The organism is Glutamicibacter sp. BSL13 (assembly GCF_052928425.1).
The window spans coordinates 1-57,671 of record NZ_JAVGCZ010000003.1; the positions used below are offsets into that span (position 1 = coordinate 1).

General features: G+C 58.8%; 48 protein-coding genes and 3 tRNA genes (1 of these 51 running past the window's edge). 15 read left to right on the forward strand and 36 right to left on the reverse strand.

Annotated elements, in window-relative coordinates; all coding sequences use genetic code 11:
* The 5 genes from RCJ92_RS00770 to RCJ92_RS00790 form a co-directional block, all read right to left on the reverse strand.
* The coding region (locus RCJ92_RS00770) for a cryptochrome/photolyase family protein (RefSeq protein ID WP_446753468.1) at window positions 1-1,372 on the reverse strand (1,372 nt) is incomplete at its 3' end.
* A gap of 48 nt (window positions 1,373-1,420) precedes the next feature.
* Complete coding sequence (locus tag RCJ92_RS00775) at window positions 1,421-1,993, reverse strand: MarR family winged helix-turn-helix transcriptional regulator (protein ID WP_396278311.1); 573 nt, start codon at window positions 1,991-1,993, stop codon at window positions 1,421-1,423.
* A gap of 133 nt (window positions 1,994-2,126) precedes the next feature.
* Window positions 2,127-2,211, reverse strand: a tRNA-Leu gene (locus RCJ92_RS00780).
* An 87-nt stretch (window positions 2,212-2,298) separates the two neighbouring features.
* Window positions 2,299-2,790: a thioredoxin-dependent thiol peroxidase gene (gene bcp / locus RCJ92_RS00785; protein ID WP_396278310.1), complete on the reverse strand. Its 492-nt coding sequence runs from the start codon at window positions 2,788-2,790 to the stop codon at window positions 2,299-2,301.
* 68 nt (window positions 2,791-2,858) lie between these two features.
* A tRNA-Lys gene (locus tag RCJ92_RS00790) sits at window positions 2,859-2,930 on the reverse strand.
* A gap of 328 nt (window positions 2,931-3,258) precedes the next feature.
* On the opposite strand from RCJ92_RS00790, the gene RCJ92_RS00795 reads away from it, so the two are divergent.
* Window positions 3,259-4,089, forward strand: a complete 831-nt coding sequence (locus RCJ92_RS00795) for an alpha/beta fold hydrolase (protein ID WP_446753469.1) — start codon at window positions 3,259-3,261, stop codon at window positions 4,087-4,089.
* Window positions 4,090-4,149: 60 nt separating this feature from the next.
* Here the strand turns inward: RCJ92_RS00795 and RCJ92_RS00800 are convergent.
* Window positions 4,150-4,224: transfer RNA gene (locus tag RCJ92_RS00800), tRNA-Lys, on the reverse strand.
* Between the two features lie 170 nt (window positions 4,225-4,394).
* Here RCJ92_RS00800 and RCJ92_RS00805 point away from each other — a divergent pair.
* The 4 genes from RCJ92_RS00805 (at window position 4,395) to RCJ92_RS00820 (ending at window position 12,602) form a co-directional block, all read left to right on the forward strand.
* Window positions 4,395-5,336, forward strand: a complete 942-nt coding sequence (locus RCJ92_RS00805) for a 2-hydroxyacid dehydrogenase (RefSeq protein ID WP_446753470.1) — start codon at window positions 4,395-4,397, stop codon at window positions 5,334-5,336.
* 209 nt (window positions 5,337-5,545) lie between these two features.
* Complete coding sequence (locus RCJ92_RS00810; protein ID WP_446753471.1) at window positions 5,546-7,366, forward strand: ABC transporter substrate-binding protein; 1,821 nt, start codon at window positions 5,546-5,548, stop codon at window positions 7,364-7,366.
* Window positions 7,367-7,426: 60 nt separating this feature from the next.
* A complete protein-coding gene (locus RCJ92_RS00815) occupies window positions 7,427-8,920 on the forward strand; it encodes a malate:quinone oxidoreductase (protein ID WP_446753472.1) in 1,494 nt (497 codons plus the stop codon).
* A 358-nt stretch (window positions 8,921-9,278) separates the two neighbouring features.
* Entirely contained in the window at window positions 9,279-12,602 is a 3,324-nt protein-coding gene (locus RCJ92_RS00820; RefSeq protein WP_446753473.1) for an efflux RND transporter permease subunit, read from the forward strand.
* 841 nt (window positions 12,603-13,443) lie between these two features.
* On the opposite strand, the gene RCJ92_RS00825 is transcribed toward RCJ92_RS00820, so the two are convergent.
* On the reverse strand, window positions 13,444-14,049 hold the full coding sequence (locus RCJ92_RS00825; protein WP_446753474.1) for a YdcF family protein: 606 nt from the start codon (window positions 14,047-14,049) through the stop codon (window positions 13,444-13,446).
* Between the two features lie 259 nt (window positions 14,050-14,308).
* Between RCJ92_RS00825 and RCJ92_RS00830 the strand changes: the two genes are divergently transcribed.
* The 3 genes from RCJ92_RS00830 to RCJ92_RS00840 all read left to right on the forward strand — a co-directional run bounded on the left by RCJ92_RS00830 (window position 14,309) and on the right by RCJ92_RS00840 (window position 16,675).
* A complete protein-coding gene (locus RCJ92_RS00830; RefSeq protein WP_446753475.1) occupies window positions 14,309-14,569 on the forward strand; it encodes a hypothetical protein in 261 nt (86 codons plus the stop codon).
* 162 nt (window positions 14,570-14,731) lie between these two features.
* Window positions 14,732-16,000, forward strand: a complete 1,269-nt coding sequence (locus RCJ92_RS00835) for a nucleotide sugar dehydrogenase (protein ID WP_446753476.1) — start codon at window positions 14,732-14,734, stop codon at window positions 15,998-16,000.
* A gap of 330 nt (window positions 16,001-16,330) precedes the next feature.
* A complete protein-coding gene (locus tag RCJ92_RS00840) occupies window positions 16,331-16,675 on the forward strand; it encodes an ATP-binding protein (RefSeq protein ID WP_446753519.1) in 345 nt (114 codons plus the stop codon).
* A 463-nt stretch (window positions 16,676-17,138) separates the two neighbouring features.
* Here the strand turns inward: RCJ92_RS00840 and RCJ92_RS00845 are convergent, their stop codons facing one another.
* From RCJ92_RS00845 to RCJ92_RS00920, 16 genes are all read right to left on the reverse strand, one after another.
* Window positions 17,139-18,203 carry a glycosyltransferase family 4 protein gene (locus RCJ92_RS00845; protein ID WP_446753477.1) on the reverse strand — a complete coding sequence of 355 codons (1,065 nt, stop codon included), beginning with the start codon at window positions 18,201-18,203 and terminating at the stop codon, window positions 17,139-17,141.
* 1,250 nt (window positions 18,204-19,453) lie between these two features.
* Window positions 19,454-20,902, reverse strand: a complete 1,449-nt coding sequence (locus RCJ92_RS00850) for a hypothetical protein (RefSeq protein ID WP_446753478.1) — start codon at window positions 20,900-20,902, stop codon at window positions 19,454-19,456.
* Between the two features lie 185 nt (window positions 20,903-21,087).
* On the reverse strand, window positions 21,088-22,317 hold the full coding sequence (locus RCJ92_RS00855) for a lipopolysaccharide biosynthesis protein (protein ID WP_446753479.1): 1,230 nt from the start codon (window positions 22,315-22,317) through the stop codon (window positions 21,088-21,090).
* 33 nt (window positions 22,318-22,350) lie between these two features.
* Window positions 22,351-23,307 (reverse strand): CgeB family protein, encoded by a 957-nt coding sequence (locus RCJ92_RS00860; RefSeq protein WP_446753480.1) that lies wholly within the window; start codon window positions 23,305-23,307, stop codon window positions 22,351-22,353.
* A 26-nt stretch (window positions 23,308-23,333) separates the two neighbouring features.
* A complete protein-coding gene (gene wecB / locus RCJ92_RS00865) occupies window positions 23,334-24,521 on the reverse strand; it encodes a non-hydrolyzing UDP-N-acetylglucosamine 2-epimerase (RefSeq protein ID WP_446753481.1) in 1,188 nt (395 codons plus the stop codon).
* A 1-nt stretch (window position 24,522) separates the two neighbouring features.
* Window positions 24,523-25,503, reverse strand: coding sequence for a polysaccharide biosynthesis C-terminal domain-containing protein (locus RCJ92_RS00870; RefSeq protein ID WP_446753482.1), 981 nt, complete (start codon window positions 25,501-25,503; stop codon window positions 24,523-24,525).
* Between the two features lie 110 nt (window positions 25,504-25,613).
* Window positions 25,614-26,666: a polysaccharide biosynthesis protein gene (locus tag RCJ92_RS00875; RefSeq protein WP_446753483.1), complete on the reverse strand. Its 1,053-nt coding sequence runs from the start codon at window positions 26,664-26,666 to the stop codon at window positions 25,614-25,616.
* Between the two features lie 8 nt (window positions 26,667-26,674).
* A complete protein-coding gene (locus RCJ92_RS00880) occupies window positions 26,675-27,964 on the reverse strand; it encodes a glycosyltransferase family 4 protein (protein WP_446753484.1) in 1,290 nt (429 codons plus the stop codon).
* Entirely contained in the window at window positions 27,883-28,551 is a 669-nt protein-coding gene (locus tag RCJ92_RS00885; RefSeq protein ID WP_446753485.1) for an acetyltransferase, read from the reverse strand. Before RCJ92_RS00885 ends, RCJ92_RS00880 begins: the two co-directional genes overlap by 82 nt.
* Window positions 28,544-29,164, reverse strand: coding sequence for a sugar transferase (locus RCJ92_RS00890; protein WP_446753486.1), 621 nt, complete (start codon window positions 29,162-29,164; stop codon window positions 28,544-28,546). Before RCJ92_RS00890 ends, RCJ92_RS00885 begins: the two co-directional genes overlap by 8 nt.
* Window positions 29,161-30,279, reverse strand: a complete 1,119-nt coding sequence (locus tag RCJ92_RS00895; RefSeq protein ID WP_446753487.1) for a DegT/DnrJ/EryC1/StrS family aminotransferase — start codon at window positions 30,277-30,279, stop codon at window positions 29,161-29,163. Before RCJ92_RS00895 ends, RCJ92_RS00890 begins: the two co-directional genes overlap by 4 nt.
* Before the next feature lie 14 nt (window positions 30,280-30,293).
* The gene (locus RCJ92_RS00900) at window positions 30,294-32,036 is read right to left on the reverse strand and encodes a polysaccharide biosynthesis protein (protein ID WP_446753488.1); all 1,743 of its coding nucleotides are present in this window, start codon (window positions 32,034-32,036) and stop codon (window positions 30,294-30,296) included.
* Between the two features lie 657 nt (window positions 32,037-32,693).
* Window positions 32,694-33,323 (reverse strand): arsenate reductase/protein-tyrosine-phosphatase family protein, encoded by a 630-nt coding sequence (locus tag RCJ92_RS00905; RefSeq protein WP_446753489.1) that lies wholly within the window; start codon window positions 33,321-33,323, stop codon window positions 32,694-32,696.
* A gap of 3 nt (window positions 33,324-33,326) precedes the next feature.
* Window positions 33,327-34,796 (reverse strand): polysaccharide biosynthesis tyrosine autokinase, encoded by a 1,470-nt coding sequence (locus RCJ92_RS00910; RefSeq protein ID WP_446753490.1) that lies wholly within the window; start codon window positions 34,794-34,796, stop codon window positions 33,327-33,329.
* 636 nt (window positions 34,797-35,432) lie between these two features.
* A complete protein-coding gene (locus tag RCJ92_RS00915) occupies window positions 35,433-36,257 on the reverse strand; it encodes an ABC transporter permease (RefSeq protein WP_446753491.1) in 825 nt (274 codons plus the stop codon).
* A complete protein-coding gene (locus tag RCJ92_RS00920; protein ID WP_446753492.1) occupies window positions 36,254-37,177 on the reverse strand; it encodes an ABC transporter ATP-binding protein in 924 nt (307 codons plus the stop codon). Before RCJ92_RS00920 ends, RCJ92_RS00915 begins: the two co-directional genes overlap by 4 nt.
* A gap of 137 nt (window positions 37,178-37,314) precedes the next feature.
* Here RCJ92_RS00920 and RCJ92_RS00925 point away from each other — a divergent pair, with 137 nt between their 5' ends.
* The 3 genes from RCJ92_RS00925 to RCJ92_RS00935 are packed head-to-tail and all read left to right on the forward strand — an operon-like array spanning window position 37,315 to window position 39,346.
* The gene (locus RCJ92_RS00925) at window positions 37,315-38,112 is read left to right on the forward strand and encodes a sensor histidine kinase (RefSeq protein WP_446753493.1); all 798 of its coding nucleotides are present in this window, start codon (window positions 37,315-37,317) and stop codon (window positions 38,110-38,112) included.
* Window positions 38,112-38,678, forward strand: a complete 567-nt coding sequence (locus RCJ92_RS00930) for a hypothetical protein (protein WP_446753494.1) — start codon at window positions 38,112-38,114, stop codon at window positions 38,676-38,678. Before RCJ92_RS00925 ends, RCJ92_RS00930 begins: the two co-directional genes overlap by 1 nt.
* Complete coding sequence (locus tag RCJ92_RS00935; RefSeq protein WP_446753495.1) at window positions 38,675-39,346, forward strand: response regulator; 672 nt, start codon at window positions 38,675-38,677, stop codon at window positions 39,344-39,346. Before RCJ92_RS00930 ends, RCJ92_RS00935 begins: the two co-directional genes overlap by 4 nt.
* A gap of 888 nt (window positions 39,347-40,234) precedes the next feature.
* On the opposite strand, the gene RCJ92_RS00940 is transcribed toward RCJ92_RS00935, so the two are convergent.
* On the reverse strand, window positions 40,235-40,834 hold the full coding sequence (locus RCJ92_RS00940) for a hypothetical protein (protein WP_446753496.1): 600 nt from the start codon (window positions 40,832-40,834) through the stop codon (window positions 40,235-40,237).
* Between the two features lie 452 nt (window positions 40,835-41,286).
* On the opposite strand from RCJ92_RS00940, the gene RCJ92_RS00945 reads away from it, so the two are divergent.
* Together RCJ92_RS00945 and RCJ92_RS00950 are read left to right on the forward strand one after the other, a co-directional pair.
* Window positions 41,287-42,408 (forward strand): LLM class flavin-dependent oxidoreductase, encoded by a 1,122-nt coding sequence (locus tag RCJ92_RS00945; protein ID WP_054821117.1) that lies wholly within the window; start codon window positions 41,287-41,289, stop codon window positions 42,406-42,408.
* A gap of 59 nt (window positions 42,409-42,467) precedes the next feature.
* Window positions 42,468-42,950 (forward strand): MarR family winged helix-turn-helix transcriptional regulator, encoded by a 483-nt coding sequence (locus RCJ92_RS00950; protein ID WP_346921129.1) that lies wholly within the window; start codon window positions 42,468-42,470, stop codon window positions 42,948-42,950.
* Window positions 42,951-43,075: 125 nt separating this feature from the next.
* Here RCJ92_RS00950 and RCJ92_RS00955 read toward each other — a convergent pair whose 3' ends face one another.
* From RCJ92_RS00955 to RCJ92_RS00980, 6 genes are all read right to left on the reverse strand, one after another.
* Window positions 43,076-43,870, reverse strand: a complete 795-nt coding sequence (locus RCJ92_RS00955; RefSeq protein WP_446753497.1) for a hypothetical protein — start codon at window positions 43,868-43,870, stop codon at window positions 43,076-43,078.
* Between the two features lie 57 nt (window positions 43,871-43,927).
* Window positions 43,928-44,905, reverse strand: a complete 978-nt coding sequence (locus RCJ92_RS00960) for a PRC and DUF2382 domain-containing protein (RefSeq protein ID WP_446753498.1) — start codon at window positions 44,903-44,905, stop codon at window positions 43,928-43,930.
* 343 nt (window positions 44,906-45,248) lie between these two features.
* On the reverse strand, window positions 45,249-46,256 hold the full coding sequence (locus tag RCJ92_RS00965; protein WP_446753499.1) for an SDR family NAD(P)-dependent oxidoreductase: 1,008 nt from the start codon (window positions 46,254-46,256) through the stop codon (window positions 45,249-45,251).
* Window positions 46,257-46,367: 111 nt separating this feature from the next.
* A complete protein-coding gene (locus RCJ92_RS00970) occupies window positions 46,368-46,844 on the reverse strand; it encodes an SRPBCC family protein (protein ID WP_446753500.1) in 477 nt (158 codons plus the stop codon).
* A gap of 116 nt (window positions 46,845-46,960) precedes the next feature.
* Window positions 46,961-47,764, reverse strand: a complete 804-nt coding sequence (locus RCJ92_RS00975) for an alpha/beta fold hydrolase (protein WP_446753501.1) — start codon at window positions 47,762-47,764, stop codon at window positions 46,961-46,963.
* A gap of 76 nt (window positions 47,765-47,840) precedes the next feature.
* Window positions 47,841-48,353: a GNAT family N-acetyltransferase gene (locus tag RCJ92_RS00980; RefSeq protein WP_343833689.1), complete on the reverse strand. Its 513-nt coding sequence runs from the start codon at window positions 48,351-48,353 to the stop codon at window positions 47,841-47,843.
* Window positions 48,354-48,633: 280 nt separating this feature from the next.
* Here RCJ92_RS00980 and RCJ92_RS00985 point away from each other — a divergent pair, with 280 nt between their 5' ends.
* Entirely contained in the window at window positions 48,634-49,842 is a 1,209-nt protein-coding gene (locus RCJ92_RS00985; RefSeq protein WP_446753502.1) for a D-alanyl-D-alanine carboxypeptidase family protein, read from the forward strand.
* A gap of 98 nt (window positions 49,843-49,940) precedes the next feature.
* Here the strand turns inward: RCJ92_RS00985 and RCJ92_RS00990 are convergent, their stop codons facing one another.
* Genes RCJ92_RS00990 through RCJ92_RS01010 form a run of 5 tightly spaced genes read right to left on the reverse strand, consistent with a single transcriptional unit; the run spans window position 49,941 to window position 55,590 of the window.
* The gene (locus RCJ92_RS00990; protein WP_446753503.1) at window positions 49,941-51,128 is read right to left on the reverse strand and encodes a cysteine desulfurase family protein; all 1,188 of its coding nucleotides are present in this window, start codon (window positions 51,126-51,128) and stop codon (window positions 49,941-49,943) included.
* Window positions 51,125-51,988, reverse strand: a complete 864-nt coding sequence (nadC, locus tag RCJ92_RS00995) for a carboxylating nicotinate-nucleotide diphosphorylase (protein WP_446753504.1) — start codon at window positions 51,986-51,988, stop codon at window positions 51,125-51,127. Before nadC ends, RCJ92_RS00990 begins: the two co-directional genes overlap by 4 nt.
* Complete coding sequence (locus tag RCJ92_RS01000; RefSeq protein ID WP_446753505.1) at window positions 51,988-53,577, reverse strand: L-aspartate oxidase; 1,590 nt, start codon at window positions 53,575-53,577, stop codon at window positions 51,988-51,990. Before RCJ92_RS01000 ends, nadC begins: the two co-directional genes overlap by 1 nt.
* Window positions 53,574-54,836, reverse strand: a complete 1,263-nt coding sequence (gene nadA / locus RCJ92_RS01005) for a quinolinate synthase NadA (RefSeq protein WP_446753506.1) — start codon at window positions 54,834-54,836, stop codon at window positions 53,574-53,576. The genes RCJ92_RS01000 and nadA overlap by 4 nt, the downstream gene beginning before the upstream one ends.
* Window positions 54,829-55,590, reverse strand: coding sequence for an NUDIX hydrolase (locus RCJ92_RS01010; RefSeq protein ID WP_446753507.1), 762 nt, complete (start codon window positions 55,588-55,590; stop codon window positions 54,829-54,831). Before RCJ92_RS01010 ends, nadA begins: the two co-directional genes overlap by 8 nt.
* Before the next feature lie 101 nt (window positions 55,591-55,691).
* Here RCJ92_RS01010 and RCJ92_RS01015 point away from each other — a divergent pair, with 101 nt between their 5' ends.
* Window positions 55,692-56,438: an alpha/beta fold hydrolase gene (locus tag RCJ92_RS01015; RefSeq protein ID WP_446753508.1), complete on the forward strand. Its 747-nt coding sequence runs from the start codon at window positions 55,692-55,694 to the stop codon at window positions 56,436-56,438.
* 1,056 nt (window positions 56,439-57,494) lie between these two features.
* Here the strand turns inward: RCJ92_RS01015 and RCJ92_RS01020 are convergent.
* Window positions 57,495-57,671, reverse strand: partial view of an SHOCT domain-containing protein gene (locus RCJ92_RS01020; RefSeq protein ID WP_446753509.1) — the 3' portion only. 306 nt of this gene lie beyond the right edge of the window; the window shows 177 of its 483 coding nt (coding positions 307-483); its start codon lies off the right edge, out of view; its stop codon occupies window positions 57,495-57,497.

A 57,671-nucleotide genomic window follows, 5' to 3' on the forward strand; every position in this document is an offset into this window, starting at 1 on the left:
CACGGGTTTCCTTCAGGTCCACCAACGGCTCGTGCGCGAGCGGCGCGAACTGAGCGGCGTAGCTGCCCTGCGGGTCAAATTTCTTGGCCTGCAGCTCGGGGTTGAAGACCCGGAAGAAGGGGGACGCGTCGGTGCCGCTGCCGGCCACCCACTGCCAGTTGACCGCGTTGCTGGCCGGGTCCGCATCCACCAGGGTGTCCCAGAACCATTCCTCGCCCGCCCGCCAATGGATCTGCAGGTTCTTGACCAGGAAGCTGGCCACCACCATGCGCACCCTGTTGTGCATCCATCCGGTCTGCCACAACTGTTGCATGCCGGCATCCACCAGGCGGTAGCCGGTTTCGCCGCGGGTCCAGGCCCGCCACTCGGCCACGGTCTGTTCCTGCTCGTTGGGCCACGCCCACCCCATGGCGTCGTATTCGCGCCGGAAGTTTTCCGTTGACAGGTGCGGATAGTGGTAGAGCAGGTGCCAGCAGAAGTCGCGCCATGCCAACTGGCGCAGCATGGCCGCGGCTCCGGCGTGCGCCCCGGCGTCCTCCAGCAGCGGCTGCAGCGCGGAGAACAGTTGTTGGGCACTAAGGTGGCCCCAGCGCAGGAAGGGCGAGAGCTTTGAGGTGCCGTCCACATCCGGCCGGTCATGGCCATCCTCGTAGTCCGCGGCAACCTCGCTGATGACGTAGTCCAGGCGTTCCTGGGCCGGGCGCTCCCCCGGCTGCCATGCCGCGGCCAGCTTCCCGCCCCAATCGGGGTGGGTGGGCAACAGGTCCAGTTCGGCAACCGGGCAATCTTCCAGCCCGGAGGGCGGGGTGAACGGTGCCTGGGCGCCGGGGGCCGGTAACGGAACACGCAGCTGCGCTTCCTGAATGCGCCGGTAGAAGGCGGCAAAGACCTGATAGGCGCCGCCCTGGTTGTTCAGGATGTGCCAGGGTTCGGCCAGCAGCCAGGCGGCGTGGCTGGTGGCTTCAATCCCCTGCTCACCCAGCCATGACTTGATGCGGGTATCCAGCTCCCTTTCGGCCAGGGCGTAGCGGCGGTTCCAGTGCACCTGGTTCACCGCCAACCGGGAGGCCAGGTGCTCGAAGACGCGCGAGGGCTCGCCCCGGAACACCAGCAGCGGCACTCCCAGCGCTTCGAGGGATGCGTGCAGATCCAGCAGCGCGTGGTGCAGCCACCATTTGGCGGCCCCGCCCAGGGGGCGGATCCCCGAGGTTTGTTCATCCAGGATGTAGATGCCCACGGTGGGGCCCTGGCCCATGGCGGCGCTGAACGCCGGATGGTCTTCGGTGCGCAGATCATCGCGGAACCACACCAGGTTCACGGCCTGAACCGCGGCCGAATCCTGCGGGGTGTTTGGTTCCTGCCGATCGTTCATGGACGCACCCTTTCGGTGGTGATGGCTTCGAGCGAGCGGCGGGCCGGGTTAGGGCTGTCCGTTGGCTGCGGCGTCGGAGTCCGGCGGGGTAATGCTGGACTCAAGGTCATCGGCGGTGCCGCCAAGGAAGCGGATGACGACTTCGCGCTCCTCGGGCGTCAGGCGCCGGGCGGCTTCGAAACGGGCGGCGTGGTGGCGGCCCACCTGCTCGCGGGCGGCCACATGGGTTTCCGGGGTGACCTCCACGGCCTGGGAGCGGCGGTCGGTGGGATGGGCCTGGCGGGTAATGTGCCCACCGGCCTCCAGGCGGTCCAGCATCTTGGTGACCGAGGCGGTGCTGATGCCCAGGTGCTTGGCCAGCTGCCCGGGGGTAACCACTTCCTCGCGATGTCTGGCGGCAATCAGCATTCGGATGGCCCGCATGTCGGTCTCGTTGAGCTTCATGTACTGCTGGGAGGCCCGGGAAATTTTGCGCTCCACCGCGCGCAGCCGGCCCATCTGCGCCATGATGGCGTCAATCTGGGCCAGGTCCTGCTCTTGGAGGTCTCCGCGCTGGATCAGCTGGCTCTGGGGGTCGCTGGCAGCGAGGCTGAAGATCGTTGGAAGCTTCTCTCGGTCCATGTTCCGTCCGTTCCACCTGCGTGCAGTTTTTCTGCCGCGCCTTCATCATAAATCCCCGGCTCCACTGGCGTACTGGGTGCCGCCTGAGGGTTCGAGAAAAGCAAAAAACCTCCCGCGTCGGGGAGGTTTCGGCTGGTGCGAGTGGAGAGACTTGAACTCTCACGTCCGAAGACACTGGAACCTAAATCCAGCGCGTCTACCAATTCCGCCACACTCGCTCGCGCTACACCTTGAACTGAACAGGCCAAAGTGACCTCACTCAGTGTAGCGGATCGGAATACCGATTCGAAATCGACTCCGGGGCCTTATTTGGGGTCGATTCCCAGGTCGCGGCGCAGCTTCGCCACGTGCCCGGTGGCCCGCACGTTGTACTGTGCCAGCTGCACCTTTCCGTCTTCGTCCACGACGATGGTGGAGCGGATCAAACCCTCGTACACCTTGCCGTAGTTCTTCTTTTCACCCCATGCGCCGTAGGCCTCGGCCACCTGGTGGTCCTCGTCGGAAAGCAGCGGGAAGTTCAGCTCTTCCTTGGAGATGAACTTCTCCAGCTTGGCCGGGGCGTCCGGGGAAATGCCGATGACCGCATAGCCCAGGGACTTCAGGGATTCCAGGGAATCGCGGAAGTCGCAGGCCTGCTTGGTGCAGCCCGGAGTGGAGGCGGCCGGGTAGAAGTAGACGATGGTCTTCTTGCCGCTGAAGTCCTGGAGGGAAACGGCGTTGCCCTTGGCGTCGTTCAGGGTAAAGGTCGGGGCGGTGTCCCCTACGGAAAGTCGTTTCGCTGCGGTATCGGTGCTCATGCGTAGTTCCCCTCATCGTGCTTGCGGTATACAAAAAATCCGACCTGAGAAATCAGATCGGATCACTGTGCACCCCCCGGGACTCGAACCCGGAACCTGCTGATTAAGAGTCAGATGCTCTACCATTGAGCTAGAGGTGCTTACCGCCGCTGACTAGTTCGTTTCCGCACTCGTCCTTGCGACGCATACAATCATACGCAGAAACACAGGGAAAACAAAAATCCGCAAAAAGCGTCCCGGACCCTTCAAAAACCCTAGTCAAATTGCTTTTCTCGAACAGACGAGTTGAGTAGCGGACGAATTTCCATCAATGCAATAGATCACATCAACCTCGCCGCCATCGGTTGCGCAGCTTCGCACTGCGCCCTGTTGTCTCCTGCCCGGCAGGAGTATTCTCTAGGCAAACCTTCGGGTTATTCCGCGCTGGGGCAACAACACCGGTTTTAGCGCCTGTCACAGGGGACGGTCATGGACTGCGAAATTGACGGCATCACGCTGCACTACTCCGATACGGGCAACGGACGGACCCTGATTGCCCTACATGGGGTCGGAGTGGACCACCATGAGCTGTACAGCGCGCTGGGGGATCTTGTTCCGGAGGATCACTATCGGCTCATCATCCCGGACCTGCCGGGGATGGGCCGCTCCGGCAGCGGCACGCTGGCCGGCAATGACGAGGTGGTTGACCTGCTGGCCAACTTCATCCGCCAGGTGGCGGGCGCTCCCACCCTTTTGCTCGGGCACTCCTATGGGGCGTACCTCGCTCGGGGCCTGGCCGGCAGGTATCCCGAACTGATTGGCGGCATGGCGCTGTTCGCCCCGATTGGCGAGAGCACCAGCCAGGCTCCGTCCCAGCAGGTCCTGTTCCGGGAGCCGGGAACCGAAGAGGAATTGTCGGCCGACGAGCGCCAGGGGTTCGCCGATTATTTTGTGGTGCAGACCCGGGATTCCGCCCGACGGTACCGTGAAGACATCCGGCCCGGGACGCTATCGGTGGACGAGGAGGCGCTGGGACGGATCTTCTCCCGCTGGAGCGTGGATGTGGGAAGCGGAACCTACGACGGGCCGAGCCTGGTGGTGGCCGCCCGGCACGATTCGGTCGTGGGGTACGTGGATGCCCTGGAATTGCCGAAGCACTACCCGCACGCCACCTTGTGCGTGATCGAGAATGCGGGGCACGCGCTGATTCATGAGCAGCCCGCGCTGATCCGGGGCCTGCTCGGCGATTGGCTCGAACGCTGCGCGCTCGCGACTGCACCGACCCACAGCCCGGAGCCACGACCAGCCAGCTGTGATTAGTCTTCCCGGGAACGTGAAAGGCTCCGTATCCAACCAGTTGGAAACGGAGCCTTTGCTTACTGGTGCACCCCCCGGGACTCGAACCCGGAACCTGCTGATTAAGAGTCAGATGCTCTACCATTGAGCTAGAGGTGCCCGTTGCGATGGTCTAGAAACTTTCGTTTCGCGCTTTCGCAACGAGATGTAACTCTACCAGCTTTCACCCCTCGCGCAAATTCGATGCCGCCGCTCGGTACGTGAATTGGATTACACGTCATGACATGGGATTCTGTTCGCTTTTGGACTCCACTGATTAGTGTGGGGTTATGAGCCAACAACGTATCGTCTCCTTCCCCTCCGCCGAGCTGCTCCAGGCGGTCGGTGAGCTTCCCGCCAACCTGAAACCGGTGCTGTGGGACCTGGACAGCGCCCTCGAGGGTGTCGAGCCGAATGAGATCGATATTGCGGTGTTCCCGTACATGGCCGAGTTCTCCCGGCTACAGAGCATCAAGCAGGCCACGAACGTTTCCCTGGTCCAAACCCAGACCACCGGTTATGACGGGATCATCGATCTGGTGGGCAGCAAGGTCAGCGTGGCCACCGCGGGTGGCGTGCATGCCGCGGCCACCGCGGAAATGGCATTGGGGCTGGCCATCGCCTCCCTGCGTGGTTTCCCCGATGCGGTGCGCAACCAGGAAGCGGGCAACTGGGCCCCGCAGCGCTGGCCCGGACTGGCCGACCGCACCGTGGGCCTGGTGGGAGTGGGCGGAATCGGTGAGGAGATCCGCCGACGCCTGGAGCCGTTTGAGGTGAACCTGCTGCGTTTTGCCTCCAGCGCCCGCACCGACGAGCACGGGACGGTGCACGGCATTGACGAGCTGGCCTCCCTGGCCGGGCAGATCGAGGTGCTGATCCTGATCGTGCCGCTCAATGACGCCACCCACCACCTGGTGGACGCCGAGCTTCTGGCCGCCCTGCCCGATGGGGCGCGCATCATCAACGTGGCCCGCGGGCCGGTGGTGGACACCGAGGCGTTGACCCGGGAAGTGGCCTCCGGCCGGTTGTTCGTGGCCTCGGATGTCTTTGATCCCGAACCCCTGCCGCAGGACCACGAACTGTGGCGCCAGCCCAACGCGCTGATCCTGCCGCACAACGGCGGGAACACCGAGGCGTTCTTCCCCCGCATGGTGGCGTTGCTCAAACGCCAGGTGCAGGCCTGGTCACGCGGTGAGGACGGGGAAAACATCGTGCACCAGCGTCAGGTCTGATAACCTTTCGGCCACATTTTGGGCTTATCCGGGCGTGGCAGCGGTGAATGCACCGAATCCTCACCGATCGGTGCGCTATCTTGGAAACTATCCTCCGGCGTCCTGGCAGCGGTGTACCGCGGCCCGGCGCCGGGTTGGATGCGATAACTCCACAGATCCCTGAACCAGGAAGCCGAGCCGCCACCGTGCCACCGATTGAGCGCCAGCCCGTGACGCGTCGAGCCGTACTGTCCGGGTCGCTGGCGGCCGTCCTGCTGGGCCTGACCGCCTGCACCGACACGGAACCGCAACCCGCTGCCAGCACCGGCGCCGCGGCCGGCAACGCCACCCGGCGCACCTTCAGGATTGCCGCGGCGGCCCCACCGCTCTCCTTGGATCCGGCGGTGGCCGGGGACAATGACTCCTTCCGCGTCACCCGGCAGATCTATGAGACCCTGATTTCCATTGACCCGCAGACCGGTGGGCCGGTCGCGGGGCTGGCCGAGTCCTGGACCGAAAGCGAAGACGGGCTGCGTTACACCTTCACGCTGCGTCAGGGCGTGAAGTTCCATGACGGCACCGCGTTCAACGCCGAGGCGGTGCTGGCGAACTTCAAGCGCTGGCTGGGCATGAACAGCGAGCTGCGCTCACGCTCCCTGCAGGGCTTCACCCAGGTCTTCCACCACACTTCGCAGATTCCGAAGCTGCCCAAGGATGATGAGCAGGCCCAGGCGCCGAATGACACCAAGGCCGGGGACAAGCAGGACCTGGCCCCGGTGATGGCCCAGCAGAAGGCCCAGCTGGAGGCGATGCGCACCCTGCTGGAGGAGGACTTGTTCAGCGGCAAGTCCGAGGGCGGCTCGGCCAGCTACTTCGCCTCGGTCAGCGCCCTGGATGAGTACACGCTGGAACTGAAGCTGCGCCGCCGGCTGACCGGGGTCATTGAGGCGTTCACGCTGCCGGGCCTGGCCATCGCGGCCCCCTCGGCACTGAAGGGCGGACCGAAGGACAACCCGGCCGAGAAGCTCACCGAGCACCCCGTCGGCACCGGCCCCTACCGTTTTGCCAAGCGCACCGAAGAACATGTGCTGCTGGAGGTGAACAAGGAGTACTGGAACCAGCAGCGGCTGAACGCCAACCCGCAGCACCCGCAACGGGTGGAGATCTCCGCGATCGCCTCGGCCCACAACCGCCAGACCGAACTGCTGGCCGGGGACATTGATGCCTTTGACATGGTTTCGGTGGAGGTGCTGCGCACCCTGGTGCGCAACGCGCGCATGGTAGTGAACCGGGACCCGTTCTCCGTGCTCTACCTGGGGCTGCACCATGACGCCCCGTGGCTGGAGAAGCCGGCCTTCCGCCGCGCGCTGGCCATGGCCATCGACAAGGGCCGGCTGGTGCGCGAGTTGTTCATCAGCGGCTCGAAGGCGGCCTCCACGCTGCTGCCGCCCACGTTCGGGGTGGAGAACCCGGAGAACGTGTTGTTCTACTCCCCCGATGACGCCAAGAAGCTGTTGGAGGAAATCGACTATGACGGTTCCTCGATTCCGTTCGCCTACCCGCGCAACGTGGCCCGTAACTACCTGACACTGCCCGAGCGCTGCTTCGCGCTGATCGCCGAGGACCTGGCCAAGGTGGGCATCAAGGTCAAGCCGGTGCCGGTGGACTGGTCCCACGGCAAATACGTGCAAAGGGTCCGCCACGACGGGTTCAAGGGCCTGCACCTGCTGGGCTTCTCCGGGGCGTACCGCAACGAGGATGACTTCATTTCCGGAATCCTGGCCGCAAAGCAATATGAGTTTGGTTACACCTCGCCGCTGCTGGATGCCCAGGTGCTGGCGGCCCGTTCCATCGCCGTGGGCGAGCTGCGCACCGCCGCCTACCGCAACATCCTGACCACTTTGAGCCATGACCTGCCCATTGTGCCGCTGGTGTTCCCGATCTCGGCGCTCGCCCTGGATTCGGTGGTCAACTACTACCCGTCCTCGCCGGTGCTAGACGAGGTGTACGTGGACGTCAAACTCTCGCCGAACGGCAAGTTGACGGGTTGAGAATTTCTTGCCCCTCACGTAATGGGTCTAGTCTGACCTAAGAGCAAAGTATCACTGTCGATGGAGATCCTCGTGCCTTCTGAAACGTCAACCAAGAATTTTGACGTCGTACTCATTGGTGCTGGCATTATGAGCGCCACCCTGGGTACCCTCATCAACCAGCTGGAACCGAACTGGTCGATCGCCCTGTTCGAGAACCTGGACCAGGCAGGCGAAGAGTCCTCCTCTCCATGGAACAACGCCGGCACCGGCCACTCGGCCCTGTGCGAGCTGAACTACTCCCCCGCCCAGCCGGACGGATCGGTGGATCCGACCAAGGCCATTGGCATCAACGAGCAGTACCAGATTTCCCGCCAGTTCTTCTCCTGGGCCGTGCGCAACCAGCACGCCAGCGCGCCGGAAAACTTCATCCACGCCCTGCCGCACATGTCCTTCGTGATCGGCCAGGACCACTCCAAGTACCTCAAGACCCGCTACGAGGCCATGCGCGCCCAGCCGCTGTTCTCCGAGATGGAGTTCACCGAGGACCTGGACACCATCAACGAGTGGACCCCGCTGGTCGCCCGCGGCCGTGACGCCTCCCAGAAGGTCGCCGCTTCCCGCGTGGTTGGCGGCACCGACGTGGACTTCGGCCGCCTGACCAAGGACCTGACCGGTTCGCTGGCCACTTCCGGCGCCGAGGTCAGCTTCGGCCACAAGGTCACCGGCCTGAGGCGTGAGGGAGCCGGCTGGCAGCTGACCGTGAAGAACAACGCCAGCGGCGTCAGCTTCAAGGTCAACGCCAAGTTCGTGTTCGTCGGCGCCGGCGGCGGCGCGCTGCCGCTGCTGCAGAAGTCGGGCATTGACGAAATCAAGGGCTACGGCGGCTTCCCGGTCTCCGGCCAGTTCCTGCGCTGCACCGATGACTCGATCAGCGAACAGCACAACGCGAAGGTCTATGGCCAGGCCTCGGTCGGCGCCCCGCCAATGAGCGTGCCGCACCTGGACACCCGTTTCGTGGGCGGCAAGCGTTCGCTGATGTTCGGCCCGTATGCCGGTTTCTCGATGAACTTCCTGAAGTCCACCGGCCAGCTGGACCTGCCGCTGTCCATCCGCCCGCACAACATCGTCCCGATGCTGGCCGTGGCGAAGGACAACATGTCCCTGACCACCTACCTGATCAAGGAAGTACTGAAGTCGCGCTCCAAGAAGGACGCGTCGCTCAACGAGTACTACCCGGAGGCCGATGGCTCGAAGTGGGAACTGATCCACGCTGGCCAGCGCGTTCAGGTCATCAAGAAGGACAAGAAGAAGGGCGGCGTGCTGCAGTTCGGCACCGAGGTCATCACCTCCTCGGACGGCTCCATCTCCGGCCTGCTGGGTGCCTCCCCGGGCGCCTCGACCGCAACCCCGATCATGATCGGCCTGCTTTCACGCTGCTTCCCGAAGCAGTTCGCCGGCTGGGAAGCGAAGCTGAAGGACATCATCCCGTCCTACGGTGTGAAGCTGAATGAGAACCCGCAGCTGCTTGATGAAGTGACTGCCGAAACCAACAAGGTGCTGAAGCTGAAGTAGGCGTCCTGCAGAACCCTGGCCACGAGAAGTGCGAAATTGCTCGTGGCCAGGGTCTTCTGTCTTTAAAGCCCGCGCACCTTCACGGTGCCGGGATACCGTGGGGCCGGCCGGGAAAAGTCCCGCTGAAGGCGTCCAACAGTCGCCGCGCTGCGGTAACCCGACTTCGCGCAAAATCCGGTGAGCACGTACTCGAAGGCGCAGGTACCCCGCCCCGGAACGCGACCGACGACGTTTCCTTCAGCCTTCATCCTTAGGGATGATTTTCTCGGAATCCCGCTCCAGATTCTGTTGTCGTCTGCCAACGAACTAAAGTTAAACCAAGCTCTTTTCATCTTTCAACGCATAGGACCACATCCGCATGCAGCGCTTGGCCAATCTGTCTTTGAAGAACCGTGCCTTGATCGCACTGATCACGGTATTCTCGGCCATCTTCGGTTTGATCTCGATGGGCTCCCTGAAGCAGGAATTGATTCCTTCCCTGGAGTTCCCACAGATCGCCGTGATGGCCTCCCAGCCGGGGGCCAGCCCCGAAGTGGTGGACGAGCAGGTGGCCCGCCCGCTGGAAACCGCGATGCAGGCGGTGGAGGGCCTGGAGTCCTCCTCGGCCACCTCACGCACCGGCTTTGCCTCGATCTCACTGATGTTCGAGTACGGCACGGACATGGACCGGGCCCGTTCGCAGGTGGAGCGCGCGATCTCCAACGCGAAGAACCAGTTGCCCGAGGATGTGGAACCCTCCTCCTTCGCCGGCTCGGTCTCCGACCTGCCGGTCGCCTACCTGGCCGTGGCTTCGGATGAGTCCCTGGAAAAACTGCATGATGATGTGGAGCGCATCGCGCTGCCCAAGCTGCGCAAGATCGACGGGGTACGCGAGGCCTCGGTTTCCGGTGGCGCCGCCCAGCACATCCTGGTGCTGCCCGATGAGCAGAAGCTGGCCGCCAAGGGCCTGAACACCTCGGACATCAAGGACGCGATCGAAAACGCGGGCTCCCCGATGCCGGTGGGCTCGCTGGACACCGAGGGCCTGGAGCTGCCGGTGATCGCCGGTTCGGCCCCCGATACGCTGGAAAAAATCCGCGAAATCCCCATCACCTCCGACAGCGGCCCGGTGCTGCTCAAAGACGTCTCCAAGGTCTCCATCGAAGCCGATGAGGCCACCAGCATCACCCGCACCAACGGCGCCGAAACCCTGTCGGTCTCCATCACCAAGACCCCGGACGGGGACACCGTGGGAATCTCCCACGCGGTGCAGGACATCATTGGCCAGCTGGAATCCGAACTGGGCAACGGGGCAACGATCACCACGGTCTTCGACCAGGCCCCCTTCATTGAACAGTCCATCAACTCGCTGGCGACCGAGGGCCTGCTCGGCCTGGTCTTCGCGGTGCTGGTGATCCTGATCTTCCTGTTCTCTATCCGCTCCACCCTGGTCACCGCGATCTCCATTCCGCTGTCGCTGATGGTCACCTTCATTGGGATGAACGTGTTCGGCTACACCCTGAACATGCTCACCCTGGGCGCGCTGACCATCTCCATTGGCCGCGTGGTGGATGACTCGATTGTGGTTATTGAGAACATCAAGCGCCACCTGTCCTACGGCCAGGAGAAGCGCCAGGCGATCCTGCTGGCGGTGCGCGAGGTCGCCGGGGCGATCACCTCGGCGACCCTGACCACCGTGGCAGTGTTCCTGCCGGTGGCGCTGGTGGCCGGCATGGCCGGGGAGCTGTTCCGCCCGTTCGCGCTGACCATGACTATTGCCCTGCTGGCTTCGCTGCTGGTCTCGCTGACCATTGTGCCGGTGCTGGCTTACTGGTTCCTGCCGCACCGCCCGGGCACCGGCCAGGCGAAGACCGCCCACACGGCCGAGAACAAGGGCGCGATGCAGCGCAGCTACGCTCCGGTGCTGCGCGGCACCCAGAAGCACCCGGTGATCACCCTGCTGGTCTCGGTGCTGATCCTGGGCGGCACCGTGGCCATGACCCCGCTGCTGAACACCAACCTGCTCGGTGGCACCGGGGAGAACTCCCTGCAGATCACCCAGAAGATGCCGACCGGCACCGCACTGGACACCACCTTGGAACAGGCCGAAAAGGTCGAAAACCTGCTGCAGGACACCGAGGGCATCGAGGACGTGCAGCTAACCGTGGGCAGTTCCGGGGACATGCTCAGCGCCATGATGGGGGCCGCCGGCTCGGATACCGCCAGCTTCACCGTCATCACCGATGCGGACCTGGACCAGGAGGAACTGGCCGACCGGGTGCGCAGCGACATCCAGGACCTGAACCTGCCCAAGGATCAGGAGATCACCGTGGCGGCCGGTTCCGGCAGCATGATGAGCTCGGATGTGACCGTGGAGGTCAGCGCTCCGGACGAGGGGATTCTCTCCGAGGCCACCACCTCCGTGCGCGAGCAGCTCTCCGGCATCGGGCAGGTCACCGGCATCACCGACAACCTCTCGGAGAAGCGCGAACAGGTGACCGTGGACATCGACGCGAGAAAGGCCGCCGAGGCCGGGATGACCGAATCCCAGCTGGCCGGGATTGTCGCCTCCCAGCTCTCCCCCATCCCGGCCGGAACACTGCGCATCGACTTCACCGACCTGCAGATCCACATCGGTGAACCCGATGAGCTGACCAGCCAGAAGCAGCTGGAGGAACTAAAGATCCCCACCGCCACCGGCGTCAAGCAGCTCTCCGACCTGGCCGAGGTGAAGATCGAGAAGGTTGAGCAGGTGGTGACCACCTCGAACAACGAGCGCATCGCCACGGTCAGCCTGACCCCGGAAGAGAACGCCCTGGGTGCCGTCTCCACGGAGGTCACCAACAAACTGGATTCCATGGATCTGCCCGAGGGTGCCAGCGTGAAGCTCGGCGGTGCCGCCACCGAGCAGGCCGAGTCCTTCCAGCAGCTGTACCTGGCGCTGATTGCCGCCGTGGCGATCGTGTACGTGATCATGGTGGCCACGTTCAAGTCACTGATCCAGCCGCTGATCCTGCTGGTCTCCATCCCGTTCGCGGCCACCGGTTCGATTGGCCTGCTGCTGTTGACCGGCACCCCACTGGGCCTGCCCTCCCTGATCGGCATGCTGATGCTGGTGGGGATCGTGGTGACCAACGCGATCGTGCTGATCGACTTGATCAACCAATATCGGCTGGACACCCCGGAGCGCGCGGCCATGAGCCTGGATGATGCCATCACCCATGGAGCCCGCCAGCGTTTGCGCCCCATCCTGATGACCAGTGCCGCCACGATCTTCGCGCTGCTGCCCATGGCCTTGGGTCTGACCGGTCACTCCGGGTTCATCTCCCAACCGCTGGCCGTGGTGGTCATTGGCGGCCTGGTCACCTCCACCCTGCTGACCCTGATCCTGGTGCCGGTGCTCTACCGTCTGGTGGAGGGGCGCAAGGAGCGGAGCGCGGCCCGCCGCCAGGCCAAGCGCGAGGCGAAGTACGGCACGGCCGCCGCGGTGGGCGCCCACGCCCCGCTTCCGGCCGACGGTGAGCCTGCTGCGGTGGATGCGGAGTCCGACACCCTGTTGTCCAAGGCCCGCAAAACCGCCCAGCGGGTCCAGTCTTCGGATGCCGATCTGATCAACCCGAAGACCGGGCAGATCCCGGTGAGCCGAAAGGAACGCCGCGAGGTCGAGGAAATGCTGAAGAAGGAGAAGGGCAACGAGGAGTAGACCCCGGCAACAATTGGTTACATCACTGTCGCATTAACATGACGACGAAAGCTTACTGATTCGCCTCCGGGTTGATACGATCAGTCAGACAACAGTATTCACGCGCATATATTTTTGGGGAATTATCATGCAGCGAGTTAATCGTAAAGACGGCTATCCGCAATATCGGGTCGGACCTCGGGTACCTTTATCCTGGAAGTTAGTCGCACTGGGTGCGATAGGTCTATTAGCAATAGGTTTGTCTCTGGTGGCTCTAACATAATCGATGTCTGCGTGCATCTACGATGCCTGCACCGCGAATGCAAGTACAACACAGTTTCACTCATGATGCAGGTACACCGCTCCGCCTTGAACAGCTGCTCCGATCCCAAACATTCGCAGTGGAGCACATGCTTCTGCGTGCTGACCTTAACAAGTTGATCGCGTCGATGAGACGACACTACTTCAGCTAGTGCGATCGCGTGTCTCGCGAAGCTGCAGATCGCTGAACCGGGCTGTTTCCTGTGCCTAATACCGAGGCTAAAAGACCGTTTCTGAGGATACCTATAGCGACAACAAGTACAGTTTGACGTATCTCCAGGCTGAAGTGGCGAGAAGTAGCGAAGTCGTCAGATGAACATGCGCTCTAGCTTCTGTGATACGAGCGCTTCTTGCCTTCCCAGAACTCTGGCCCTATTGACTCCAGGGTTGGAATAGCAAGAGCTTCGTATTCGTGGCAAGACCACGCCATGTAAAGTAGGAACAGTTCAGTTGGTATTCAAAACATGAACAAGATCTATACATAGCAAAAGCAAGACTATTGCTACATCTCTTCACTTATTCGCATGTAACCGCATCATGGTTACTCGAAAGCCGTCTCGAAGACCGCCTTAACGAAGGCCGCATTCTCATAAATAATATGACGTACCCAGTCCTGCACAGAAAGCTTAGTTGGCGAAACCACGACTTCAACGTCTACGTCGGGAGGCAAAACGCGTTTGAAGATGAATTTTGCACGAAACGCGTGGTAACGACTAGTGACGACAGTTATAGATTGCCATCTTTGTTCTGATACCAACTCTTTTACGCTCAGTGCCTCACCATAGGTGCTATCAATTGCCGGCGTAAAGCAATGGATATCATCGTAAGAGTCCTTGCTACACACCTGGTCACCCAACCACCCCCTCTCTGGTTCTACTACTTCTTGACTCATACGTGATGGAAACCAGGAAATCACAAGTTCGTCGGCATTGCCCTGCGCATACAGATAAAGAGCAGTCGGCAGGCGGGAATTACCTGGAGCAAGTGAAATCACAGCGTCAGCATGCCTTCCTGTACCCGGTGTCGGAGCTAGCACTTTGCTAGTTACCATCGCTACCCAAGTGACGGAAGAAATAGCGAAAACAAATGAAATAAATGCAGTCAGGCGGCGTCCACGATGTTGCTTCGCTGGGATAAAACCATTCATTGAATAAAATATCATACAAGGTCCTATCGATTTAACCCTGGAAACTAACGAGATGCACGGGAACGAACGCACTTTCTCATCATCGTGCTGTTCGGATCAGTTCCTTCATTATCCCAAACGCAGTGCGTTTATGCAGACCTCTCGTTGACGCACGAAAAGCTTTTGACGGATACTACGTTGCGTAGCAAGAAAACCTCCGGCAACGCTTCTCTTAATTCTTGGGCTCTATGGGTATCTGCTGAGCAGCATGGAACTGACAATGAGCGCACGCAATCAGGTCATGAGGAAGCTCGCCAACATCTACCGGCTAGGTAACAAGGCGGCCAAGCCCACGATCCTGGAAGAGCTGGTCGTTAATGACGTCCCGAACAATGAAACCCCCGGGCCAACATTAGATCGTCCGGGCCATATCCCAGCAGCTACAGATTCTCGTGAATCGCCTTGTAAAATGGAGGGGTCAACAGACCGTGGCGTCCGCGAAGCGTTGATTTTAAGGTTTGCAATAGTAGAACGAGCATGATTCCGCAGTAAAGTGGCAAACGCCAGCAACACAATGGGCCAAAACATCGTTTCGTCGTCAGTTGTGACAAACTTAGATCGACGGGTGTGGAATTCGAATCAGACCTTGAGCGGGCAAATCGGCACCGCAGAGCAAGACATAAAAATCTAGAAAGGCTGCTGTATGGAATCGACGGCTAAATCTGTCGCTGTAGTGGGACAGGGTTATGTGGGGCTTCCCCTTGCGATGAGAGCCGTTGAAGTCGGTTACCAGGTAGTTGGCATTGATCTCGATATTTCTCGCGTAGAAGCTTTGGCGCAAGGCATCTCATTCGTCGAGGACGTTTCATCTGAAGCTGTCCACCGCGCGTTAGAGTCGGGTCAATACCGTCCCGTCAGCGACTACACTGAAATTGGCGATTTCGATATTGCAGTGATCACAGTTCCGACGCCGCTCCGTGAGTCACTTCCAGACCTGTCCTTCATTGAAAGCGCTGCGGAATCGCTGTCGGCTCACCTCACCACCGGGGCCACGGTAATCTTGGAATCGACAACTTACCCGGGCACCACTGAAGAGCTTCTTGTTCCGATCCTTGAATCTGGGTCTAACTTACGAGCCGAAGTTGATTTCAATGTAGGCTATAGTCCTGAGAGAATTGATCCCGGCAACCAGATTTGGAATTTTGTCAATACTCCCAAAGTGGTGTCAGGGGTCGGGCCAAAGTCGCTAAATCAGGTCGAAGCCTTCTACTCAAAGCTGGTAGATACAGTCGTTCCCGTGTCTACGCCAAAGGAAGCAGAACTAACGAAACTGCTGGAAAACACCTTCCGTCATGTAAATATCGCTCTCGTTAACGAACTCGCTATATTTGCACACGATTTAGGTGTTAACGTATGGGAATCTATCGAAGCCGCTGCTACCAAGCCCTTCGGCTTTATGAAGTTCACCCCCGGTCCCGGTGTCGGCGGCCATTGTCTTCCTGTTGATCCAAGTTATCTATCATGGCAGGTGAGGCAAAGTCTCGGACGAAGTTTCCGATTCGTAGAGTTAGCGAATGATGTTAACGAGCACATGCCTGATTACGTAGTCCAACGAGCGATCGAGGTGCTCAATCGCGAGAGAAAATCAGTTAATGGTGCACGCATTCTAGTCGTCGGAGTCTCCTACAAAAGAAACTCCGGTGATAGTCGAGAAGCTCCAGCATTACGTGTGATCGAATTGCTACAAACTTTTGGCGCTGTTATATCAGCGGCCGATAGCCTGGTTCCACTATCTCGCTGGCCCCAGGGCATCCAGCGAGTTGAGTTGAATAATCACGAGATAGAAAACGCCGATCTCATAATCGTAATCACCGACCACGATGAGTTCGATTTTAGCCTTTTGGAATCTAGCGACACCCCAGTGCTGGATACCCGAAACTCATTACATAGCGATACCGTTGAGAAGCTTTAGCATCAACTTATTATCAAGCAAAAGACAAAGGAAACGCATTCTGAAATGATTTAGCACTCACTGGTACCTGTAATCACCTAGTAACGGCAACGTTCCGAGAATCGTGCGCGGTGAGCATGTCCTTGAGTGTTGAGGCCCGGATCGAACTGACGATGGATGAAGCCCACGGATCGTTCATGAACACGAAGACAAGCGGGCTGGTCCGCCGGGCCAGACTGCGATACTCCGAACACCGACCTGCGCACCGTGGATCGAATCGAAGATCGTGAGCTGAACCAGTCTTTGCTGGCGTGACTGGCGACCTGCCGTTTCATTGAGCTGAACAGGAACCTGGTCTTTCAAGGCTTCACCGGATCCGGCAAATCGTATTTGGCTTGCGCGCTGGCGAAGCAGGTCGGCACCCATCGGTATCGAACCGGAGATGTGCGGATGCCGAGACTTGAAGAAGAATGGCAGCAAGCAGTCAATAAGCCGCTGGGTAAGCAGAAGTTGTTGCGTAAATATACCAACAACAGGGTCTTAGTGCTGGACGAATGGCTATTGGATCCGTCTGGCGCAGAACTCACGCGGTTCATATTCGAGCTCATGGAGCGTAGGCATGATGCCGCTTCGACAATTTTCTGCACCCAGTACAAGCAGTCGAACTGGCACGCCCGACTGCGCGCTGCCGCGTAGGCTGATGCGATCATGGACCGTATCGTGCACAACACGATCTGGTTCGAAACCGGAGGGTTCAATATGCGCAAGGCATACTCGGGTGCCAAACATTAGACACGGGTTGCATTCACGGTAGGATTCCTCGTTCGGAGTCGCCAGTCCTCGCCAATAGATCGACACTGCGGGCTGGTGGCTATAAACCGCAATAACGGGTGGCTCCCAGCACGATATTGGCCGCTCTAAAAGCTTCGAAGCTCCACATGAATATCTGAAAGCTTCAGACATCATAGTATTCCTGTTAAACGCCGTCGACTATCCTGTCCGCTATTTTAGACCAGTACCAGAGTCATATGCTTCAGAAAATACTACAATATTATCTAGATTCCGGGACAACAGATGAACAGAAACAAAATATATTCCGAACTAAAAGCCTTGGACCGTAACTCAATGCTCATAAAACATTCGATGCTTTACGTATCTTTCAGTTTGTGTTCGTGACCAAACTCCACACATGTTGCTTTTCCGGTTGTGTTCTCCATTTCTGATATGCTTCACCGGCAGATTTTCGCAGTTCGGTCCGCGCTTCGAGAGGGAGTGCTATGAAACGTTCGATCGCTGCGCGCCAATTCTCGGGTTCCCGATCGTTCACTACGATCCCGCCACCAGAGTTCAGGATACTGGTCCAAGGCGTGTAAGAGGTTGTAAATACTGGACAAGAGGCAGACAAGGACTCTGCGATCACGTGACCGAAATTCTCACCTGATGTGGGCATTAAGAGCGCGTCGTACGCAGCGAGCGTTTCACGAACCTGCTCGGGCGCGAGCGGACCTCTAAAACTAACCGAGACATTAGATGGGAGTAGCACAACAAGATCGCGGCAACGAGCAGCATAAACAGCGTCTTCTTCAGGACCGTAGATGTCGAGGGAGACGCGTTGTGATACTTGGCGGAGGCTTTCCAGCACAACGGACAGCCCTTTGTGCTCAACCAATCTGCCAAGGAAGACAAATTGAATATCAAGTTGCGGTTTCCTTATACAGAATAAAGCCTTTACGGGCAGTAAGGTATGGTTCTCACGAAGGACGATTCTTGCTCTCGGCCCCCAAATACTGCGAATATTCTGAGTCTCAAGGGCAGCCGTTGAATGCCAGATTACAGCACGGTCTATACCAAGAATACGAAAAAACCTTATATAAAAGCGTTTTCTGAATGAGTGACGGTCTAAGGCGCCTTTCCCGAACTCACCGCGAGGAGCAAGCAATAAAATTGGTTTTCCCCAGAAGCCGATACGCCACAGTAGTAGAGGGAAAATTGTGAATTTGGAATTAAAAAAACTATTAAAATGAAGTATTTTAGGTCGCTGTAGCCTGACGTCTACATAGCCTCGGAACAGCTGCACTACTGAACGAGCGGATGTATACCGAATCATCGAACGGGCATGGCGTGTCCATGAATTGATCTGCACTGCCAACGGCGCCTGCTCGTTAAGGTCGTGGTCATTTGTGATCACAATTGGTAAGAAATCGGAAGGGGACTCTTCAACCATCGCCTCCGTAGAACGAATGGGACCTCCCCCCTTGACCGCAGGGGGATACAAATGAGTAAAAATAGCAACTTTAACCCTTGGCAACGCACTTCTCCCAATGTTTATTTACCCGACGGCAGGCGGGATTGAATTCGAATGTAAAATGAAGGGGCAACTAGTTTATTGGCCATAAGTTCTTTGAGCAATTCGAAAACTTACCAAAGATGAATTGTTGCCGTCGGACACCTTTTCACAGATGCCTGCGCCGTTCAGATTATCAACCTAATAGTGCATTCCTGTCAACAACCGCTACAGCTCCGTTTGAGCAACGCGCGATGCTTCTCGGTGTAGCTCTGCCCAATTTGGCGGTCATTACCACCTTCTAGGACATTTTCGGAGGCGAGATTTGCTCGTTGCGTGAAGGGCACGACGATCGCCGAGAGGGGAACTTTTCTGCACTGGCGAACTGAAATGCCACCTTCCAAAGCGCACCTATTTATCCAGACGTCATCCGCAAGTGGGGACAATTGTAAGAACCTCTCGCCCTCGCTAAGTAATATTTTCTGCAAGCTAGGCGGAAACATAACCCCGGAAACACCTAAACTGAACCGTCCAATCCTAGAAAAATCATCGTTGACCGCTTGCCACATCGAATAAGGAGCAAGCTGGCCATTCTCGAAAATAGGTTTCCGGACCCAATGCGCTGCTATATCTTCACGTCTTCCTCGATTGAACGTAGCCCACAGATCGTCCAACCAATAGCGAGGGTAAAAAACGTCGTCATCCGCCGTCACTAAGTAGCCAGGCTCCTGTGAGATTACGAAATTGAAATATTTGTTGTGTGCACGGTATCTATCATCTCCCAACCGCACTTCAAGCCCGCGGGCAATCGCCCGTCGAATGTTCTTTCGATTCTCAATGTTTTCAAAATCTGGCGAATCGAGCCAAAGAATGATTCTTCCGGGACGTAGTTTACCTATTGCAATCGATTCTATAGCGAGGTGTGCTACTTTTAGTCTCGTCCCGTAAGAAGTTAGATTAATAACTATATCGTTATCCGGACTAGTGAATGGACGTCTGGAAAATCGGCTGAGAACTTCTAACAGAAAGAAAAGTAAAAGCGCCTTTAGGAACCGAAAAATCCTTCGGCTAACTTTTAAAGGAGTGAACCGGAACTCATTAAGACTGTTTCGAAAACTTATCAAGTTTACCTCTCTTTAATTCTAATGATCAGCAGGTGTCTTTTCATTCCCTGAGGGACTGTTAGTGTCTTAGGCTTCGTGAATACCCCGACTCCTAAATACAAGGAACACCGCCATGATCCATGTCAATACCATGATGGGAATACTAGCAAGGAACCCAGGAACATCGAGTTCTTGTTTCACAACAACCGAAGCAAAAAGTACGAGCAGAATAGTAGACTGTGGGTTGCTAAGGGCATTAAGAGAATCATCTACTGCACGTAACACAGCCCCGATCAAGAACATCCCTAGTAGTAAAACTGGAATACCACCAAACATGAATAGCGACCCCTGTGGCGTAATGGCACTCGATGATTCCCCTTGACCCCGATAGAAAGTCTTATAGAAATCGTAACCTGCAAGACGGACAGGTTTGTCACTCCAAATTGCACGTGGCACGACCCCTGTCAAAGGTGCAGATACAAGTTCTTTCGGGTCTCGATAGGGAATAGAACTCGGAGTATTGGCCTGAATTAGCGCTAAATTGTCAATCAACCTAATTCTGCTTGCTACTTGCGCAGCTGACTCGGCGGAATCTGTCTCTGCTAGATAACTGTCCAGTGAGAAAAGTTGAGATATCGCATAAGTACCTCCTTCCTGAACGTTCAGGACGCTATTCCCACGTACTTCTCCACGAAGCTGAGTGATGAAGGGAGTGACAACCAAGACGAAAACAAGCCCCGCAACGATCGTTCCGAAGACGGGGATTCGCTTCTTTAAAAAAATCCATGGAAGGAGAACAGCCAATACCACATCTAAAAATGACTCCTTCATTCCTGTCAAGATACCAAGAAGCGTGGCAATTGCTAATACCGGTATAAGCAACAACGATGCTTCTTTTATTCGTTTACCAACGGTAGAAATTGTAAGCGCCGAAATTGCAGCGTATTTCGCTGCAGAAAGTATAATCAAAGGCTGCACATACCATGCTGCTGTTTGGGACGTCACAGCACCTGTACTACCTAAATATCCGTACTGTCCGGTAAGTACAACCTTAATGACGTCTGCGAAGACACCAAGTGCGAAAACTGCATAAAGAGCAATTAATGTACGTGGTCTGAAAGATCGCTTTCTTACAAGGAACAATCCAACGCCTCGAATCGGAAGACCAAGGAATTCCGACAGCAAACGCGTATGATAACCGATAGTAGCTACCAGGAAAGCAACCGCTAATAACAGAAGGGTCTTCGGAATCCACGAAAGTGAAATCTGAGGACTAACCCACTCAGAATCGAGAATTGTAATCGTAGATAGACCATATGCTATTACGGCGTATCCGAAAAACCACGCGCCCAACCGCATGTTAAACAATGTTTGTATTGGCGCTCCGTTTGCCACACTGAGAAGACAAGCAATCAGTACGGCCACCAATGCCAAAGATCCTATATATATTTGTTCGTCGAGGTTGGTACGAGCCGAAGCGACAATTCCAAGTAACGCTGCTAACACGAAGAAGACGAGAATACTAACAGTTCTCATCTTTGCTCGCGTTAGCCGATCTCCCACTGCAGGTCCGTACTGAACCCGCGAATACAAGGAGTTAGTAATCATTGCTTTCCAATCAATGTCCGACTATATATCCGTAAAGCGAACTTAACGAATAAGTTACTGTATATAATTTATAACAAGCACCATCTATTCATTATCGGTATCACGTATATGCGTTACGATAGCTTCGCATTCTTTCTGGCACTTTTTAGATATATTATATTAGATAATAGAGCGATAGTTTCCCCGATAAAGAATCCGATAGGCGCTGACATGAGACCGAAACCAGGGACTAAAAAGATTAGCATAGTAGCACCGCAGACGAGAGCGAGCAATTGACCGACCGTGGCATAAAAAGGGTAGTGACGGCCACGCAAAAAAACCGCAATAAGAGCATTGATCCCACGGAGCCAAACGACCGGTATCAATAGCCAGATAAGAGGTAAAGCTTCTCTGAAATCATCGCCGAACACGATTGGTACCAGCGGTTGGGCAATCCATCCGATCAACAGTAGCGCAACAGATGATGCTAAAGCCGTAGCCAATAGACTTCGACGCTCTAATAAGACGCGTGAAGATTCAGCTTTTCCGAGCTTTGCACTCAGAGGAAAAACCACACTAGCAATAGCAGTTCCAAACGCACGACTGGCCTGAGAAACTGTCAGGGCTACGGCGTATTGTCCTAACTCATACGCACTCACAGTCCACGATAGAACAACGCGGTCATATTGCTCCGTGAGCGAGGCCGGAATTGCATATGAAGCCTGAGCCAGTCCGTATTTCGCTAGTTCTTCCTTCTCCTTACCCGAAGACCTTAACTTGTTCTGTCTGAAGGGCCGAAATAATACCCAGGCAATTATGAGCTGGCCTATAAAGCTCGCAATCATGCACAAGACTGTTGTCGTGAGTGAAAGCTGTCCGCTCAGGTGCAAAAATAGTAGACATATTAGATATAAAGCTGGCTGGGAAAACCTAACAATATTCCAAAAAGCATTTGATAAAGACTGTAAAGCATACACGTAAGGTGCAGCGATTGCGTTTACAAGGGTACCTATCAATATCACCCGGTATGCCATCGATACTTGAGCATCGCCATTGGACAGCAGATCAGCGCACAATATGCCGACAGAAAGAATTATGGCACTCCCCATCAGCATGGCCTTGCGAGCAATAGATATATATACTCGACTGCGCTCTGGATTTTTCGCAGTAAAAAAGGTGACTGCTGCGCTCTGTCCTAGCTCTGAAACAACGAGAGAGATCGTGAACCAGGCTACTATTGCCGCTAGATAACCCCGTTGCTCGGGGCCTAACGCGCGTGCTGTGATTACTCCAGTGACCGCTCCTAACATGGCCATACCCACATTGATGGAAGTCGACAGGATGACTGCATTATGAGTCTTCATAATCCTGCCTCATGTCGGAAAACTGATAACACATCAGATAGAGTCGAGCAACTGTTTGAGCCTATGATCCCAAGTATGATCTTTCGCAACACGTCGTGCTGCACGATTTGCAATATTGCGTGCATAATCGGGCTCTTCTACAAGTCTTCTATAAGCATCTAGTAGGCCCTCAAAACTCTGGAATGGAACGATTTCGTTGTCGTATTCAAATAGTTTATCCATTCCTGGACGAGGCTCCGTAAGCACGACCGCTCCAGATGCTGCGGCCTCAAATAGCCTGCAATTAGATCCAGCAAACTCTGCAGGATGTAGATTATTGAGGACAGCGACCGAACTTCGGAAAATTTGTGATTTTTCCTCTCTTGTTATCGAGTAGTTCATATGTGCAGCACGAATTCGTGGTAAGTCGATCCACGACGGCAAAGGGGCCCCGAAAATTCTCAATGGAACGCCTTCGGCCAGAAGTCGGTCTAGTAAAAGGGCGCGCGTAGGGTACAAATTACCCGCGACAGTGATCCGTATATCTGTCCCATACTCACCGATCGGCTGATGCCAATTTGGGTTTGCTCCCTCAGGCAAATAGGCAGCTCGAATTCCGTATACATCTGTAAGTTGCTCAACGAGCAAAGGATTCTTAAAGAATATTTTATCGAACCCCGCCATGAATATATCATGGCGACCGAGGTTGTGCACAGCATCCGGGTACCAAAGAACAACTCTTGCACCGTTTGCCTTTATTCGCTTGACCGATTCTTCACTTAGGCGTCGGTCCACGGCAATGACAACGTCCGGCTGATAGCTCACCACATTTTCAACAAGACGACGCTGAAGCTGCGTTCGCAGCTTTGGGAGTTTCTCAGCGGAGAACCCTAGGAGCCCTCTCACTTCCTTTGGGCCAGCTTCAGGCTGTGCAGGGCCCACACCGGCTATATCGTACCCTGTACGTCGTCCGGCATCAACAATATTATCTGCGAAGGTATCCGGAGCCAACGAACCTATTACTACAATCCTAGTCACTACACGGAACCGTCTCTCGAGGGGTTATGAGTAACAAGTTCTTCATCCCGCTCTTCAGCCGCTCTTATTCCGAATCGTGCGTAATGAGAGTGTGCCGCCGAGCGGATGAAAGCTAACACTCGCGCAGAGGTATCGGTGACTCCGTACTCTGAGGGCAGGGGTTGGTGCTCTCGTCGTGAATGGAAATCAATTGCAATCCGAACGGAATCGACGACGTCCTCGGGACGTAAGCCTGCAGTGATTATCGCGCCGACATCTTGGGCCTCAGGCCGCTCGATGAAATCACGCATTGTGATCGCGGGGAATCCCAGCATGCTTGCTTCCTCACTGATAGTACCGCTGTCCGAGAGTACTGCCTTAGCCTCTTGTTGTAATTTAATATAGTCAAGAAACCCAAAAGGTGGATGAAAAGAAATATTCCTTTTTTGGTCTTCATCCAAGAATTCCAGTCTCTTTCGAGTACGAGGATGAGTAGATACAAGTATGGGCATACTATACGCGGCAAAAATCGCTTGAAGTGATGCCACAGCTGTAGCCAACCGTTTTGGATCGTCTACATTTTCTTCTCTGTGCAAGCTCACCAAGAAGTATCCCTTAGGTTTTAGCCCTTGGCGCTCAAGGACATCGCTCGCTTGAATCTTGCGGAGGTTCTGACTCAGTACTTCGCGCATCGGTGACCCAGTAAGTAAAATGCGCGCGGGATGGATTCCCTCAGATATTAAGTTCCGACGCCCGTGCTCGGTATAGACGAGATTATAGTCAGCAACGTGATCTACCAGTCTACGATTCGTTTCCTCAGGCACATTCTCGTCAAATGAACGGTTACCCGCCTCCATATGGAACACAGGAACCTTCATCCGTTTTGCAATCACGGCCGAAATACAACTGTTGGTATCTCCGAGCACAAGAAACGCATCTGGCTTTTCCTTTAATAGAACAGCTTCGGTCTTCGTTAGAATCGATCCCAAAGCAGCCCCAAGTGATGAGGTATCTGCATTTAAAAAATGATCAGGCTTGCGTAAACCAAGATCTGTGAAGAATACTTCGTTGAGTTCGTAGTCGTAGTTTTGTCCCGTGTGAACAAGGACCTGTTCAGTATGCTCGTCGAGCAGCTTGATAGTCGCGGAAAGCCGAATTATTTCAGGTCTGGTTCCTACAACAGTCATGACCTTTAACTTGTTAGTCATTCTAAACTACCTCAATGATTGTATCGGGGTTATTAGGGTCAAATAGGTCATTCGTCCAAAAAGACGTATACAGCAGATCATCTCCTGTGTTCGATATATTATGAGCCCACATCGTCGGCATATCTATAGCTTGAGGCGAATCGCCGGATACCTCGAATGAGATTACTTCGTCAGTGAAGAGACGTCGAAGGGAAATCCTGGCTTGTCCGTGCAAGACAGTAAAACGTTCAATTTTACGTCGGTGGAAGTGATCCCCTCGCGTGACCCCAGGCATTGTAGTTGAGAACGAAGACTGAGCCTGCCCACCATGCGAGCGAATAGCTTCGAAAAACGAACCACGCGAGTCGGAATGACGAGTCAATTTAATTAGCGCCTGGTTCGGGAAGGTGAATGAGCGATAAGTATTGAACAGATCCCGACTAAAGTTATCGGCGACGTCCGGGATCTCTCCGTGGGTGTAAACTTTCGCGACTTCCTGCAAACGATGCAAAAGTCCTGATACAGTTTCGTGCTGCTCGAGCGCGGGTTGCGATACAATCTCAGCCTTGCCGATTAATAGATCAGCCGCGTTCTGGGCGTGCAAGAGCGTGAGCATCCTGTCGTTTTCGACAACCGGCTTCTCCCCTGTTGCAATCAAGTGGCTAAATGTCGCAGTAACTGAATTATAAAATGGACGTCCGTGCTCACCGAAGATGTTCGGCAATCGCAGATCTAAGAATTCTGCGCCGATACTCGAGGCTGCGGCGGCAATTACATCTGCCGCACGAGCTTTTGCTTCACCGTACGCCGTTCCGTTCGTTGCCTGTGTCGAGTTCGCATACACTACAACGGGGGGCGGACTGGCAGCTGTGCGAAGGGCAGACGCGAACTGCTCCGCAAAAGCAATGTTCCCTCCAGTCACTACCTCGTCTGAAGCTCGATTGATGCCGGCGATATGAATTGCACGACTACTGCCATCAATAGCATTGCTTGCCTGCGCCAAATCGAACCCCTTACCGACGGGCACTGGCACGACAGGCGTACAGCTTTCCTGAAGCGCCGCACGGAGATGCCATCCGAGAAAGCCCCCGGCGCCAGTAACTGCATACCGACTCATAGCTGGTCGATCGCTTTAACGGACAGGCCTGCAAGACGCAGTTCATCTCGCACTTCTGGAAGGGTAAGCAACAGTTCCTCTACCTCTGCGACGCCCATTTGTTCGACCGTGTGCGAGTCGTAGTCCTCAAAGCGGTTGCGGGTTATGTCACCTTCTTCAAAATAGACGCTGTAGTTAAGATCTCGATTATCGGCCATGACGCGGAAGTAGTCCCCCATGTCCCTGGCACGAGAAAGCTCTTCCCGTGTTGCCAGTGCTTCTGATAGTTTCTCCGCATGTCGTGTTCCGATCACTTCAATCTTGGACTTAGACCGGAAAAGGTTCAGCAACGCCTGCGCTAGCGACCCAATCGAGCACGCCTTGGCTTTACGGACGAAAAGATCTCCCTGTTGAGCATTTCGGAATGCAAACTCAACAAGGTCGACGGAGTGAGCCAAGGACATCATGAAGCGCGTCATTTCGGGATTGGTTACTGTGATGTTCTTTCCGCTTTTGATCTGTCGAATGAACAGGGGGATAACTGATCCCCTGGAATACATCACGTTTCCATAGCGAACGCACGAGACAGTTGTATCAGTGTTCGGATTGTTTAACCCATATGACTGTGCGACTTTTTCCATAAGCGCTTTCGACATTCCCATGGCATTCACTGGGTACACCGCTTTGTCGGTGCTCAAGCAAACGACACTCTTCACTCCGTTGTGATCCGCAGCTCGAACTACATTGTCGCTACCAACGACATTCGTGCGCATTGCCTCCATGGGAAAAAACTCGCACGAAGGAACTTGCTTCAATGCTGCCGCATGAAACATGTAATCCACATCTTTCGCGGCACGATCGATACTATAGAAATCGCGAACGTCGCCCACATAGAACCTCACACGACCATCGTTAATCTCGTGACGCATTTGATCCTGTTTCGCTTCATCTCGGCTAAAGATACGAATCTCGGAGACATCTCTGCTTAGCAACTTTTTCGCTACAGTGTGCCCGAATGAGCCTGTCCCTCCGGTTACGAGGATTCGCGCCCCTTCGTATGACTCGCTCATCGTGCGCTTCACTTTCCCTTCGCTGAATCGGCAAGTACTTCTTCAATTCTGGAGATCCCCGCTTCTCGGGAAAACCTCGAGCCATAGACGGTGCGTCCGCGCTGGGACATTTCCTCACGCTCCTGAGTGTTGAGCTTTGCCGCAGCTCGGAGTATTGATTCTAGTGAACTGACGCTTTCAGCGTCAGCGGTGAAACCGATGTCAGCTTCATCCACAATCGTCCGGACATCTCCTTGTACTGTCGTAATAACTGGCACCCCAGCTGCGAGTGCGGCCTGGAATTTAGACGGTATGGTTCCATAGAATGCCGGCATGTCCTTTAAGGATACGAGCGCATAATCCGCCCTCGAGTAAATGCCAGCCATCCTTTCGCGTGGTACCGGATCTACGAATCGGATATTTGTAGCACCGAGTTCAAAAACCAACCGACGTAACCCCTCGCGAGCAACTCCGTCTCCTATAATAGTCAACCCAACTCCAGCGTCAGCCGCTGCATGGACTGCGCGCACCGCCGTCTTGAGGTCCTGCATGTCCCCAACATTTCCGGCGTAGACTACCTCGGTACGTGGCTCCTTGACTGGAGAGAGGGCGGTATCAAACGTCTCATCCGCACCAGCCCAGTTGTAAATGAGATGTGCACGATCTGGGCACACCCCTCGGGATACTAATGTCTCCACCATCGTAGGGGCGATACCAACGACAGCGGCAGCGCGGCGGTACACGCTCCGTAGCCAAGGCTCCAGCATCCTGGAAATGAGTCGTCCCGCCCGGCCCTCCGATACCATCGACGAGCCAACAATAGAATCTGGCCACAGGTCCTGCACATGAAGAACGTACGGGCGACCGCCTAGAATTCGCCAGAGCCAAGGGCCGAATGCAGCGCTCATTTGTGTCGCATAGACATAAATAACATCTGCTGTGCGGGCAGTTTTAACTGCTGTCGCCGCAGACAGACCGAATGACAAGTAGTTCATGATCCGTTTGACAGCGCTGTGCGAATGATCCATATATAGCGGCACTCGGGAGACCAAAACTTCCCCGTGTCGTTCCTGTTCTCGCCATTTTTGACCATAACCTGAAAAGATCTCGCCTTTTGGATAATTGGGATACCCCGTAAGCACACGAACCGAGTGGCCGCGGCGCACCAACCCCTGTGCAAGATCACCTGGAATCGGCACTGCTTCCGGAGGGTAATATTGTGAGACGATTAAAATCCTCAAGTGCCGCTCGCTTCTAAATGCTGACGCGCTGGAACTCCAACCACCGTCACATTCGGTTCTAAATCCCGTGTGACGCATGCGCTCGCTCCGATAACCGTGTCGCTACCTACGAAAAGTCCTTGCAAAATGACGGCTCCCGCTCCCACTAGAGTTCGATCGCAGATCTCGACTTCACCGGACACTACCGCCCCAGGGTTCACGGAAACGAATTCACCGAGTAGAGCATCATGCCCAATGACTGCTCCCGGATTCAGATGAACGTATCGACACAGTGTAGTTTCAGTTGACAGTTGCACCCCTCCACACACGATGGACCCCTCCCCGATGACAGAGTTTGTACCGACAACCGCATCTGGATGAACCAGAGTTGCAGGTTTCCATCCTGCGTCCTCGAAAGTTGTCGCGAGCTTGACTCGCGCTCGCGGTGCGCCAATTCCAACAGTGAAAGTGGCGCATGTAAAGCGTTGCAATGCAGTTTCCATGTTGCCCAAGTATTCGTATCCGCGCGCAGCAATTCGCTCCAGTTGGATCTCAGCTGGGGCATCATCTGCGACACCGACAATCCGCCATATCGCTCCGCTTGATGCGGTATTGATGGCTTCGATGACATCAAGAGTTTCGCGCCCAAACCCGCCTGCCCCGATGACGACGATGTCCTCAACCATCTGAATCTCCGAATCTAGCCATGGATACATGCCCTTGTTGGTTGATGCCCTCACGAGCGAAAACCGACCTGGTGGTCTTAAGAAGGATGAGCATGTCCACTATGAAGGAACGGTTATCGACGTATTCCACGTCGTACGCGAACTTTTGCTCCCATGTCAAGCTGTTGCGACCGCTGACCTGGGCTGCCCCTGTGATACCGGGGCGCACTTCGTGTCGGCGCGCCTGTTCCGGGGTGTAGCGGTTCAAGTACTCTACAAGCAATGGACGTGGCCCTACGAGACTCATGTCACCCCTCAGGACGTTGAATAACGACGGCAGCTCATCGAGACTCGTCGAGCGTAAAACCTGACCGAACTTCGTGAGTCGGTCTTCATCTGTGACCAGCCCCTTCGTCGCGTCCACATCGAGCATGCTCCGGAATTTGTAAAGCGTGAAAACGTTGCCGTCTAATCCAGCCCGCTCCTGTTTAAACAGCACGGGCGAGCCGAGTTTTACGCGCACGAGCAGAGCAGTCGCGCCGATGACAGGCGAGAGCAGAACAAGTCCTGTGCCTGCACCGATAAGATCAATCCCACGCTTGACTACGTCGAACGCACCTCGCTGCGCGCTCATTTCTGCGCCCCGATAAACTCAGAAATTTTGTCGTAAACAAACTCACGCTGTCGCTGCGAAAGAGCGGAACCGCTGGGCAACGTCAGATGAGTCTTAAACAGTTGCTCCGCAACTCCACTAATCTCGCCTTCGTATTGCGAGAATACTGGCTGTAAGTGCATTGGTTTCCAGATAGGTCGGCTTTCGATATTATTCCTTGCTAATGCCAAGGCGAGATCTTTGGGACCAAAACCAGTCACAGACTCATTGATCGAGATTGCGGTCAACCACACGTTATCTTCATCGTCGTGTTCAGAACCAAAAACTCTGATACCTGGCATGCTCGCAAACAAGTTCTTGTACTCGTCACGTAGTTTCCGACGTTTCGCGATCATCTCATCCAGACGTTCGAGCTGAGCGCGTCCTAGTGCAGCAAGAAGATTGCTCATGCGGTAGTTGTACCCGACATCCAGATGCTCGTAGTGGATAACAGGTTGGCGAGCTTGAGTTGCTAGATAACGCACGTGGTTCGCGAACTCTTCATCGTCAGTCATCAACATGCCGCCGCCGGAGGTCGTCATGATCTTGTTCCCGTTAAAGGAAAAAACGGACGCAGCCCCAAAACTGCCGACGGGCTTCCCACGATGTTTAGCACCAAGGGATTCAGCGGCATCGGAAAGAACCGGAACGTTAAACTCTTGAGCGATAGATAGAATTTGCGTGTAGTCGACCGCCTTACCCAACAGATCAACGGGCACGACAGCTGCTACGCGCCTACCCTGTTCTTGTAAACGAACCAACGCCCGACGAAGCAACTCGGGATCCATGTTTCCTGTATGTGGTAGGCAATCGACGAAATGAGGCTCGGCTCCTGTGTACATAATCGCGTTGGTAGTAGCGGCGAAAGTCATCGTCGAGGTTACTACGACATCACCTCGTGTGGCGCCTAGCGTCAGCAATGCCAAATGCAATGCGGCAGTACCAGAACTCAGCGCGATGCCGTGGGAAACGCCGACGCGATCGGCTATCTCAGTTTCAAATGCATCAACATCTGGACCGAGCGGAGCGATCCATCCACTGCGCATGGCCGCAAGCACTGCGTGCTCTTCGAGTTCTCCTACATCCGGAGATGACATGAGTATACGGTTGTTCACTTTTCTGCATGCTCCGTGTTCGCCCGCGAAACTACCGCGGTGTCGTGATTCCGACGTGTATTCGCCATATGGGCCATCCAACCTGCTTTGTCGAGTCGTTCCGGCGCAAGCGGTTCAGCCCGAGTATGTGAGACTTGCGGATGGAAAGGACGTTCGAGGCTCTCATTAAAGCCCACAAGTTCTTCATGCAGTTTCTCGCCATCGCGCAATCCTGTAAAGACAATCTCGATCTTCTTCCCTGACATTGCGATCATGCGTTTAGCCACATCAAGAATCTTCACCGGCTCCCCCATGTCGAGAATTAGCACCTCGCCAGCGCGACCAATCCCACCAGCTTGGATGACCAACTGACACGCTTCCGGAATGGTCATGAAATATCGCGTAGCTTCAGGATGGGTAACGGTAACCGGTCCGCCTGATTCAATGAGTGACTGGAAGGTAGGCAGCATTGATCCCCTGCTTCCGATAACGTTCCCGAATCGAACGGACAGATAACGTAAGCCGGTGTCTTCGGCAGCCCAGGAAGTGATTTTCTCGGCAACCCGCTTGGAGTGACCCAACACGCTGGTTGGGTTCGCAGCTTTATCGGTCGAAACGTTCACAAACGTAGACACACCCACCGATCGCGCGGCGTTCACGACGTTGCGAGTACCGAGAACATTCGTCTTCCATGCTTCGTCCGGGTACTGCTCAAGTAATGGGAGATGTTTAAGCGCGGCAGCATGAAAGACTACCTCAGGTCGTCGACTAGCAAAGATCTGGTCCAATTCCTCAGCATCGCGAATATTTGCGAGCACCACGTCATGGGTGTCGAGCAATCCATGACCTACAGTGCCGAGTTGAGCTTGTTGAAGACCGGTTTCGTCTCGGTCAAGCATGATCAGCTCTTTAGGACCAAAACGATACAGCTGACGGCACAGCTCGGAACCGATTGAACCGCCAGCGCCCGTCACGAGCACTCGCTTGCCAGTTACATAACCCGCGATGTCTTCTATTCGTGTGTCCACTGGGTGCCGACCTAGTAGATCCTCGATCTTAACAGAACGCAGGTCCGCGACCGTCGCCTTGCCAGAAAGCAGCTGCTGTACAGTCGGAATCACCATGATGCGAAGCCCGGCATCGATCCCGGCATCAGTGAGGCGACGAAGCAGCGGCGCGTCAGCGTTGGCGATTGCCAGGACCAGGATTTCAGCCCCTGTTGAGGCGGTGACCCGTGCGATCTGATCAGTGCCACCTAGTACTTGGACGCCATGTAAATGCAGATGCTTTTTTGCAGGGTCATCGTCGAGTAATCCCACTGGTCGTAGCGGGGAGTCCGGGTCCGTCATCATATTTCTGATGATGAGTTCTCCCGCGTTGCCCGCACCTACGACCAGCGTCGCCGTTGCACCTATGTCAGGTTTTCGGGCGTGGTCCAAGGATAATCTCCGCAAGTAGCGCACACCGAACATCAACACCAATGCGAACGGGAAAGCGATCAATACAGAACTTCGAGGAACCTCAAAGAATGGACCGAAGCCCAAGACTGCAATCGTGAGTAGTATGGACTCTGTCAGAATGGACAAGGAGAGGGACCGTACCTCCGCAAAAGATCCGTACTGAAAGCGGCCCGAGTAGAGTCCGAGGAAATATCCAATAGCGACATGTAGCAGGCCAGCTACGACCCCAAGGATGATGGTCGAGAGCCAGTTTACCGACTCCAGAGAGAATTCGAACCGCAGAACCACCGCAGAGATCATTACGATAAGCCAAATTGTGCAATCAATATTTAATTGCAGAAGCGAACGTAAGCGCGCGCGACGTAACTGAACTGCCTTTAGCGGCATGGTCCCCCAACTTTACTTTTGCACCCGGCTAGGCATTTATTTCGGTACTAGACCACTTATCCGGAGAAGATGTACGATCATGCGAACGCATGCACGTTCTCTAATACAAATGTACAACCAAGCGGAAACCGTGATCACGTAGTGCGGCTTTTGTTACGCTGACGTCGACTAACAGAAGCCGCTCAATGGTATTGACCATAGTTTATACGGAAGCCGGTCAAGTCTCAGTACAGAGGATGTTTCTGGACTTGGAAAATTACTCAGTTAAAATGGAAAGCAAGTACATGATTGGTACGGAGCCCAATCCTCAATCAGAACTTTTAGCAACCTCTACGCTAAGTCAGTGATTGCTCCGCCGAAGCACCCAAAACCGTTCAAGATAGTGTCAGTCTCGCCAAACGAATGCTCGCATATAATCTCGTAGTCTGCGGGAGCACAGTTTCATTCGTGGGATGCATGTCTAAGTCAGAGCGAACGCAGAAAGGATAATCGCTACAAACGCTAGAGTGGTTAGGCCCGAGACCCAGATTGCTTTAGGGGTCTTACGGTGGTTTGGCCGTGGTGCTTGCTTCACCATGGGTTCAACCCCGCCGCACGATCTAGGAAAAGAGCGACCGTGCTGACGGCAGGTACTAGCTGTTCGGCAGATTGACAGTAAATATCCTCACTTCGACGGTATGGGTCGATAACGTCGTCATCAGCGGGATTATCGAGTAATGGCAGCGAACCGCGAAGTTGCGCCGTCGCTTCAACAGCATTGCGTAAGCGCTCGGGTACGGATGTCCCTGCAAAGCGTCTAAGATCTTCTTCGGCAACGCTCTTACCCAAGCGCGCGAATTCCCGCAACGTGAACGTATACCGACTTGCGCGCGGAAGCATTTCAACAATTTGACGCCGATGGTCGCGACTCAAAGCGAGAATCAGATCCGACGAGCGGATTTCGGCTTTGGTGATCTGTCTGGCGCGGTGCTCCGCAGCGTCCCCCAGACCGTAATCAATAGCAATCCATTGGTTCTGCAACGACATCGGCTCGTGCACCAGGGCATGCGTTCCCGCGCTCAAGAGTTCCACTGGCAACCCCACCAACTCTTTGCGCAGTAGTAACGCGGCGAGCGGCGAACGGCAAACATTCCCTGTGCAGACAGTCAGGATCCGGAATGGACCATGCGGCGAGACTTCGTTAAAAAACAACTGTTCCATGAGTTACCGCTGACCTCGTCGTCCAATCGGTCCATCTGGCATCGCAGCAACTGCTTTTCCCTTTGGAGATGACTCCGGAGACTCTTTGTCGCCGCCGTAGCTTCCATAAGCACCGTAAGCTCCATACGCATAACTATCCGGGCCTTTGGTAGGCAGCATCGTAACAATAATTCCAAGCACCTTGCCCCCTGCAGACTTAAGGCTGTCTACAGCACCTGCCAGCGCTTGCTTACGAGTCGAGCCGGAGGCAGCCACCAGTAATGCACCATTCGTGAGCTTGCTCAGCACCGCTGCATCAGTGACCAGCAACAGCGGCGGCGCATCGACTATCACGTAGTCAAAGTGCTCGTTTAGCATAGTGAGCAGCTCTTCCATGGCACGCGAACCTAGTAACTCGCTTGGATTAGGCGGTAGCTTTCCAGCGGGAATCACATAAAGGTCATTTCGTCCCCAGCGCTGCACAACGTCAGCAACCTCCGCTTGACCAATCAAGATGTCAGTCAGTCCCGCACCCCCTTCGATTCCCATGTACCTGGCTATGCCCGGTAGGCGCAGGTCGCCATCGACTAACGCGACACGAGAGCCAGTTTCGGCCAGGGCCAGGGCCACGTTTGACGCGGTGGTCGATTTGCCCTCGCCAGGCCCAGCGGAGGAGATTACGAAGCTGCGGCCTCGCCTTTCTTCAGAGTCACTAACCGCCAGAAACTGGAGGTTAGTACGAAGGGTTCGAAACGACTCAGCACGGGGGCTTCGAGGATCAGCTTGGACGATCAGAGGACGCTTGCTAGCCTCCGGATCGTAGATAATTCCGCCTAGCAACGGCACATCCGTGGTTTGCGCAATGTCTTGCAACGAGTGAATCCGGTTATCCAGTGCGGAGCGCAGAACAGCTATGCCGACCCCAAATGCTAAGCCCAAGAGGGTACCTAATGCGATGTTCAGCGGCACCCGCGGGCTGACCGGGGCACCGGGAACGGCCGCTGGCTGAACCGTACTAAGCGATACCAGGCTTGGGTCACCCTCGACAGTGGAAGCTTCGAGATCATTTTCTACGACTGATTTCAGGCTTTCGCCAACAGCATTGGCAATATCGGCGGTCTGAGCAGGGTCTTCACCGTGGACGGTTAATGTCACGAGCGACTGGTTTGCCGGAGCCGTGGCCTGGACTCGCGTCGAAAGAGCGCTGGAAGTCAAGTCGAGGCGCAGTTCATCTACCACAGGGCCTAGCACGCTCTCAGTCGTAGCAATCGCGGCGTAGGTCGACACACTTTGTCGGGCGAGAGTAGAGCCTTGGGCGAGATCTCCAACGGCTTGTCCCTCACCGCGCACCGAAACGTAAAGCTGAGTTGTTGCTTCAAACTTGGGAGCCATAACGAGAGAGGCTCCGGCACCGGCAGCCATTCCTAGCAGCGTAGTCGCTACGATCAGTATCCAATACTTGCGAAGAATCCTTAGATAATCACGCAACTCCACCGCGGTTATTCTCCTATTTGTTCGGTGGGCCTCTCGGTCACAATCTTCACGAGGCAAGACCCTGTACGATCGAGGTCATCTTTACATTCTGCAAAGTTAAACCTAGCGGTAACCTTGCGCAATCCAACTAATTGTTGCAAGTATTCTCGCGCGTAAGTCTGTGACACTGATATTTTCAGGCTACCTGAAAATCTCCCACTGACGATCCTACCATCTGTGAAATTGACTACTGGCATCATCCTCCGTGGTGCATGCTTCAGTAACTGCAACGTCCAGGCCGCTCAAGGTTCGCTGGGGTAATAGAATACAATTCTATACTTGGGGTACCCTGCCTTCCGTTCACTTGGCTATATCCTGCGATAATTTTTGGACGTGGCACCTCCACCAGCCCTTGGTGGCCCTGTCCCTTCTAAGACTTAGCAACTACCTTTAGAATGGTGACGTTCCACATGCTGGCACTAGCGGCCTGCAGATAGCTGCGATTACCACTTTCCAAGCCATTTTGCTATGCGGACATACCACAGCCCTGATCCGACTCAAGACATAAGACCGCTTCAGGTTGCCCAATTTAGAGCTCTTCAAAGCCTGACAACACGAGACTCATGTTCTTTATACGCTCTTTCGGTTTTAGTAAAGTCAGACGTCCCGATAGTTGAGCGAGAGCCAGCCAGCGCTAAGCAGCCCGGCCGCCCAAAGCAGCAGGACTCCCAGGGCCATCCCGCTGCCGTAGGGTTCGGTGGCTCCGGTTGCCAGGACTGTGGCCGCCGCCGTGGGCAGATAGTCCACAGCCGTGGAAATCCACTGCACATTTACCAGGCCCAGCAGCTGGGGCATGCCGATCAGCAGGACCAGAGCCGCCACAATGGTGCCGGCAGAGTTGCGGCACAGCGCCGCAATCCCCAGCACCATGAGCATCATCAGCCCCAGGTACACTCCGGCTCCGGCGAGCGCGCGGATCAGGTCCACGGCGTCAAAAACTCCGTACTCTCGAGCGGAGAGGGCCGCCGGAACGGTGCCAAGTCCCACCCCCACGATTCCCATTACCGTTCCGGTGACGAACAGGAACACCGCCTTGGCAGCGTAGAGCACGCCGCGGCGCGGGGCGGCCTGCAGGCTGGAGGTGATGGTGCCTGAGGAGTACTCGGTGGTGAGGCACAGGGCCGCCGCAGTGGCGAAGAACAGCTGGGCCAGCTGGAGGGTGGAGAACACCAGTTCGGGTGCCGGGGTATAGGTGTCAAAGCCGTTATCGCCACTGGCCTTGGCGCTGGCGCCAAGCAGCCAGGCGGTGCCGACCATGCAAATTATGCCCAGCCACAACATCCAGGTGAGGGATCGCAGCGAGAAGAACTTGGTCCGTTCGGCCGCTATCGCCGGGACCAGAACCGTCCCCTGGTTGCCGATTGCGTTGTGTCTGCCGGAACCCCGGTGCCGTGGGAGGGTGGGTTCTGTTTGTGTTTTCATGGTCGGGCCGCCTTGGGATTGTTGGTGGTGTATTGGACGCTGTCCTGGGTCAGTTGCGTGTAGACGCTTTCCAGGGAGCCGCGGGTCTGGCTGAGTTCATGTAGTTCTATGCCGTTCTGGTAGGCCAGTGCCCCGATGCGTGGCAGCTCTGCCCCGTTGACCAGCAGGGCACCGTCGGTGGTGCTGCTGCAGCTGAACTCTGCGCCGGTGAGCGCGGCTTCCATGGCAGGGTTGTTCGTGGTGCGCACGGTGATCAGGGTGGAGCCGAATGTCTCCAGCAGGTTCTGGGTGGGGTCCTCCACCAGCAGCTGTCCTTGGCCGATAATCACCAGATGATCGGCCACCTGCTGCACTTCGCTCATCTGGTGGCTGGAGGCAAAGGCCGTGGCCCCCTCCGCGGCGCGGCGGCGCATCAGACCGCGGGTCCATTCAATGCCCTCCACATCCAGGCCATTCATGGGTTCGTCGAAGATCAGGACCGGCGGTTCGCCCAGCAGCGCTGCGGCGATGCCCAGCCGCTGCCGCATCCCCAGGGAGAACCCGCGGATGCGTTTGCGAGCCACTGCGGCCAGGCCCACCTCTTCCAGCACCTCGTGCACCCGCCGGCGCGGGATGCGATTGCTGCGGGCCAGGGCGGTGAGGAACTGTCGCGGCGTTTGCCCGGGGTGGCCAGCGGTGCCGGTGATGTGCGCTCCCACATGATGCAGCGGCCTGTCCAACTCCCGGTAGGGCTGGCCGTTGACCAGGGCACGGCCCCGGGTGGGCTGGTCCAGTCCGAGGATCATGCGCATGGTGGTGGATTTGCCGGCGCCGTTGGGCCCCAGAAAGCCGGTGACCCTACCGGGCCTGATTTCCAGGTCCAGGCGCTGCACGGCGGTGGTTGCGCCGTAGTCCTTGCCCAATTCCTTTAACGTGATCATGGGTTTCCTCCTTGTTCGGCTTCCAGACTAGGAACCGCACCGGTTGGCACACACCGGGCCTGGGACGGTAATTGAAAAGCCGGGAACCCCTACTTTCGTCGGTAGGCGCGCCCCGGCGGCACCGATAGCATGAGGTCATGGTCAGGTGGCGAAAACCGGTAGTGCTCACGGTGGTGTTGGGCTTGTGCGCCTTCCTGCTGCCGGTGGCCACCCCGGTAAACCTCGCCTTCTGGTTGACCCCGTTCGCCGTGGTCGGCTCCTATCTGGCCGGGCGGCACCTGCCACGGCTTTCCCCTGGCCTGCTCGCGTTGGCTCTTGGCGCCCTGTTTGCCCTGCCGGTGCTGCTGTTCACCGGCCTGAGCGTCCAGACCATGGTTTTCACCAGCCTGGCCACCCTGGTCATCTTTGTCATCCTGCGCTGGTGGGTAGGCCGGCTGTGGCACAACGCCGCGGCATTTCGCGCCGCCGAAGCCGAGCACCTGGTGGTACAGGCCGAGTTGCGCGAACGGACTCGCATTGCCAACCAGATGCATGATGAGTTGGGGCACGACCTGGCGTTGTTGGCCCTGCAGGCCGGGGCGCTGCAATTGGAGGCCGAGGATCACCCCCAGTTGAGCAGCCAGGCCGAAAACATCCGCTCCCGGGCGGATGGGGCGATTGCCAGTCTGCACGAAATTGTGGGGGTGCTGCGCGAGGAGGGGCAGGCTGCCCCGCTCCAGCCCCGCGGTGGCTCGCTGAACGACCTGCTGGCGCAGGCGCGGGCCGGGGGCCTGGAGCTGGAAGTGGACCAGCGCGGCCAGTTTCCCGAAACCCTCCCCCAACCCTGGTGGTCCCAGACCGTGCATCAGGTGGTGCGCGAGGTATTGAGCAATGCCGCGAAGTACGCGCAGGATTCCCGTCTCACAGTAAGACTGGAACTGGAGGGGATCCGGTAGTGGTGCGGGCCGGCAACCGGGCGGCAGCAGAAGCCGTCGCCCGGCCCGGGGCCAGCGGGCTGGAGGCCCTGCGCCAATTGGTGGAAGGCAGCGGCGGCACCATGCAGGTCACCCATCGGCACGGCCGGTTCGAGGTGCTCGCCCGCATACCCCGCCTGCAGCGGCTTCCGGCGGTGCCGGCCCGTGCCCCGCGCCGGCGCTCGGCACGGATCTGGGCGGCGGTGCTGGTGCCGGTCGTGCTGTTGGGGGTGCTCGGCGGCGGGCTGGTGTACGTCCTGGATGCCACCTACCGGGCGACCGCGCTGCACCCGAGCGACTTTCAACGGCTCGAACTCGGGATGAGCGCAGAAGCTGTTGCCACTATCGTCACCGCGCCGGGGCTGGACCGGGCGCTGCCCATCACCGCGGAACCCGCCCGGCCGGAGAATTCACAATGCCGGTACTATGCCGCCCATACCGGCCCGTTCGATTTCGGAAACGAAATGTTCCGGCTGTGCTTCAGCAACAACAAGCTGGTCTCCGCCGACCAGCTGTACCCCGCCAAAACCCCGGAGGGCACGCCTTGACCACTCCCACTCCCATCACGGTGCTGCTCGTGGATGATGATGCCCTGATCCGCACCGGACTGGAGACCATCCTGGCCAGCGACCCGCGCCTTCGGGTCATTGCCCAGGCCGAGCATGGGTTGCGCGCCGTGGAACTGGCCTCGCGACTGCAGCCCCAGGTGATCCTGATGGATATCCGCATGCCCCAGCTGGATGGGCTGGCCGCCCTGGAGCGCATCATGGCGGACAACGGCCAGGCCCGCGTGCTGATGCTCACGACCTTCGGCGAGGAGGCTTACATCGACCGGGCCATGGCCGCGGGGGCGAGCGGCTTCCTGCTCAAGAGTTCGGACCCACGCGAACTGATCAATGCGATCCGTGCCGTGGCCGAGGGCGCCGTGGCGCTCTCCCCGCGCATCGCCCGGCGGGTGGTGGACCGGGTGCGCAGCATTGATGATGCCGCTGCCGCACGGGCCATCGAAGCGGTCAGCCGGCTCACGGTGCGGGAGCGCGAGGTGCTGGCCCTGGCCGGCGCTGGTCATTCGAATGCGGAGATTGCCGAGCGGCTGGTGCTCACCGAGGCCACGGTCAAGGGATACATGAGCACCGTGCTGGCCAAATTGGAGGCCCGGAACCGGGTGCACGCGGCGATCATTGCCTATCAGGCGGGCATGGTCAACACCGGTTGATACCGGTCGCTGCCGCGTACGTGTGGAGGTGAACATGAACTTGATCGAGTCCGGCTGGTCTCGGTTTCGGTGAGTAACGACGGTCTGTTGCAACTCCACTGCTCATTGGGGCTCCAGCCGCGAATAACGAACCGCAATTTTGGTGCTTGTTATGTCCTGGACACCTCGCAGGTATAGTTTTCTTTCTTCTGCTAGTTGCTTGGCATTACACTCAAATTCCGCTTCGCAATTGACTGAGTAACTGTGGCGAGTTCGCGGATTACTAGTAGCGAACAGACCAACTAATTCGTCTGGTTCCAGAATCCCAACGCACTGCCTGGGGGATTCGTCAACCTTCGGTCTATGTCCTCGGTCGTCCTGTCGAGATGTCCTCGCGATTGAAGCACGCCCGAATGTTTACAGCGCGAAGCTGAGGATGCGATCTATCAAAGCCGGCTTGACTCAGGTTGCCAGCTTGCTTGGGGACGATCCATACCAGCTTGACCCCTTTGTGCCGCTGCCCGGCAAACAGTACATTGAGCCGGTCAAGCTGCCACCTGGTGCTCAGGTTGGTCCGGTCCGGCCAAATGTGGTGCGCTGCATACAGTGCCACACACCGGCGTTCCTCAGACACCGGAAACTAGACGGCTGACCCGCTAGAGATTCAACGATTACGGAGCCGAAAAAATTTTGCCTTCGTACGTATTTGCGTTCAGAAGTGTGGTCTATCGCCGATACCTTGACGTCGCTACTTTCCCGTTGGTGCCCGGGAGACAGCCAAGACTGGATCACGGTGAGACTCCGTCCTGCGTTGACGCCTGTTGTCGAGCGCGTGCGAAGAGTTGGCCATATAAATTTGTTTTAAACCAAATCTTGCACATTGAACCAATACCACTCCTTCAAGGCTATTCACTCCGGCGGAGTCTCTATTACTGGGCAATATTCGGCAATGAGTAAAGATACGTTGGTCTTAGAAGTAAAAATACGCCCATCCATAGTTTTTACATAGGCGACGACACCGTTATCCTCAATGAATCTATTACACTGCAACTCGTCTTGCACCAACGCGCCCAGGGAAAGCATGACAGAAGCTCGCTTTTGCGCATCGATCTGCAGGGGAAATGCGCAGGCGAACATACTGCCATCAGCTTCTTCATCACCCCAGCAAGTCGCGCTGACCGCCGACTCGTCCTTGTCACCTACATATATTCCAAATTCCGCGATACCCACTGTGTTGTAGCCGGTGTTATCTAGGTCTACCCTCACGTTCAAGTCCCACGGAAAAATAACGTCAGTCTCTTTGAGCTTCTTGATTTTCTTAGCATCGACCGGCGCGCTCCATTCGCCGGATTCCTTATTATAGAGCTGTAGGTGTGCCGCTACCTTAATGGCGCCGAGCTGAGATTCCAGGAGATCTAAGTTTCGCTGCTGAACGAACGCAGCCCAACCAGCTATTAAAATTGCGCAGATGGAAAGAGCCAAGGAGGTTTTTGCAAAACGACTTTCCACGGCCACTCCCCTTCCCGGTCGAAAAGTAATATGAAAAACGAAAACCGCAGCTTTCACCTGTACCGAAATCTAATACTCTCGGGTCCGCTTGACCAGTAAATAGGAGGAAATCTGGCTAAAAATTATGGCTCGAGCCAGGTTTGATCGTTTCCGCTTCGTCTTCGATAGCTCTCCTTGGTGAAGACGTATACCACTCGCCAATCAAGAAAGCCGCTGAATACAAGAGAAAGCGGTAGCTTTCAGGCTCTACGAGCTGTTGCATCCCTGCCCAGCTTTTTTGAGAATTTTCAGGGTAGCCGCAACCCTGGACGGTTCGCCGTAGGTGATCTTTGGCCTTAAGACCTGCCTGAATCATGGGAATAATTGACGAATCAACTTGTTATTACATTCATACGCATATAGATTGGTCGCTGAAGCCCAGCGGAACCACGAACAGGACAAGGAGTCCCGCCATGCAGTTCGGTGTCTTTACCGTCAGTGACATCACCCGCGACCCCACCAACGGCACCATCCCCACCGAGAAGGAACGCATCGACGCGATCGTGGCCATCGCCAAGAAGGTCGAAGAGATCGGGATGGATGTCTTCTCCATCGGTGAGCACCACAACCGTCCGTTCTTCTCCTCCTCCCCCACCACCACGCTGGCCTACATTGCCGCGCAGACCGAGCGGATCATCCTGTCCACCGGCACCACGCTGATCACCACCAATGATCCGGTGAAGATCGCCGAGGACTTCGCCATGCTCCAGCACCTGTCCAACGGGCGCACCGACCTGGTGCTCGGGCGCGGCAACACCGCCCCGGTCTATCCGTGGTTCGGCAAGAACATCCAGGACTCGGTGAACCTGACCATCGAGAACTACAACCTGCTGCGCCGGCTGTGGGACGAGGACGTGGTGAACTGGGAGGGGCGCTACCGCACCCCGCTGCAGAACTTCACCTCCACCCCGCGTCCGCTGGATGATGTGCCCCCGTTCGTGTGGCACGGCTCGATCCGCACCCCGCAGATCGCCGAAATCGCCGCCTACTACGGCGACGGCTTCTTCGCCAACAACATCTTCTGGCCCAAGGAGCACTACCAGCAGCTGATCGGCCTGTACCGGGAGCGCTACGAGCACTACGGTCACGGCCGGGCGGATCAGGCGATCGTGGGCCTGGGCGGCCAGTTCTACATGGGCAAGACCAGCCAGCAGGCGGTCAAGGAATTCCGCCCCTACTTCGACAACGCCCCGGTCTACGGCCACGGCCCGTCCCTGGAGGACTTCACCTCCCAGACCCCGCTGACCGTTGGTTCCCCGCAGGAGGTGCTGGAGAAGACCCTGACCTTCCAGGAGTACTTCGGCAACTACCAGCGCCAGCTGTTCCTGGTGGACCATGCCGGGCTGCCGCTGAAGACCGTGCTGAACCAGCTGGACATGTTCGGCGAGCACGTGCTGCCCGAGCTGCGCAAGGAAATGGAATCCCGCGCCCCGGCCGACCTGACCCCGGCTCCCACCCACGCCGGACTGGTGGCCGCCAAGAAGGCCAGGGAAGAAGCCAAGAATTCTCACCCCGACAAGGGACAGGACGCTTAAGCGGGGATAAGATCAAGGGGTAAGGATGCCAGCCACAGGGCTGCAAGCATAGGAGTGCAGTGACACACAGTGAGCAAATGGTGGCCGGTGAGGCCAGCACCGCCCCGGCCCCGCTAAAGAACACGGTCGAGGCCTGGGAGGCACTCTTCCGCACGCAGGTGGCGGTGATGCGCCACCTGATCTCGATGCCCGAATTCAATCGGCTCTCGGTGCGTGAATACGACGTGTTGTTCAATCTGCGCAATTGTCCCGAAGGCAAGGCGCGGCTGGTGGACCTGAACAAGTTCCTGCTGATCTCCCAGCCGTCGCTGAGCCGGATGATCGTGCGGCTTGAGGAACGCGGCCTGATCTCCCGCAGCCCGGATCCGACCGATCAGCGGGCGATGATCCTGTCCCTGACCGAGAAGGGCCTGGAGGTGCAGCGCGACATTGGGCGCGAGCACGTCAAGCACCTGCACGAGCTGATGGGGCATGCGCTGAGCGAAGAGGAGTTTGACCAGCTCAAGCACCTGAGCATGAAGCTGCGCGCCGGGATCGACTAGGACGCGCGACGGCATAGGAAAGCCGAGGCAGGTACGTCATCACGACGTACCTGCCTCGGCTTTTCCCTGACCGCTAGCCCGGATAAGAAGTTCTTCTCACCGGCTGGCGGCACCTAGTCGGCCCGCTAGACCACATCCAGCCCGGCCTTGTCGACCTTGCGGTGGAAGCGCATCCCGGCCAGGCCGCCCAGCAGCGCCCCAACCAGGGCCACCACCGCGACCACGACCGCGGCGATGATGCCGGCGGTGGTCAGGTCCCCTTCGTTCACGGGGATCCGCGGGAAGCTGTTGACCTGGGCCAGGACGTTGAACTGGCTGCCGCCAATCCAGCCCAGCAGCGCCACCACGATGGCGATCACCAGGGCCCACAGCCACACGGCCAGGCCCTGCTTCATGCCGTCGAACCGTGCCATGCGCCCGGCGACGTAGCCGCCGCAATAGTAGGCGACGAGCACGATGACGCCCAGCACGATGATGCCGACCATGCCCACCGTCTGCGGGTCCTGGTTCAGGCTCTGGGTGACCTCATCCGGGTTGACCCCGGTGCTCAGCCCCACGGCGGTGCCGGCGGCGGCCACCAGGGCGGTGAGCACCACGCCCATGCCGGTGGCGGTCAGCCAGCCGAAGAACGCTGAGCCGATCTTCATCCCGCCGTAGATGTGCTTCTCCCGTGCCACGACGCTTTCCCGGTCCCGTTCGGCCACCCGGTCGGACGGCGTGTCCGCCCGGTGCTGGGCGCGCTCGGCGCTGGCCTCCCCGTCCGGGACGGCGTCCCGGCCCTGGTTCCGGTCCCGGCGCAGCTCGCCTTCGCGGTTCAGCTCGGCCTCCCGGTTCAGGTCGCGTTCGTTATTCAGCCGCTCACCGCGGGTCAGCCCCGAGTCACGGTCGTCGTGCGGTGACTTATCTGCACTGGTACTCATGTTCCCCTCCTTCTCGGATTCGGACCATGGTGCCGCCCGCGGCGCGGGCGGCACTGCCTAGCGGTCCGTGCGACGGGTGCGTTCACCGGTTTCCGGGTCGATGGTCTCCCCATCGCCCTCGGCCTCGATCCGCTCCTTGCGGACCTGCTCGGTGACCTTTTCCTCGTCGGTGACGGTCTCGGTGTCCAGGCGGACCTTCTCCACCGGGACCGCTTCCTTGTCAACGACCGGGCGTTCGGCGTGCAGGGTCACTTCCTGCTCCTCCTCGCCCAGCTCGCCGCCGCGCACGGTGCCGGCGGCATCGGCGTCGGTGATCGGTTCGCGTTCCACGCGCACCTCTTCGTGGCTGACCGGAACGGTGGTGGTCACGTTCTCGGTCACCACGTACTTGCGCAGCCGGGCCCGGCCGGTTTCCACGTTCTCGGTGCCCACGCGCAGCTGCTCCTCCGAGCGGGTCATGCCCTCACCGGCGTCCCGGTCCCGGCCCACGGTGCCGGCGGTGTCGCGGTCATCGAACGCGACCCCGGCGTCGGCCGTGCGGTCGGTGCCCACCCGGTCATCCAGGCGGTCATCGCCCAGGCGGTCGCCGGCCAGGCGGTCATCCTCCAGCCGGTCATTGCCCACGCCCCCGGCCAGGGCGGTGTCGTTCGGGTCCGCGGGCAGCTGGCCCGCTGAATCGTGGCCGGTGCGCTGGTCCACGCTCTGCTGCCGGTCGTAGGAGCGGTTGTAGTAGCGGTAGAGCTCCTGCTCATCGGCCGGGCTCAGGTGCCCGTCCTCGTCGTCGATGCGCGGGGCATCCTTGACGATCTGCTTGTCGAACGGCACGGTGACGGTGTCCCCATGCACGCTGGCTTCATCCAGCGGAACGAAGCTTTCGGACATTCCAAACAATCCGGTGCGCACGGTGACCCACTGCGGTTCGCCGGTCTGGTCATCAAGGAAGACCTGTCCGAACTTGCCGATCTTCTCGCCGTCGCTGCCGACCACGGTGCCGCCGGTGTTCAGCAGTTCATCAATCTGGTTCTTGTTGATCATGGTTTCTTTCCTTTGCGTCGGTGTTCAGTGTTGTGAAACCGTCCGGAAACCAAGTGTGGTGTCCGAAGGGTGCTGCGCCCCTGGTGGGCGTGACGTCCTACGAGCCGTTCGGGTCAGTGCCGGCGGGTGTGTGCCGGTCTGCCGAAACTTGGAAGCTCAATGCTGAAGGCATTCGTGATGCTGTTTGCAGATTGGGTTTCCTCTCTGTTGGTGTCCCCCGGTACCTTGAATATCCCATCTGCTCCCGCCGCCGTGTCCAGTGCCTAGTGCCTGCATGGACGCAGCCTTGGGGCTGACTGGGAAACCTGAGATGTTCTGCCATTGGCGCTGTAGAGGTGCCATATTAAGCGCCCCCGTCCCCCGGCATGGGTGCGGCCCCGTCCTTTTCGCCCACCTCGTTGAAGCGCCCGGCGGCCCGGCGGCCAAGCACCGTAATCGCATCGAGCACCTTCTGGGCGGGGCCCGGCAGCCGGTCGCGGGCCTCGTGCCCGGTCACGGTGCCCTGTTCACTGCCCGGCGCGCCGGGCAGCATCCGCCCGAGAACTCCCAGCAGGTTCGCGGTGGTGGCCGGGGCCAGGCCGTGGACCCGGATGGCCAGCTTGGCCAGCGGGGTGAGCACCACCAGCGCCTTGCCCTCCAATACCCGGCGCACGATCTGGCGGGCGGCCCGCTCGGCGTCAATGGACACCAGCGGGAAGGAGGCACCGACCGAGAACCAGCCGTACTCGGCCGGCTGGTTGCCGGTGAACTCGGCGCGCAGGTGGGAGCCGGTACGCATCAGCCCGGGCACCACGGTGGTGACCTTGACCCCGGTGCCGGACATCTCCGCACACAGCCCCTGGGAGAAGCCGACCGCGCCGAACTTCGCGGTGCCGTAGGGCAGCAGGTGCGGCACGCTGATCATCCCGCCAATGGAGGAGACGGTGGCAATGTGCCCGCGTCCGCGTTCGCGCATGGAATCCACCACGGCCAAAGCCAGGTTGACCGGGCCCCACAGCATGATGTTCACGGCCTGTTCGAAGTGTTCACGCTCCAGGGACTGCAGCGGTCCGACCTGGATGACCCCGGCCACGGTGACCAGCACCTCGATGGGCCCCAGGGTTGCTTCGATGCGCGAGACCATGCTGGTGACCTCACCGTTGTCCGCCACATCGCACACCATGGATTCGACCATGAGGCCTTCGGCATGCAGCTTTGCCCGGGCCGCGTCCAGTTCCTCCGCCTCGCGAGCACAGATCACTACCCGGTAGCCGCGCCGTCCCAGTTCCCGGGCCACAAGCAGGCCCAGGCCCCGTGAGGCACCGGCGACCAGTGCGACTTGCCCCTTCGTTGTTTCCTGAGGTGTTGGCATGGCCTCACCCTAGGCAGGTGAAGGGCCGCTGTGACACAGGCCATGGCAATTACCCGGCCAGCTCCCAGCCAATCCTGAACCGGAGCGGTGTTGACGCAGGTGGCGTTCAGGTTACTTGTAGAATCCTTCACGCAAATTGATGCCGTGCTCCACCCAGGCCTTTAATGCCGCCAGCATCGAGGTCCAGCCCTCGCAGTTGTCAAAGGCCCGTTGGATCCCCGCCTCGCTGGGCTGCCAGCCGGATTCACTGATCTGCACCTTGGTGCGGGCGCCCTCATCAACCGGCTCGAAGTCGAACTGCACCCGGCTCATGCCGGCATCGGCCACCAGGTGCTCACCTGCCCACCGCAGCACAATGCGCCGCGGGGCCTCGGCTTGCAGCACCTGCACCGGGAAGGCGCCGGGGAAGTCGTGGAAATCCCAGGTGACCGTGTCACCGGCCTCCAGCCGCCCGCGGGCCCCGCCGGTGGTGAAGTAGCGCGAAAGCTGCTCGGGATCCGCGACCGCCTCGTAGACCTGCTCGACCGGCTTGGCAACGTGCCCGGCAACAGTGAAGGAGAGCTCGCGCGGGAGCTGGTGTGCGTCCATGGTAGATGTCTACCGCACCCGTGGCACCGGCACAAGGGTTTGCGCACCGAGACACCGGCGCACCGGCACATCGGGAGGAGCAGGACAGCGGGTGCCAGGCGGGGAGGACAGTGCTGTTAGTCGATCGCCCGCTGCCCGATCTTGGCCTGGTTGGCCATCCGGTTGATGATCCGCGCGGCGAGCTTTCCCTGGGTCGGGGTCAGTTCATGCGGTCCGCGGCTGCGGCGGATGCGCACAAAGCGGCGGTTGGCCATGAACGCCCGGGTGGTGTTGCCGCGGATGATGAAGAAGTCCAGCACCCCGTTGACGAACAGCATGGGCAGCTTCAGCCGGGTGGCCTGCCGGTAGGACTCGTATTGCATGATCGAATTTTGCAGGCTCTTGCGGTAGGCCGGCCAGGTTTCCTCGGTGATTTCCATGCCCTTGATGAACGGAACGTATTCCTCGGCCAGCCCTCCGCCGGTTTGGACCGCGTCCGGGGAACGGGAGACCAGTTCGAACAGCGAGAAGTACAGGCCCTCGGCACGGAAGAGCTTGCGCAGCTTGCCGCCGCGCGGCTTGCGCCGGTAGAGCGGTGCACCGAAGAGCACCAGGCGCTCAACCATGTCCGGCTCCTTCTCCGCCAGATCCAGGGCAATATTGCAGCCCATGGAGTGGCCGGCAATGACGGCCTTTTGAATCCCCAGGTCCTTCAGGGTCGCGGCGACCGCCGAGGAGTGGTCCCGCAGGGTGTATTCAACATCCGGTTTCGGCGCATCCCCAAATCCAAGCAGGTCCACGGCAATGATCCGCACCCGGGAGTAATCCACGTCATCGAGGACGAAATGCCAACTGTGGTGGTTGTTCCCCAAGCCGTGCAGCAGGACCACGGGCATGCCCTGGCCCCGGTCAATCTTCACGGGCAACAAGTGGTTCGACATGATCCCAATAGATTAGCAAATTTACGCCCTTGACAGGCGGCGGAACCCCCGTAGAGCAGTGAGGTGGGCAACTGTCCTAACAGCCGAAGGGGGCGGCGTAGCGGTAGTTGCCTGCGGGCAGACGGTGGGGGTCGAGCACCTTCACCATGAAGTTCTCGCCCCAGGCGGCATCGGAGGGGATGATTCCGTGATCGGAAGCCGGTTCGTAGCCGAAACGCCGGTAGTAGTCCACGTGGCCGAGCAGCACGATTCCTGCCAGGTTGCGCTGCTGCGCACGGTCGTGGATGTCCTGCATCAGGATCGAGCCCACCCCGCGGTGCTGGTATTCGGGGGCGACCGCCAGCGGCCCGAGCCCCAGCAGCGGGTATTGCCCGTCCACGCTCCCCCAGCTGGCGATCACGTGCCCAATGACGGCGGTCTCATCCAGGGCCACGATCGAGAAGACCGGATCGTAGGCGGGACAGTCGAAGAGCTCTTGCAGCAGGCCGACCTCCGCCGGCTCAATCGAGGGGTCGGAGTTGGCGAATGCCGCATGGGCCACTGCGTAGACCCCTGCCCTGTCGTCGAAGGTTTCCTGCCGAACTTGCATGGTCGCTAACCTACCAAACTCAGCTGGGCGCTCCACCGGGATGAAGCCCTACAGACCCGGAGCGAAACGCAAAACTACTGGTCACCTCCCGATGCCGGAAACTCATGCCCAGAGCGAATGTTTCGCAGTGTTGAACGAGAGGGGAACAAAGGGTTTATCCCCATTTGCCGGGGCAAACTTATCTGCGAAACTTTGCGCCATTTGCTAGAAGAACCATGCCCGGGCGGGTTCTTGATGCTGGAATAAGGGAAGCTCATTCATCACTCGTGAGGAAAAACCCATGACCAAGAAACGCACGACCCGCCTGGCGCTGGCGACCGTGTTCACCGCCTCGTTGGTGGCGACCTCGCTGGCCCCGGCCACCGCCTTCGAACCGGCCGCCCCGGCCCAGGTGCACTCCCAGGGCATCACCACCGCGGCCGTCCCGAGCACCGACGTGGCCTCGTTCGTCCCGACGGCCCGGAAGCTGCAGCGCGGTGCCGGCCGCATTGATGTCTTTGTCAGCAAAAGCTATCCGCTCTCACCGGCCCGCTATGTCCCCAAGACCAAGACGGTAAAGGGCACCTCCATCCGGCTGCGGCCCGAGGCGGCTGACGCCTATTTGAAGATGAAGACGGCGGCGAAGAAGTCGGGCGTGAACATTGCCCTGGTCAGCGGCTACCGCTCCTATGACCGGCAGGCCCAGCTGTTCCGGCAATACACCCAGCAGTACGGGTCAAAGTATGCCCAGCGGATCTCCGCGAAGCCCGGCACCAGTGAACACCAGACCGGCCTGGCCGTGGACGTGGGCAACACCAACCACCAGTGCGGCCTGCAGGCCTGCTTCGAATCCACCAAGGTGGGGCGCTGGATGGCCAAGAACGCCCACAAGTACGGCTTCATTCTGCGCTACCCCAAGGGCTACGAGTCGGTGACCGGATACGCCTACGAACCATGGCACTTCCGCTATGTGGGCGCGTCCCTGGCCAAGAGCTACACCCAGTCCGGGGCCAAGACCCTGGAGCACTACTACGGGGTGGCCAAGGCCAAGCCGAAGGCGGAGAAGCCCAAGACCCAGGCTCCCAAGAGCGCCTCGAGCGCCAAGACGGAGGCGAACCTGAACCTGCGCAGCGGGGTCGGCACCAAGCACAAGGTCCTGCTGACCATTCCGAAGGGCAAGAAGGTCAGCCTGACCGGCAAGACCTCCAAGGGCTGGTACCAGGTGAAGTACGCCTCCAAGACCGGCTGGGTTTCGGGCACCTACCTGGGCAGCTTCTCCGGCAGCAAGCTCAAGACCCAGACTTCCCCGTCAAAGCCGAAGAGCTCGGCAAAGACCAAGAAGACCACGGCGAACCTGAACCTGCGCACCAAGGCGGGCACGGGCAACAAGATCCTGCTGACCATCCCGAAGGGCAAGAAGGTCAGCCTGACCGGCAAGACCTCCAAGGGCTGGTACCAGGTGAAGTACTCCTCCAAGACCGGATGGATTTCGGGCAAGTACCTGCGCTGACCGGTTGCCGTCCCGGTGAGAGCGGGCAGCCGGGGTACCTCAAGCAAAACAGCAGGCAAGGGGTGGGACGAAGTCGATTCGTCCCACCCCTTGCCTGGTTAACGCCTCGGCCGATCGGCCAGCTTTGCGGATGGTGGCTGGCGTTCGCCGAGCAGCCCGCGCATCACGCTGATCACGGCCGAAGCCACCTGGCTGATCTCGTTTTCCTTCATTCCACGGGTAAAGGAGAGCCGGAGGGCGGTATGCGCCAGTTCCGGCTCGTACCCCATGGCGCTGAGCACCGGGGAGGGATCGGTGGAGCCGGCGGCACAGGCCGAGCCGGAGGAGCACAGCACCCCGTGGCGTTCCAGCTCAATCAGCACGGTCTCCCCGGCGGTGCGCGGGAAGACCAGGGACACGATCCCGCCGATGCGCTGGGTCGGGTGCCCGGTAAGCGCCACCGATCCCGGGAACTGCTCGTTGAGTTGGCCGGTGATCCGTTCAATCAGGTAGGGGCCGTAGCCTTCCCCTGCCCCGGCTTCGCGTTGTTCGCGCACGATTTGCAGGGCCCGGGCGATCCCGGCGGCGCCGGCCGGGTTTTCAGTCCCCGAACGCACCCCGCGCTGCTGGCCGCCGCCGTGCAGCAGCGGCACGATCGGGTGGTTGGCAGCATAGTAGAGCACCCCGGTGCCCTTCAGCGCCCCAATCTTGTGACCGGAGATGCTCAGCGCATCCACGTGCGGGGTCAAGTCACTCAAATCCAGCCATCCGGCGGCCTGCACCGCGTCGGTGTGCATGAACGCGCCGGCGGCGCGAGCCAGGCGTCCGAGCTGCGCAATGGGCTGGATGGTGCCGACCTCGTTGTTCACGGCCATGACCGAGACCACCGCGGTCTTCGCATCGATCAGCCGCTCGGCGGCCGCCAGGTCCACTACGCCCTCGTGGTCCACGGGGATCAGCTCATGGGTGAAACCGTGGTGTTCGGCCAGGAACGCGGCCGCGTCCTGCACCGCGGGATGCTCGATGGCGCTGGTGATAATCTTCCGTTCCCGTGGGGCCGCCAGGGCCGCACCGATGACGGCGAGGTTGTCGGCCTCGGTGCCTCCGGAGGTGAAGTAGATTTCATGCTCCCCCACCCCCAGCTCATTCGCCACGGTGTTGCGGGCCCAGCTGACCGCCCGTTCGGCGTTGCGCCCCAGCTCATGACGGGAGGACGGGTTGCCAAAGTCATGGGTCAGCAAGGGACTGATGGTGTCCAGCACCTGCTGGTGGGCGGGCGCGGTCGCCGCGGCATCCATGTAGATCATCCGATCACCATATCCAATCCCAGATCGATGGCCGCCACCGAATGGGTGATGGCGCCGGAGGAAATGATGTCCACCCCGGTTTCGGCGATCTCGGCGACCGTGGCGGCGTTGACGTTCCCGCTGGCCTCGACGATGGCCTGGCCGTCAATGAGTTCCAGGGCGGCCGGGATGTCCGCCGGGGCAAAGTTGTCCAGCATGATCACATCCACCCCAGCGGCCAACACCGCGGGGATCTGGCTGATGTCATCGACTTCCACCTCCATGGCGGTGGTGTGCCCGAGCCGGGAACGCACCTGGCGCAGCGCACTGGTCAGCTGCTTGCCGTCCCCCAGCAGGGCCAGGTGATTGTCCTTGGCCATGAACGCCTCGGAAAGGTTGTCCCGGTGGTTCACTCCCCCGCCACAGCGCACCGCATAGCGTTCCAGGGCCCGCAGGCCGGGAGTGGTCTTGCGGGTGTCGGCGATGCGCGCCTTGGTGTGCGCCACCTTCCCCACCAGTCCGGCGGTGGCGGTGGCAATGGCGCTCATCCGCTGCAGCAGGTTCAGCCCCACCCGTTCGGCGGTGAGGATGCTGGCGGCCGGCCCGTTCACGGTGATCAGCTCGTCCCCCGCCTCGAAACGCTGCCCGTCAGCGAGGTGGGCCGTGATCTGGATGTCCTGATCCACCTGCTGCATGACCCGTTCGAACACGCCGGTGCCGGAAAGCACGCCGGGCTGTCGGGCCACCACGGCGGCGCGGGCGGTGACGGCCGGGTCCAATACGGTGGTGGCGGTGATGTCCCCGCGGGGGCAATCCTCCAGCAGGGCGAGCGACACAATGGCATCAATGACGGAGCGCGGGACGGGGTGGATGGAACTCATCAGGCGTAGATTTCCTCGAAGGTGTTGGTGGTGGTCTGTTCGCTGAGCGGAAGCTGCCAGCAGGTGCGTGCTGCCGGGTGCGGCTCGGGGTGATCGGTCCGGTAGTGCGCCCCCAGGCTGTGGGTGCGTTCCTGGGCGGCATGGGCGGTCAGGCGGGCAATGAGCAGCAGGTTCTCCAGCTCGTGACGGGCGCGGGGGCTTGCGGCCACCGGTTGGGCCTGCCGCAGCCCGGTGATGGCTTCCCGCAGGCCAGGGCCGTCGCGGTGCACTGCCAGCTGGTCTGTGGCCAGCTGGCGCAGCTGCCCAAGGCTCATTCCCTGGCCTGGTTCGGTTTCGGGCAGTGGATGGACGGCGAGCGCCGCCGTCTCCGCCCGGGCCAGCGGCGGGTCAGTGAGCATGGCGTTCACGGCACGGCGGGCGAAAACCAGGGCTTCGAGCAGGGAGTTGCTCGCCAGCCGATTGGCCCCATGCACAGCGGTGTTCGCGCACTCGCCGGCCGCATAGAGCCCGGGCACGGTGGTGCGTCCGTCCAGGTCGGTGAAGATCCCTCCCATGAGATAGTGCTGGGCCGGACGCACCGGGATCAGGTCGTGTGCCAGGTTCAGCCCACAGGCCTGTAGGCGTCGGGTAATGGAGGGGAACCGACGGGAAAGGAAACCTCGGCCCTGGTTCTGCTCCACTGCCCGGGCGTCCAGGTAGACCGGGTGCCCGGCCATGTTCTGCGCGTGGATAGCCCGGGCAATCACATCGCGTGGCGCCAGTTCGGCCCGTGGATCAATCCCGGGCATGAAGCGCTCGCCGGTGCCGGTGACCAGCACGGCGCCTTCCCCGCGGACCGCCTCGCTGATCATCCCCGCGCCCGGGTGGGCTTCGGTGTCCACCATGGTGGGGTGGAACTGCACGAATTCCATGTCGCTGATTATTGCCCCGGCCCGGGCGGCGAGCGCGATGCCGTCCCCGGTCGCGCCCACCGGGTTGGTGGTGTGCCGGTAGAGCCCGCCAATGCCGCCGGTGGTCAGCAGCACCCGGTCCCCGGCCAGCGTGTGCTCGCTGCCGTGTCGCAGATAGCGCACGGCGTGCCCGGAATCCTGCCGGCGTTCAAGGGCGGTGACCAGCGCGTGCTCGATTACGCTGAGGTTTCCGGCCTGCTCTGCTCTGCGGCAGGCGGCGACCAGTGCGCGGGTCAGCCCCTGGCCGGTGGCGTCCCCGTTGATGTGCAGGATCCGGTGGGCGCTGTGCGCGGCTTCCAGCCCCAGCTGGTAGGCGCCGTCCCCACTGCGGTCAAAGGCCACTCCGTGCTGTTCGAGCTGGTCAATGATTTCCGGTGCCGCGGCGCACAGGGTCTGCACGGCCTGGACCGAGCCGTGCCCGTTCCCCGCGGCCAGGGTATCGGCGACGTGGCTGGCCACGGTGTCCCCGGCCACTTGTCCCTGGGAGGTCAGGGCGCTGATGCCGCCCTGGGCCCATTCGGTGTTGCCGGTGCCCAGCCCGTCCTTGGTCAGCAGCACCGGGTGCACGCCGCGGCCTACCGCGCTCAAGGCGGCCAGCAGCCCGGCGGCCCCGGAGCCGACAATGATGATCCGGGTCATGGCCGGGCAGCCAGCATCCGCTCCAGGGCGGTCTTGGCGTCGGCCTGCTCGGCCTGCGGCACCTCAATGCGGTTCACAATGCGCCCGGCCACCAGTTCCTCCAGCACCCAGGCCAGGTAGCCGGGGTGGATGCGGTACATGGTGGAGCAGGGGCAGATCACCGGATCCAGGCAGAAGATCGTGTGCTGCGGGTACTGCTCGGCCAGCCGGTTGACCATGTTGATCTCCGTGCCGATGGCGAAGGTGGTCGGTTCGGTGGCCCCGGCGACGGCCTTGAAGATGTAGTCGGTGGAACCCGATTCATCCGCCGCATCCACCACCTCCATGGGGCATTCGGGGTGCACAATGACCCGCAGGTTCTCGTGCTCGGCCCGCGCCTTGTCAATCTGCGCGGTGGTGAAGCGTTTGTGCACGGAGCAGAAGCCGTGCCACAAGATCACCTTGGCGGCGTTCAGGGTGTCGGCATCGTTGCCGCCCAGTTCCCGGCGTGGGGTCCACAGCGGCATCTGCTCCAGGGGGATTCCCATCGCCTTGGCCGTATTGCGGCCCAGGTGCTGGTCCGGGAAGAACAGCACCCGCCGGCCGCGCTCGAACGCCCACTCCAGCACGGTCTTCGCGTTCGAGGAGGTGCACACCAATCCCCCGTTGCGGCCCACGAACGCCTTCAACGCCGCGGAGGAGTTCATGTAGGTCACCGGGATCACCGCGGCGCGCCCGTCATCCTCCTCGTCCCGGTACAACTCCATCAGCTCATCCCAGCACTGCTGGACGCTGGGGGCATCGGCCATGTCCGCCATGGAGCATCCGGCCGAGAGGTTCGGCAGGATCACCGCCTGGTCATCCCGGGAGAGCACATCGGCGGTTTCGGCCATGAAATGCACACCACAAAAAACAATGTACTTGGCCTCGTCACGGGTCAGTGCCGCATTGGCCAGCTGGAAGGAATCCCCCACGAAGTCGGCGTACTTGACCACCTCGTCACGCTGGTAGAAGTGCCCCAGCAGCACCACGTCATCGCCCAGGGTCTCCTTCGCCGCGCGGATGCGGGCATCAAGTTCCTCATCGCTGGCGCTGAGGTACTGCTGGGGCAACTTCTGCTGCCGAGGGTAGTTCGCCGGGGCCTGGTCCTCCTGGGAGGCACCGGGGCCGTAACCGGATGGGGTGTCCCAGGGGTTGGCCGAGAGCTCGGATGAGCAGGTGGAGCCCGGAGCGTTGAGGGTCAGCCGGGTGATGGTCGAGGAGAGGGTAGGGCTACTCATGGTTGGTATCTACTTCCAATGGGTCATGGCCGCTGCCCGCGTAGCGGTAGAGCCGGGGTGGTCGGTGCTGGCCGCCGGCGAGGTATTCGTCGGTGGCCACAATGCTCTGGGTGGCTTTGAGTTGGCGGCGGAAGTTGGCTGGATCCAGTTCCTTGCCCAGCATGGCCTCGTACACCGCCCGCAACTGGGCCAGGGTGAAGCGCTCGCCGAGCAGCCGGTGGGCGATTTGCCCGTACTCGACCTTGTTGCGCAGCCGCCACAGCGCGTAGTCGATGATCTGCCGGTGATCGAAGGCCAGGTTCTCCAGGACGGGATCGTCCACCGCGAACCACGCCACGTTCTCGTCCTCCACAGTGGCACCCACCTGGGCCTCGGTGACCAGCGCGAAATACGCGATGGTCACCAATCGCTGGGTGGGTGAACGATCCGGGTCACCGAAGGTGTAGAGCTGTTCCAGGTAGCTCGGCCGCAGCCCTGTGGTGCTAGCCAGGGTGCGGCTGGCGGCGGTGCCAAGGGACTCGCGGGGTCCCACGGGGCCACCGGGCAGCGCCCACTGTCCGGCGTGGGGTTGGCGAACGCGGCGCACCAGCGGCAACCACAATTGTGCTCGGCCGCCGTCGGTGGGCCGGATACCGAAGATCACCGTGGAAACGGCCAACGCCGGTGGCATGTTGCGCCGTTCTGCCACGTTGGCTGATCCCAGCGGGATGCTCATCAAGGCCTCCTGTTTTGCCGGCTGCTTGTTTAGGCTCATGACCGGCCGATTGGAATTTGGTTAGAGTCATTCTGACATTAACTCCCCAGGCCTTCCACCCTAAGAACGCTTTGTGACCGCAGTGACATATAGTTTTGAGCATGACCTTGGATCTTAATCTTCGAGTTATCCCCGCGAACACCGAGGCCAGTGCACCAACCGTGCTGCTGATCCACGGCTTCGCCTCCTCCGCAGACCTAAACTGGGAACGGTCCGGATGGGTTCGGCACTTCACCGAAAATGGGCGCAATGTGGCGCTGGTGGATCTGCCCGGCCACGGAGAGGACCCGAACCGCAACGACGGCAGCTGGGCCCCGAGCCGCATCCACCTTGCCCTGGCCAAGGTGGTCGAATCCCTGGGTGGCCCGGTTGACGTATTGGGCTACTCACTAGGCGCGCGCCTGGGCTGGGAGCTGGCCGCCAAGCATCCCGAGCTCGTCCGCCGCCTGATCATCGGCGGCCCCGGCAGTCTGGACCCGCTGGCCGCCTTCGCCTTGAATGAGGCGCGCAATTTCGTGGCCACCGGTGAGTCGATCGCCGATGAATACACGGCAAAGGTGATGTCGATTGCGATCAACGAGAAAGCCAGCGATTTCAGTGCGCTGTTCAAGCTGATCGAAGGCATCAAGACCGAACCCTACGATCCGGCCGAAGCGGTGCCGACCACGCCAACCCTGCTCGTCGCCGGGGACCAGGACGACCTGGCCACCACCATGCCGTACCTTCGGCGCCTGCTTCGTGAAGCCGGAGCGGACACCGAAGTCGTATGGCTGGCCGGGCGGAATCACGCCAGCGCAGTAACCAGTCGCGAGTTCAAGACCGCGGCACTGAAGTTCCTCGACGCATAGTCCTCCAGCTTCCGAATTCCAATGAGTTCGGTCGGACGAAAAACAGGCTGGCTGTAGTTCCTGAAAACTACAGCCAGCCTGTTTTGTGCCTACGCCCTGTGAGCGGACGACGGCTTAAAAGCTTGGGTCGGGCGAAGTCTCGCATAACGCGCCCGGAAGGCATTCCCCAATGCGTCTGCCAACTCGGTACCCCATCCCCATGGGCCTAGTAGGCATATCCGGTTGCGGTGAACTTCGCCCGACCAATACTCATAATGATAGGGGAACCCCCAAGTTTCCAAAATCCGAAGTCTCAGGAAAAACGCTGTTTCACCGCGTGTTTTCTTAGTGCAAGGACGCTCCGAGCTGCAGCGGTTGCAGCAGACCGATCGCTCAATAACTGTTCCGCCGTACGCTTATCCTGCGCGTCAAGCTAGTCAATATGGGAATGTGGGTTCTGCAAATTCGCTTTACTTACCCCCTCTTGGGAAAGCGCGCCTGAACGAACATACGTCTCGCAGCCACGTTTCCTAGCAGGACTTTCCCAGAATAGTCGGGAAACGAGCCTGTCATAATCCATGTCATCGCATGTAATACTTGCGTTTGCGCAGTTTCTCGCTGCGAGTGACCCGGCGACTTACCAAGGTCGCCTACGAGCTAGCCGCCCTGAGGGCTACAAGTATCGAGCCGATACGCTCTCCCTGCGCGATGCCACTACATCAAGCGGTCCTGGCGTACAGCAGAACTGAAGTTACGCCGAAACTCGGCAACGTCATCCGCCAGCGGCAAGAGTCAATACACCGTCTTTGAAGACGCCAACCGAGCTCAGAAGTGGGCGCTCTCGCAATGCCCAATCTCGGCATGTCGCCCTCCTGCCCCCAGGTGCAGCTGCCGCGATTAGATTGAGAATGCGAAAAAGTCTCGCTACCGGCATGTAGCCGGCGCGAGACTTTCAGGAGCACCAGTATGTTTCGGTAGAGGGCACGAACCGTTGGCGAGTGATATCAACAACTACTGGGAGCGAAGACCTACAGCATTTTGATGCACACAGCAGGATCGCCCAGCTGTTTAGTCGCACTACATCCTCTCAAGAAAGCTCCTCCGCTTCTCTTCGAACTCGGCTTCGCTAATCATGCCCCTATCGCGGAGACTTGCCAGTTCTTCGAGTTTCTGAGTGATCGACTTCTCCTCGCGAGGAGCGGCAATGGTGACAGGAACCCGTTTGGGCTGATTTCGAATAATGACGCCAGTAAC

Excerpts from the sequence above, each read along its gene's own strand:
- RCJ92_RS00975 (WP_446753501.1), bottom strand. The coding sequence starts at position 47,764 with ATGTCGAACCACTTGTTGCCCGTGAAGATTGACCGGGGCCAGGGCATG.
- RCJ92_RS00890 (WP_446753486.1), bottom strand. The coding sequence starts at position 29,164 with ATGAGCGCGCAGCGAGGTGCGTTCGACGTAGTCAAGCGTGGGATTGAT.
- RCJ92_RS00905 (WP_446753489.1), bottom strand. The coding sequence starts at position 33,323 with ATGGAACAGTTGTTTTTTAACGAAGTCTCGCCGCATGGTCCATTCCGG.
- RCJ92_RS00955 (WP_446753497.1), bottom strand. The coding sequence starts at position 43,870 with ATGAGTACCAGTGCAGATAAGTCACCGCACGACGACCGTGACTCGGGG.
- RCJ92_RS01010 (WP_446753507.1), bottom strand. The coding sequence starts at position 55,590 with ATGAGCCTAAACAAGCAGCCGGCAAAACAGGAGGCCTTGATGAGCATC.
- bcp (WP_396278310.1), bottom strand. The coding sequence starts at position 2,790 with ATGAGCACCGATACCGCAGCGAAACGACTTTCCGTAGGGGACACCGCC.
- RCJ92_RS00845 (WP_446753477.1), bottom strand. The coding sequence starts at position 18,203 with ATGGTTGAAGAGTCCCCTTCCGATTTCTTACCAATTGTGATCACAAAT.
- RCJ92_RS00980 (WP_343833689.1), bottom strand. The coding sequence starts at position 48,353 with ATGCAAGTTCGGCAGGAAACCTTCGACGACAGGGCAGGGGTCTACGCA.
- RCJ92_RS00915 (WP_446753491.1), bottom strand. The coding sequence starts at position 36,257 with ATGAAAACACAAACAGAACCCACCCTCCCACGGCACCGGGGTTCCGGC.
- RCJ92_RS00925 (WP_446753493.1), top strand. The coding sequence starts at position 37,315 with ATGGTCAGGTGGCGAAAACCGGTAGTGCTCACGGTGGTGTTGGGCTTG.
- RCJ92_RS00855 (WP_446753479.1), bottom strand. The coding sequence starts at position 22,317 with ATGAAGACTCATAATGCAGTCATCCTGTCGACTTCCATCAATGTGGGT.
- RCJ92_RS00820 (WP_446753473.1), top strand. The coding sequence starts at position 9,279 with ATGCAGCGCTTGGCCAATCTGTCTTTGAAGAACCGTGCCTTGATCGCA.
- RCJ92_RS00970 (WP_446753500.1), bottom strand. The coding sequence starts at position 46,844 with ATGGACGCACACCAGCTCCCGCGCGAGCTCTCCTTCACTGTTGCCGGG.
- RCJ92_RS00830 (WP_446753475.1), top strand. The coding sequence starts at position 14,309 with ATGAGCGCACGCAATCAGGTCATGAGGAAGCTCGCCAACATCTACCGG.
- RCJ92_RS00805 (WP_446753470.1), top strand. The coding sequence starts at position 4,395 with ATGAGCCAACAACGTATCGTCTCCTTCCCCTCCGCCGAGCTGCTCCAG.
- RCJ92_RS00990 (WP_446753503.1), bottom strand. The coding sequence starts at position 51,128 with ATGATCTACATGGATGCCGCGGCGACCGCGCCCGCCCACCAGCAGGTG.
- wecB (WP_446753481.1), bottom strand. The coding sequence starts at position 24,521 with ATGACTAACAAGTTAAAGGTCATGACTGTTGTAGGAACCAGACCTGAA.
- RCJ92_RS01000 (WP_446753505.1), bottom strand. The coding sequence starts at position 53,577 with ATGACCCGGATCATCATTGTCGGCTCCGGGGCCGCCGGGCTGCTGGCC.
- RCJ92_RS00965 (WP_446753499.1), bottom strand. The coding sequence starts at position 46,256 with ATGCCAACACCTCAGGAAACAACGAAGGGGCAAGTCGCACTGGTCGCC.
- RCJ92_RS00815 (WP_446753472.1), top strand. The coding sequence starts at position 7,427 with ATGGAGATCCTCGTGCCTTCTGAAACGTCAACCAAGAATTTTGACGTC.
- nadC (WP_446753504.1), bottom strand. The coding sequence starts at position 51,988 with ATGAGTTCCATCCACCCCGTCCCGCGCTCCGTCATTGATGCCATTGTG.
- RCJ92_RS00885 (WP_446753485.1), bottom strand. The coding sequence starts at position 28,551 with ATGGTTGAGGACATCGTCGTCATCGGGGCAGGCGGGTTTGGGCGCGAA.
- RCJ92_RS00895 (WP_446753487.1), bottom strand. The coding sequence starts at position 30,279 with ATGTCATCTCCGGATGTAGGAGAACTCGAAGAGCACGCAGTGCTTGCG.
- RCJ92_RS00945 (WP_054821117.1), top strand. The coding sequence starts at position 41,287 with ATGCAGTTCGGTGTCTTTACCGTCAGTGACATCACCCGCGACCCCACC.
- RCJ92_RS00835 (WP_446753476.1), top strand. The coding sequence starts at position 14,732 with ATGGAATCGACGGCTAAATCTGTCGCTGTAGTGGGACAGGGTTATGTG.
- RCJ92_RS00795 (WP_446753469.1), top strand. The coding sequence starts at position 3,259 with ATGGACTGCGAAATTGACGGCATCACGCTGCACTACTCCGATACGGGC.
- nadA (WP_446753506.1), bottom strand. The coding sequence starts at position 54,836 with ATGAGTAGCCCTACCCTCTCCTCGACCATCACCCGGCTGACCCTCAAC.
- RCJ92_RS00985 (WP_446753502.1), top strand. The coding sequence starts at position 48,634 with ATGACCAAGAAACGCACGACCCGCCTGGCGCTGGCGACCGTGTTCACC.
- RCJ92_RS00920 (WP_446753492.1), bottom strand. The coding sequence starts at position 37,177 with ATGATCACGTTAAAGGAATTGGGCAAGGACTACGGCGCAACCACCGCC.
- RCJ92_RS00775 (WP_396278311.1), bottom strand. The coding sequence starts at position 1,993 with ATGGACCGAGAGAAGCTTCCAACGATCTTCAGCCTCGCTGCCAGCGAC.
- RCJ92_RS00960 (WP_446753498.1), bottom strand. The coding sequence starts at position 44,905 with ATGATCAACAAGAACCAGATTGATGAACTGCTGAACACCGGCGGCACC.
- RCJ92_RS00880 (WP_446753484.1), bottom strand. The coding sequence starts at position 27,964 with ATGCGTCACACGGGATTTAGAACCGAATGTGACGGTGGTTGGAGTTCC.
- RCJ92_RS00900 (WP_446753488.1), bottom strand. The coding sequence starts at position 32,036 with ATGATCTCTGCGGTGGTTCTGCGGTTCGAATTCTCTCTGGAGTCGGTA.
- RCJ92_RS00875 (WP_446753483.1), bottom strand. The coding sequence starts at position 26,666 with ATGAGCGAGTCATACGAAGGGGCGCGAATCCTCGTAACCGGAGGGACA.
- RCJ92_RS01015 (WP_446753508.1), top strand. The coding sequence starts at position 55,692 with ATGACCTTGGATCTTAATCTTCGAGTTATCCCCGCGAACACCGAGGCC.
- RCJ92_RS00850 (WP_446753478.1), bottom strand. The coding sequence starts at position 20,902 with ATGAGAACTGTTAGTATTCTCGTCTTCTTCGTGTTAGCAGCGTTACTT.
- RCJ92_RS00825 (WP_446753474.1), bottom strand. The coding sequence starts at position 14,049 with ATGAATGGTTTTATCCCAGCGAAGCAACATCGTGGACGCCGCCTGACT.